The sequence below is a fragment of the Jujubicoccus corallicola genome, assembly GCF_047345645.1.
Lineage (GTDB): Bacteria > Pseudomonadota > Alphaproteobacteria > Rhodobacterales > Rhodobacteraceae > JBLEFH01.
This window is the reverse complement of the sequence record NZ_JBLEFH010000009.1, coordinates 1-55,054: the sequence shown is the minus strand read 5'-3', so window position 1 is coordinate 55,054 and position 55,054 is coordinate 1. Positions and strand designations below refer to the sequence as shown.

General features: G+C 60.8%; 55 protein-coding genes, 2 tRNA genes and 1 pseudogene (1 of these 58 cut by a window edge). 28 read left to right on the top strand and 30 right to left on the bottom strand.

The genetic code is table 11. The features are described from left to right. The 3 genes from ACMA5I_RS13410 to ACMA5I_RS13400 form a co-directional block, all read right to left on the bottom strand. Window positions 1-522, bottom strand: partial view of a CDP-alcohol phosphatidyltransferase family protein gene (locus ACMA5I_RS13410; protein WP_525886784.1) — the 5' portion only. The gene continues 84 nt to the left of window position 1, outside the view; 522 of the gene's 606 nt are visible here — the first part of the coding sequence; its start codon is at window positions 520-522; its stop codon lies off the left edge, out of view. Window positions 523-585: 63 nt separating this feature from the next. Next, window positions 586-1,314, bottom strand: a complete 729-nt coding sequence (locus ACMA5I_RS13405) for a Crp/Fnr family transcriptional regulator (protein ID WP_525886783.1) — start codon at window positions 1,312-1,314, stop codon at window positions 586-588. A 193-nt stretch (window positions 1,315-1,507) separates the two neighbouring features. Further along, a complete protein-coding gene (locus ACMA5I_RS13400) occupies window positions 1,508-1,948 on the bottom strand; it encodes a tellurite resistance TerB family protein (protein ID WP_525886782.1) in 441 nt (146 codons plus the stop codon). 187 nt (window positions 1,949-2,135) lie between these two features. Here ACMA5I_RS13400 and ACMA5I_RS13395 point away from each other — a divergent pair, with 187 nt between their 5' ends. After that, complete coding sequence (locus ACMA5I_RS13395) at window positions 2,136-2,783, top strand: hypothetical protein (protein ID WP_525886781.1); 648 nt, start codon at window positions 2,136-2,138, stop codon at window positions 2,781-2,783. Window positions 2,784-2,800: 17 nt separating this feature from the next. On the opposite strand, the gene pyrG is transcribed toward ACMA5I_RS13395, so the two are convergent. After that, window positions 2,801-4,447: a CTP synthase gene (gene pyrG, locus ACMA5I_RS13390; protein WP_525886780.1), complete on the bottom strand. Its 1,647-nt coding sequence runs from the start codon at window positions 4,445-4,447 to the stop codon at window positions 2,801-2,803. 110 nt (window positions 4,448-4,557) lie between these two features. Then, entirely contained in the window at window positions 4,558-5,079 is a 522-nt protein-coding gene (gene secG, locus ACMA5I_RS13385; protein ID WP_525886779.1) for a preprotein translocase subunit SecG, read from the bottom strand. 275 nt (window positions 5,080-5,354) lie between these two features. Here secG and ACMA5I_RS13380 point away from each other — a divergent pair, with 275 nt between their 5' ends. Next, entirely contained in the window at window positions 5,355-6,053 is a 699-nt protein-coding gene (locus tag ACMA5I_RS13380; protein WP_525886778.1) for a hypothetical protein, read from the top strand. A gap of 116 nt (window positions 6,054-6,169) precedes the next feature. On the opposite strand, the gene ilvC is transcribed toward ACMA5I_RS13380, so the two are convergent. Continuing rightward, window positions 6,170-7,192, bottom strand: coding sequence for a ketol-acid reductoisomerase (gene ilvC / locus ACMA5I_RS13375; protein ID WP_525886777.1), 1,023 nt, complete (start codon window positions 7,190-7,192; stop codon window positions 6,170-6,172). A 126-nt stretch (window positions 7,193-7,318) separates the two neighbouring features. On the opposite strand from ilvC, the gene ACMA5I_RS13370 reads away from it, so the two are divergent. Beyond that, window positions 7,319-7,777, top strand: coding sequence for an Lrp/AsnC family transcriptional regulator (locus tag ACMA5I_RS13370; protein ID WP_525886776.1), 459 nt, complete (start codon window positions 7,319-7,321; stop codon window positions 7,775-7,777). Beyond that, complete coding sequence (locus ACMA5I_RS13365; RefSeq protein WP_525886775.1) at window positions 7,774-8,229, top strand: Lrp/AsnC family transcriptional regulator; 456 nt, start codon at window positions 7,774-7,776, stop codon at window positions 8,227-8,229. Before ACMA5I_RS13370 ends, ACMA5I_RS13365 begins: the two co-directional genes overlap by 4 nt. A gap of 68 nt (window positions 8,230-8,297) precedes the next feature. Here ACMA5I_RS13365 and ACMA5I_RS13360 read toward each other — a convergent pair whose 3' ends face one another. Next, on the bottom strand, window positions 8,298-9,461 hold the full coding sequence (locus ACMA5I_RS13360) for an FAD-dependent monooxygenase (protein WP_525886774.1): 1,164 nt from the start codon (window positions 9,459-9,461) through the stop codon (window positions 8,298-8,300). Continuing rightward, entirely contained in the window at window positions 9,458-10,096 is a 639-nt protein-coding gene (locus ACMA5I_RS13355) for a pyrimidine 5'-nucleotidase (RefSeq protein ID WP_525886773.1), read from the bottom strand. The genes ACMA5I_RS13360 and ACMA5I_RS13355 overlap by 4 nt, the downstream gene beginning before the upstream one ends. Before the next feature lie 196 nt (window positions 10,097-10,292). Here ACMA5I_RS13355 and ACMA5I_RS13350 point away from each other — a divergent pair, with 196 nt between their 5' ends. Next, window positions 10,293-10,916, top strand: a complete 624-nt coding sequence (locus ACMA5I_RS13350; protein WP_525886772.1) for a GntR family transcriptional regulator — start codon at window positions 10,293-10,295, stop codon at window positions 10,914-10,916. Window positions 10,917-10,922: 6 nt separating this feature from the next. On the opposite strand, the gene ACMA5I_RS13345 is transcribed toward ACMA5I_RS13350, so the two are convergent. Together ACMA5I_RS13345 and carA are read right to left on the bottom strand one after the other, a co-directional pair. Further along, the gene (locus ACMA5I_RS13345) at window positions 10,923-12,632 is read right to left on the bottom strand and encodes a glycosyltransferase (protein WP_525886771.1); all 1,710 of its coding nucleotides are present in this window, start codon (window positions 12,630-12,632) and stop codon (window positions 10,923-10,925) included. 69 nt (window positions 12,633-12,701) lie between these two features. Beyond that, window positions 12,702-13,859 (bottom strand): glutamine-hydrolyzing carbamoyl-phosphate synthase small subunit, encoded by a 1,158-nt coding sequence (carA, locus tag ACMA5I_RS13340; protein WP_525886770.1) that lies wholly within the window; start codon window positions 13,857-13,859, stop codon window positions 12,702-12,704. Between the two features lie 146 nt (window positions 13,860-14,005). Between carA and ACMA5I_RS13335 the strand changes: the two genes are divergently transcribed. From ACMA5I_RS13335 to ACMA5I_RS13325, 3 genes are all read left to right on the top strand, one after another. Continuing rightward, the gene (locus tag ACMA5I_RS13335) at window positions 14,006-14,467 is read left to right on the top strand and encodes a GatB/YqeY domain-containing protein (protein ID WP_525886769.1); all 462 of its coding nucleotides are present in this window, start codon (window positions 14,006-14,008) and stop codon (window positions 14,465-14,467) included. Window positions 14,468-14,559: 92 nt separating this feature from the next. Further along, the gene (locus ACMA5I_RS13330; RefSeq protein WP_525886768.1) at window positions 14,560-15,066 is read left to right on the top strand and encodes a hypothetical protein; all 507 of its coding nucleotides are present in this window, start codon (window positions 14,560-14,562) and stop codon (window positions 15,064-15,066) included. A 71-nt stretch (window positions 15,067-15,137) separates the two neighbouring features. Further along, complete coding sequence (locus ACMA5I_RS13325) at window positions 15,138-15,953, top strand: HNH endonuclease signature motif containing protein (protein WP_525886767.1); 816 nt, start codon at window positions 15,138-15,140, stop codon at window positions 15,951-15,953. 42 nt (window positions 15,954-15,995) lie between these two features. Here ACMA5I_RS13325 and ACMA5I_RS13320 read toward each other — a convergent pair whose 3' ends face one another. The 5 genes from ACMA5I_RS13320 to ACMA5I_RS13300 all read right to left on the bottom strand — a co-directional run bounded on the left by ACMA5I_RS13320 (window position 15,996) and on the right by ACMA5I_RS13300 (window position 20,717). Next, window positions 15,996-16,214, bottom strand: a complete 219-nt coding sequence (locus ACMA5I_RS13320; protein ID WP_525886915.1) for a DUF2244 domain-containing protein — start codon at window positions 16,212-16,214, stop codon at window positions 15,996-15,998. Between the two features lie 158 nt (window positions 16,215-16,372). Continuing rightward, window positions 16,373-17,365, bottom strand: a complete 993-nt coding sequence (locus ACMA5I_RS13315) for an acyltransferase family protein (RefSeq protein WP_525886766.1) — start codon at window positions 17,363-17,365, stop codon at window positions 16,373-16,375. 137 nt (window positions 17,366-17,502) lie between these two features. Continuing rightward, window positions 17,503-17,991: a DUF2244 domain-containing protein gene (locus ACMA5I_RS13310; RefSeq protein ID WP_525886765.1), complete on the bottom strand. Its 489-nt coding sequence runs from the start codon at window positions 17,989-17,991 to the stop codon at window positions 17,503-17,505. A gap of 42 nt (window positions 17,992-18,033) precedes the next feature. Next, entirely contained in the window at window positions 18,034-19,671 is a 1,638-nt protein-coding gene (gene ctaD / locus ACMA5I_RS13305; protein WP_525886764.1) for a cytochrome c oxidase subunit I, read from the bottom strand. A gap of 155 nt (window positions 19,672-19,826) precedes the next feature. Then, window positions 19,827-20,717, bottom strand: coding sequence for an EamA family transporter (locus tag ACMA5I_RS13300; RefSeq protein ID WP_525886763.1), 891 nt, complete (start codon window positions 20,715-20,717; stop codon window positions 19,827-19,829). A gap of 87 nt (window positions 20,718-20,804) precedes the next feature. Here ACMA5I_RS13300 and ACMA5I_RS13295 point away from each other — a divergent pair, with 87 nt between their 5' ends. After that, complete coding sequence (locus ACMA5I_RS13295; protein WP_525886762.1) at window positions 20,805-21,149, top strand: winged helix-turn-helix transcriptional regulator; 345 nt, start codon at window positions 20,805-20,807, stop codon at window positions 21,147-21,149. Window positions 21,150-21,164: 15 nt separating this feature from the next. Here the strand turns inward: ACMA5I_RS13295 and lipB are convergent, their stop codons facing one another. Then, entirely contained in the window at window positions 21,165-21,815 is a 651-nt protein-coding gene (lipB, locus tag ACMA5I_RS13290; RefSeq protein ID WP_525886761.1) for a lipoyl(octanoyl) transferase LipB, read from the bottom strand. Between the two features lie 97 nt (window positions 21,816-21,912). Here lipB and ACMA5I_RS13285 point away from each other — a divergent pair. Further along, window positions 21,913-21,999 (top strand) — tRNA-Leu (locus tag ACMA5I_RS13285). A gap of 25 nt (window positions 22,000-22,024) precedes the next feature. Next, entirely contained in the window at window positions 22,025-22,498 is a 474-nt protein-coding gene (locus tag ACMA5I_RS13280; RefSeq protein ID WP_525886760.1) for a GNAT family N-acetyltransferase, read from the top strand. A gap of 4 nt (window positions 22,499-22,502) precedes the next feature. Here the strand turns inward: ACMA5I_RS13280 and ACMA5I_RS13275 are convergent, their stop codons facing one another. The 6 genes from ACMA5I_RS13275 to ACMA5I_RS13250 are packed head-to-tail and all read right to left on the bottom strand — an operon-like array spanning window position 22,503 to window position 27,825. Then, window positions 22,503-23,444, bottom strand: a complete 942-nt coding sequence (locus ACMA5I_RS13275) for an AEC family transporter (RefSeq protein WP_525886759.1) — start codon at window positions 23,442-23,444, stop codon at window positions 22,503-22,505. A gap of 40 nt (window positions 23,445-23,484) precedes the next feature. Further along, the gene (locus ACMA5I_RS13270) at window positions 23,485-24,300 is read right to left on the bottom strand and encodes an MBL fold metallo-hydrolase (protein ID WP_525886758.1); all 816 of its coding nucleotides are present in this window, start codon (window positions 24,298-24,300) and stop codon (window positions 23,485-23,487) included. After that, window positions 24,297-25,079 carry a TatD family hydrolase gene (locus tag ACMA5I_RS13265; RefSeq protein ID WP_525886757.1) on the bottom strand — a complete coding sequence of 261 codons (783 nt, stop codon included), beginning with the start codon at window positions 25,077-25,079 and terminating at the stop codon, window positions 24,297-24,299. Before ACMA5I_RS13265 ends, ACMA5I_RS13270 begins: the two co-directional genes overlap by 4 nt. Beyond that, on the bottom strand, window positions 25,076-26,077 hold the full coding sequence (locus ACMA5I_RS13260) for a DNA polymerase III subunit delta' (protein WP_525886756.1): 1,002 nt from the start codon (window positions 26,075-26,077) through the stop codon (window positions 25,076-25,078). The genes ACMA5I_RS13265 and ACMA5I_RS13260 overlap by 4 nt, the downstream gene beginning before the upstream one ends. After that, a complete protein-coding gene (tmk, locus tag ACMA5I_RS13255; RefSeq protein WP_525886755.1) occupies window positions 26,074-26,661 on the bottom strand; it encodes a dTMP kinase in 588 nt (195 codons plus the stop codon). The genes ACMA5I_RS13260 and tmk overlap by 4 nt, the downstream gene beginning before the upstream one ends. A 3-nt stretch (window positions 26,662-26,664) precedes the next feature. Beyond that, the gene (locus ACMA5I_RS13250; protein ID WP_525886754.1) at window positions 26,665-27,825 is read right to left on the bottom strand and encodes a D-alanyl-D-alanine carboxypeptidase family protein; all 1,161 of its coding nucleotides are present in this window, start codon (window positions 27,823-27,825) and stop codon (window positions 26,665-26,667) included. 152 nt (window positions 27,826-27,977) lie between these two features. On the opposite strand from ACMA5I_RS13250, the gene ACMA5I_RS13245 reads away from it, so the two are divergent. Beyond that, a tRNA-Ser gene (locus ACMA5I_RS13245) sits at window positions 27,978-28,067 on the top strand. Between the two features lie 340 nt (window positions 28,068-28,407). Here the strand turns inward: ACMA5I_RS13245 and ACMA5I_RS13240 are convergent. Both ACMA5I_RS13240 and ACMA5I_RS13235 read right to left on the bottom strand, forming a co-directional pair. After that, window positions 28,408-29,357 (bottom strand): IS630 family transposase gene (locus tag ACMA5I_RS13240; RefSeq protein ID WP_525886753.1). Its coding sequence is split into 2 segments (ribosomal slippage): window positions 28,408-29,013 and window positions 29,016-29,357, totalling 948 coding nucleotides; the frame shifts between segments, so codons are not numbered across the junction. Between the two features lie 140 nt (window positions 29,358-29,497). Continuing rightward, a complete protein-coding gene (locus ACMA5I_RS13235) occupies window positions 29,498-29,860 on the bottom strand; it encodes a M48 family metallopeptidase (RefSeq protein WP_525886752.1) in 363 nt (120 codons plus the stop codon). A gap of 64 nt (window positions 29,861-29,924) precedes the next feature. On the opposite strand from ACMA5I_RS13235, the gene ACMA5I_RS13230 reads away from it, so the two are divergent. Beyond that, a protein-coding gene (locus tag ACMA5I_RS13230; RefSeq protein ID WP_525886751.1) for an IS3 family transposase occupies window positions 29,925-31,060 on the top strand; the annotation gives its coding sequence in 2 pieces (ribosomal slippage) (window positions 29,925-30,189 and window positions 30,189-31,060; 1,137 coding nt in all). Between the two features lie 286 nt (window positions 31,061-31,346). Here the strand turns inward: ACMA5I_RS13230 and ACMA5I_RS13225 are convergent. Further along, window positions 31,347-31,622 (bottom strand): hypothetical protein, encoded by a 276-nt coding sequence (locus ACMA5I_RS13225; protein WP_525886750.1) that lies wholly within the window; start codon window positions 31,620-31,622, stop codon window positions 31,347-31,349. A gap of 497 nt (window positions 31,623-32,119) precedes the next feature. Here ACMA5I_RS13225 and ACMA5I_RS13220 point away from each other — a divergent pair, with 497 nt between their 5' ends. Beyond that, a complete protein-coding gene (locus ACMA5I_RS13220; protein ID WP_525886749.1) occupies window positions 32,120-32,782 on the top strand; it encodes a hypothetical protein in 663 nt (220 codons plus the stop codon). Then, entirely contained in the window at window positions 32,782-33,876 is a 1,095-nt protein-coding gene (locus tag ACMA5I_RS13215; RefSeq protein WP_525886748.1) for a helix-turn-helix domain-containing protein, read from the top strand. Before ACMA5I_RS13220 ends, ACMA5I_RS13215 begins: the two co-directional genes overlap by 1 nt. Before the next feature lie 133 nt (window positions 33,877-34,009). Here ACMA5I_RS13215 and ACMA5I_RS13210 read toward each other — a convergent pair whose 3' ends face one another. The 4 genes from ACMA5I_RS13210 to ACMA5I_RS13195 form a co-directional block, all read right to left on the bottom strand. After that, entirely contained in the window at window positions 34,010-34,903 is an 894-nt protein-coding gene (locus ACMA5I_RS13210; protein ID WP_525886747.1) for an IS481 family transposase, read from the bottom strand. A gap of 30 nt (window positions 34,904-34,933) precedes the next feature. After that, a protein-coding gene (locus ACMA5I_RS13205) for an IS3 family transposase (RefSeq protein ID WP_525886746.1) occupies window positions 34,934-36,279 on the bottom strand; the annotation gives its coding sequence in 2 pieces (ribosomal slippage) (window positions 34,934-35,943 and window positions 35,943-36,279; 1,347 coding nt in all). Between the two features lie 51 nt (window positions 36,280-36,330). After that, window positions 36,331-36,855: a FadR/GntR family transcriptional regulator gene (locus ACMA5I_RS13200; RefSeq protein ID WP_525886745.1), complete on the bottom strand. Its 525-nt coding sequence runs from the start codon at window positions 36,853-36,855 to the stop codon at window positions 36,331-36,333. 23 nt (window positions 36,856-36,878) lie between these two features. Next, window positions 36,879-37,250 carry a FadR/GntR family transcriptional regulator gene (locus ACMA5I_RS13195; RefSeq protein WP_525886744.1) on the bottom strand — a complete coding sequence of 124 codons (372 nt, stop codon included), beginning with the start codon at window positions 37,248-37,250 and terminating at the stop codon, window positions 36,879-36,881. 398 nt (window positions 37,251-37,648) lie between these two features. Here ACMA5I_RS13195 and ACMA5I_RS13190 point away from each other — a divergent pair, with 398 nt between their 5' ends. From ACMA5I_RS13190 to ACMA5I_RS13140, 11 genes are all read left to right on the top strand, one after another. Next, window positions 37,649-38,821, top strand: a complete 1,173-nt coding sequence (locus ACMA5I_RS13190; protein WP_525886743.1) for a thiolase family protein — start codon at window positions 37,649-37,651, stop codon at window positions 38,819-38,821. Between the two features lie 41 nt (window positions 38,822-38,862). Next, a complete protein-coding gene (gene phbB / locus ACMA5I_RS13185) occupies window positions 38,863-39,588 on the top strand; it encodes an acetoacetyl-CoA reductase (protein ID WP_101754861.1) in 726 nt (241 codons plus the stop codon). A gap of 11 nt (window positions 39,589-39,599) precedes the next feature. Next, window positions 39,600-42,254 carry a pyruvate dehydrogenase (acetyl-transferring), homodimeric type gene (aceE, locus tag ACMA5I_RS13180; protein ID WP_525886742.1) on the top strand — a complete coding sequence of 885 codons (2,655 nt, stop codon included), beginning with the start codon at window positions 39,600-39,602 and terminating at the stop codon, window positions 42,252-42,254. Window positions 42,255-42,278: 24 nt separating this feature from the next. After that, window positions 42,279-43,547, top strand: a complete 1,269-nt coding sequence (aceF, locus tag ACMA5I_RS13175) for a dihydrolipoyllysine-residue acetyltransferase (RefSeq protein ID WP_525886741.1) — start codon at window positions 42,279-42,281, stop codon at window positions 43,545-43,547. A 13-nt stretch (window positions 43,548-43,560) separates the two neighbouring features. Next, entirely contained in the window at window positions 43,561-45,300 is a 1,740-nt protein-coding gene (lpdA, locus tag ACMA5I_RS13170; RefSeq protein ID WP_525886740.1) for a dihydrolipoyl dehydrogenase, read from the top strand. Window positions 45,301-45,365: 65 nt separating this feature from the next. Then, window positions 45,366-46,007, top strand: a complete 642-nt coding sequence (locus ACMA5I_RS13165; protein WP_525886739.1) for a hypothetical protein — start codon at window positions 45,366-45,368, stop codon at window positions 46,005-46,007. Between the two features lie 9 nt (window positions 46,008-46,016). Then, a complete protein-coding gene (locus tag ACMA5I_RS13160) occupies window positions 46,017-47,786 on the top strand; it encodes an L-lactate permease (RefSeq protein ID WP_525886738.1) in 1,770 nt (589 codons plus the stop codon). A gap of 7 nt (window positions 47,787-47,793) precedes the next feature. Continuing rightward, a complete protein-coding gene (locus ACMA5I_RS13155) occupies window positions 47,794-48,561 on the top strand; it encodes a (Fe-S)-binding protein (protein ID WP_299793752.1) in 768 nt (255 codons plus the stop codon). Between the two features lie 5 nt (window positions 48,562-48,566). Next, entirely contained in the window at window positions 48,567-50,000 is a 1,434-nt protein-coding gene (locus ACMA5I_RS13150; protein ID WP_525886737.1) for a lactate utilization protein B, read from the top strand. Further along, window positions 49,997-50,644 (top strand): LutC/YkgG family protein, encoded by a 648-nt coding sequence (locus tag ACMA5I_RS13145; protein ID WP_525886736.1) that lies wholly within the window; start codon window positions 49,997-49,999, stop codon window positions 50,642-50,644. The genes ACMA5I_RS13150 and ACMA5I_RS13145 overlap by 4 nt, the downstream gene beginning before the upstream one ends. An 83-nt stretch (window positions 50,645-50,727) precedes the next feature. Beyond that, window positions 50,728-52,482: a PHA/PHB synthase family protein gene (locus ACMA5I_RS13140; RefSeq protein ID WP_525886735.1), complete on the top strand. Its 1,755-nt coding sequence runs from the start codon at window positions 50,728-50,730 to the stop codon at window positions 52,480-52,482. A 175-nt stretch (window positions 52,483-52,657) separates the two neighbouring features. On the opposite strand, the pseudogene ACMA5I_RS13135 reads toward ACMA5I_RS13140, so the two are convergent. Then, window positions 52,658-53,191 (bottom strand): annotated as a pseudogene (locus tag ACMA5I_RS13135) (type IV secretory system conjugative DNA transfer family protein); the annotation flags it as partial. Between the two features lie 79 nt (window positions 53,192-53,270). On the opposite strand from ACMA5I_RS13135, the gene ACMA5I_RS13130 reads away from it, so the two are divergent. Then, on the top strand, window positions 53,271-54,632 hold the full coding sequence (locus ACMA5I_RS13130) for an ISKra4 family transposase (protein WP_525886734.1): 1,362 nt from the start codon (window positions 53,271-53,273) through the stop codon (window positions 54,630-54,632). A 124-nt stretch (window positions 54,633-54,756) separates the two neighbouring features. Next, on the top strand, window positions 54,757-55,054 hold a 298-nt coding region (locus ACMA5I_RS13125), incomplete at its 3' end, for a hypothetical protein (protein WP_525886733.1).

Below are 55,054 nucleotides of genomic sequence, written 5' to 3'. Positions count from 1 at the left end.
GAAGGCGGTTGGGAAGATCAGGATGACCGCGAAAAAGAGAATGGTTTCGGTGCCTTCGAGGAGGCCGTTCGAGTAGAAGAGGGTTTTTTCGCCTTGGGCGGTGGTCTCCATTTTGCGCTTTTCGGCGAGGATGGCGAAGCCGAGGAAGCTGGCGCCGTTGACGTAGAAGGCCGTCAGCAGGAGCGCACCGGCTAGGCCGTTTCCGGCGGGGTCATAGGCGACGAAACCGGCGGGGATCGCGCCGTAGATCAGGAAATCCATGGTGATGTCGAGATAGCCGCCGAAATCGGTTTTGCCCTGATGGCGGGCGATGGCCCCGTCGAGACCGTCGGCGAGGCGGCCGAGGAGCAGGAGGATCAGGGCGGGCAGGAAGGCCCCGAAGGCGACCAGCAGCGCGGCGAGAAGGCCCACGGCGGCCCCTGCGAGCGTGACCTGATTGGCGGTGAAGCCAGCGGCACTCAAACGGCGCCCGAGACGGTTCAGCGGCGGGTCGATCAGCGGGCGCATGAAGCGGTCGAGCATGGCGGTCTCCTCTCTCGCGCGGCACTCTAGGCCGGGCGGGGAGGGAAGGCTAGTCCGCGCGGATCAGACGATGGGGCGGCCCGAGAAGATGTAATCCGGCACGTCCTGCACGAGATCTTCGAGACCCTTGCGGTCCAGAACTTCCAGCGCGCTGTTGCGCCAGTGGATCAGGTCCTGTTCGCGGAGTTTGCGCAGGCTTTTATTGGTGTGGACGAGGGAGATCCCGAGGGCGGCAGCGAGGTCCGACTGCTTGATCGGCAGGCGCATCGTGTTGCCATCGGTGAGGTTCGCGGCCTCGGCCCGGCGGAAGATGTAATAGAGCGTCGCCGCGAGGCGGTCCGGCCCGCGCCCATGGCCCGCATTGGTGCCAAGCCGCGCCATGATGTTCAGCTCCAGCGCCGACAGCCAGGACAGCTTCTGCACATAATCGGGCACCAGCGCGGCGAGCTGCGGCAGGGCGGAGCGGGGCAGGGACAGCACTTCAAGCCGGGTCAGCGCGGTCACCGAGTAACACATCGGATCGTCCGACACATATTGCAGCCCGGCGAGATCGCCCGGAAACAGCAGACCCAGAAGCGTGCTGCCTGCCGGGCTTTCCATGCTGGTTTGCGCCACACCGGAGATGATGGTGTAATAATTGGGATCGGCCTGACCCTGTGTCAGAAGATCGCTGCCGGGGTCGATGGACAGGGTTTCGCGCCGGCATTTTTCAAGGAAATGTCGCGCCGAGGGCGGCATTGTGGCGAAGGGTGGTGAAGTAACCATCCGGTCATATTCACTTTTTAAGTCCATCATTATCTCTTTAAACGCTCCAATGGTTTCAGAGTGAAACCGTTAGCAAACTCCCTTAACAACTGACAACAATGTTAACTAAAGGATGGTTAAAATTTTAAGTGACGTGGCGTCACTCTATGGAGAAAAGCTCACATTTGCAACAAATTTGCCGATGCAGATCAAAATGTTCAGGTTTTGAACAGTTTTGGAATTAAATTTTTTTCATTGCGCGCTGGCGGGCCATTCCGCTGTCCGGATCTGACACACCCAAGAGGCTGACAACGAGTCGCAGGAAGCCATCTTCCTCAGAATCGCGATTCCCGTCGGAGAGCGCCACCGTCCAGAGCGATTCGACGAGATGGATTCGCTCCTCATAAGGCACGGCCTGTTTCAGCCGGTGGGTGAAGCGCTGTGTGTCGGGCGCTTCGGTCTCGAACCGCTCGCCTTCGGTCAGCAGATCCTGCGCGCCAGCGGCGTCCAGATCGTAATTTTCCCGCAAGACCCCGAGGATCGAGCGTTTTTCAGCCTCAGCATAATGTTCATCCGCGCGCGCCAGCCGGACCAGAAGCGCCGCAAAGGCGACTTTTTCATCCGCCACATCCAGGCGGTCTTCGGTGTCATTGGCCAGCATCCGGCGCAGCGCTTCAAACATAAGGTTTGCCCACAGTAATAATTCTACATCATAGTTACGCTATAACTTGTTCGTTTCAATATCGATTGTGAAGACACCGCGCTAAACGAAACGATGATTTATGAGAGGAGAAAAATTGCCTATATTGAAAATGCAAAATCAGAAAATATGATAATCGAATTTGGTGAGACGTCCCCTAGGAGGAATGATGAAAAATAGATTACATGCAGCTTTCGCGGCAATTTCCCTAGGATTGCTTCCATCGAATGTCCATTCGCAAGATGTTCAATTGGATTGGTTAAGAACCGCTGGCGTCGCCTGTGGTGGGGGTCTTGAGATTCAAGCCCAGGGAGAAATCGAGGCCTTCCTACTCAAGGGTTTACGTGCTGCGAATGTATCTGGTGAAGGTAGATACAGACAAGCTGATGTAGAAGCGCTCCTTAAGCAATTTGAGGATGAAGAACGGCAACCGATTTATGGACAATACGTGAATTGTTTGCTCACTTTAATGCAAACAGCAAACGATGTGACCGGCCTTCCACCACGTGAAATTACGCTAAGTAGTCCTATTGCAGTTGCAGAGCTTGAAATTGTGTCACGCGGAGATCGGTTTGTGATGGGGGTGGGAAACACGATAGCACTAAAAGATTATTCGCTAATCATGTCACTTGATGAGGTGCGAAATTGGAACGACAAAAGACGTATTGACGGCGTCATTTCAGATTCGCAGTCAGGAAAAAATAGTCATTTTAGTGTCAATCAAGGCGAAACAATTAAGCTGTCAGATACCTGTGTTTTGGTTCCGTTCTCTGTGGATATAGAAGAACAAAACGCGTCATTTATCTCAAATTGCTAGAGGTTTAGAGGGCAATATTAAACCAGTCTCGATTGTTCCATGGCAGCCCGGACAAAGTCGCGGAAGAGCGGGTGCGGGTCAAAGGGTTTCGACTTCAATTCCGGGTGAAACTGCACGCCAATATACCACGGGTGATCGGGCAGCTCGACAATCTCGGGCAATTTGCCGTCGGGTGACATGCCGGAGAAGGCGAGGCCGCTGTCTTCCAGCTTTTCCGCATAGCGCTTGTCCACCTCATAGCGGTGGCGGTGGCGCTCGGAAATGGCGGTGTCGCCGTAGATTTCCGCCACTTTGCTGCCATCCTCCAGCTTGGCGTCATAGGCGCCGAGCCGCATGGTGCCGCCCTTGTCATCCTTGACCGTGCGCTGGACGGTGCGGTTGCCCTCAAGCCATTCTTTCAGATGATACACCACCGGGGTAAAGCGCTTCGCGCCCGCCTCATGGTCGAACTCTTCGGAGCCCGCATCTGTGATCCCGGCGAGGTTGCGCGCGGCTTCGATCACCGCCATCTGCATCCCGAGACAGATGCCGAAATACGGCACCTCACGCTCGCGGGCGAAGCGGGCGGCGCGGATCTTGCCTTCGGTGCCGCGCTCGCCAAAACCGCCGGGGACCAGAATGCCGTGATAGCCTTCGAGCAGCGGCGCAATGTCCTCATGGGTGTCGAAATTCTCGCTGTCGATCCACTCGGCGCGGACCTTCACGCGGTTCGCCATCCCGGCATGGGTCAGCGCTTCGGCGATGGATTTGTAAGCGTCCTCAAGCTGGGTGTATTTGCCGACAATCGCGATGCGAACCTCGCCATCGGGGTTCTCGATCCGGTCGGCCACATCTTCCCACATCTCCAGATTGGGTTTCGGGGCAGGGGCGATCCCGAAGGCGTCCAGCACCGCCTGATCCAGCCCCTCGGCGTGATAGGCGAGCGGCGCTTTGTAGATGCTGTCGAGATCCATCGCGGCGATCACACTGTCCGGGCGGACATTACAGAAAAGCGCCAGTTTCTCGCGCTCTTTCTGGGGGATCGGTTGCTCGGAGCGGCAGACCAGCACGTCCGGCGCGAGGCCGATGGACCGCAGCTCTTTTACAGAGTGCTGCGTCGGCTTGGTCTTCAGCTCGCCCGACGCTTTGATATAGGGCAGCAGGGTCAGGTGCATGAAGATACACTGCCCGCGCGGCTTGTCCTGTGCGAACTGGCGGATGGCTTCGAAGAAGGGCAGGCCCTCAATGTCGCCGACGGTGCCGCCGATCTCGCAGAGCATGAAATCCACCTCATCCTCGCCGATGGACAGGAACTCTTTGATCTCATTCGTGACATGCGGGATGACCTGAATGGTCTTGCCCAGATAATCGCCGCGGCGCTCTTTCTCCAGCACGGTGGAGTAGATGCGGCCCGAGGAGACGGAATCGGTCGCGCGGGCCGGAACACCGGTGAAGCGCTCGTAATGGCCGAGATCGAGATCGGTCTCCGCGCCGTCATCGGTCACGAACACTTCGCCATGCTCAAAAGGGCTCATCGTGCCGGGATCGACATTGAGATAAGGGTCCAGCTTGCGCAGGCGGACCGAATAGCCGCGCGCCTGAAGGAGCGCACCGAGCGCCGCCGAGGCCAGACCTTTGCCCAAGGAGGAGACCACGCCGCCGGTGATGAAAATATATCGTGCCATCCGGAAAACCCCGCGTAAAAAAACTCTATTACCACGGGACTCAAGACATAAACCGCCCCCGGGCTGGACGCAAGGTCCAGCCCGCCCGTGACGGGACGTTTGCTGTCGATTTAGTTGGTGGTGGTCTCACCGGGTGCCGGAGCGGCGGCGTCATCGGTCGCCGGAGCGGCCGCATCATCCGCTGCCGGAGCGGCCTCCGTTGCCGGGGCTTCAGGCGCGGCGGGCGCGTCCTCAACCGCCGGGGGCGGGGCCACCGTATCGGCGCCGGTTGCGGGCGTCTCTTCTGCCGGTGCGGTGGTGTCGCCAAGCGGCGGCGGTGTCAGAAGATCGCTTTCCGAGCCGCCCCCGATGGGCGTTTCCGCCGGGGTGCTCGCGCCCTGATCGATGATCGAGCCGCCATTCGAGCCGGTCGCCGCCAGAATGGTCAGCGTCACCGAAGTGCAGAAAAAGCCTATCCCGAAGATCCATGTGAGCCGCGTCAGCGCCGAAGCCGCCTGACGGCCCGACATCACGCCGCCGCCCGCGCTGCTCGACCCCATGCCAAGCCCGCCGCCTTCGGAGCGCTGCAAAAGCACCACGCCGATGAGGCAGAGTGTCAGGATCAGATGGATGATGAGGATGATATTCTGCATCGTCGGCCCTTATTTCGCTTTGCGCCCCAGATAACGATGCGGGCCGCAAATGAAAAGGGCCATTCACAATTGCGGCGCGCTTGAATGACGCTGCCCAAAAATTCGCCAATGATCCCAGCGGTTTCGTGCCGATACCGTGACGCGTGCGTCAAAACTCACAGCTTCGTTGCTTGTGTTCATCACACGTTAACCTTTATTAAGTGTTTAAGGGTGAGAGAAATCAGACACTCCGTCCAGCGGGGCGGGGCATTTGAAGAAAGTTATAGGTGGAAGATATGATGCACACTCTGAAAGCTTCCGTCGCCGCGATTCTCGTCGCGGGGTCAGCTTCGGCTGCGACGGTTGATTTCGAATCTCTGGGCGCTGAACTGGGCGAAACCGGCACCATTACCGATGCCGCGCTCGCGGATTACGGATTCACGCTGCGCATCAACGACAGCGAGCTGGCCACGATTGGTCAGACCGGCGGTGAGCGCACCTCGTTCTATGGCGTGAACAGCATCGATAATGGTCATGACAGCCTTTACGGCATCTATGCCCGCAATATCGGTGACTATTTCGTCTCCAGCACCGAAGCGCTGACACCCGATGATGGCGTGACCCTGTCCATTCTCTACGATGACGCGCAGTCGTTCTTCGGCATCGACGTGATCGACGTGGATATGGGCGAGTCCTACGAGATCAGCTTCTACGACGCGGCGGGCGCTCTGCTCGGCTCGCAAACCGTGGATGGCGGCTCGGCAGGCGCGGGCAATGGCGCGGCGGTGAGCTTCAGCGAAGTTCGCGACACGGCAGACATCGCACGGGTCGATATTCTCGGCCAGCGCGGGCGCAACCGTCTCTTCGGCTTCGGCTTTGACAATATCAGCTATGATTTTGGCTCGGTCGCACCGGTTCCGATCCCGTTCTCGGCAGCGCTGCTGCTCGGCGGTCTCGGGGCGCTCGGTGTGGCGGGACGTCGCCGCAAAGCCTGAGATTTGCACAGATAATAAGAGAAGGGCGCCCGTTGCGGCGCCCTTTTTCATAGGCGCATCCCCACGAAAAAGGGGCGCATCGCTGCGCCCCTTTCGGTTAGCTGGATCCCTCGCGCTCAGTTGCGCGACTTGTCCACCATCCGCTTATCCGAAATCCACGGCATCATGTCGCGCAGCTTCTCGCCGACCTGCTCGATCTGATGCTCGTCGTTCAGACGGCGGGTTGCCTTGAAGAAGGGCTGACCCACGGCGTTTTCCTGCATGAAGTCACGCACGAATTTGCCGTTCTGAATATCGGTCAGAACCTCTTTCATCCGCGCCTTGGTCTCCTCGTAAGGCAGAACGCGCGGGCCGGAGACATATTCGCCATATTCCGCCGTGTTCGAGATCGAGTAGTTCATATTCGCGATACCACCCTCATAGATGAGGTCCACGATCAGCTTCACCTCATGGAGACACTCGAAATAGGCCATTTCCGGCTCGTAACCGGCTTCCACCAGCGTCTCGAAACCCATGCGGATCAGCTCGACAAGGCCGCCGCAGAGAACCGCCTGCTCGCCAAAGAGATCGGTTTCGCATTCCTGGCGGAAATTGGTCTCGATGATGCCCGAGCGCCCGCCGCCGATGGCCGAGCAGTAGGAGAGGCCAATGTCTTTCGCCTTACCGGTCGCGTCCTGATGGACCGCCACGAGGCAGGGCACACCGCCGCCTTTGACGAACTCGCCGCGAACGGTGTGGCCGGGGCCTTTCGGGGCCATCATAATGACGTCGACGCCTTCTTTCGGCTCGATCAGGCCGAAATGCACGTTCAGACCATGGGCAAAGGCAATCGCCGCGCCGTCTTTCAGGTTGTCATGGACATATTTCTTATAGGTGTCCGCCTGAAGCTCATCGGGCATGGTGAACATGATGACATCGCACCATTTCGCCGCCTCTTCGATGCCCATCACCTGTAGGCCTTCGCCTTCGGCCTTGGCTTTCGAGGGCGAGCCGTCACGCAGCGCCACAACCACGTTTTTCGCGCCGGAATCGCGCAGGTTGAGGGCATGGGCATGGCCCTGCGAGCCATAGCCGAGAATGGCGACTTTGAGGTCTTTGATGAGGTTCACATCGCAATCGCGATCGTAATAAACGCGCATGGTCGTCTCCTTATTTGATGAGGGGACCATGACAGGCGCGGCAGGTCTTGGCGATTATGGATCTTGCATAAATTTCGGCAATATGCGTAAAAATCATTCGTTATTTATCGGCAAGTGAGAAAATCTATGCAAATCGACTCGTCGGACCGGCATATCCTCCGCCTTTTACAGGCCGATGCGGGGCGCTCCAACCAGGATCTGGCGGCGGAGACGGGGCTCTCGGCGGCGCAAATCTGGCGGCGGATCGAGAAGATGGAGCGGGCGGGCGTGATTGCGGGGCGCGAGATCACGCTCTCGCCCGCCGCGCTTGGCTATCCGCTGGAGGTCAGCTTGCGCATCACCCTCGACAAGACCCGCCCGCGCGCCTTTGACGAATTTCTCGCCGCCGCCCGCGCCGTGCCGCAGGTGGATATGATCCAGACGCTGCTTGGCTCCGTCGATCTGCGCCTCTCGGTCCGCGCCCGCGATCTGGCGGATTACCAGCGCATTTACCGCGAGGAAATCCTGTCACTTCCGCATCTGGCGGAGGTCGAGGCGCTGATGTCGGTGGCGGATGTGAAGCGCAGCGAGGCGCTGCCGCTATGACCGATCTCGACGATCTCGACCGCGCGCTCTTGCGCGCCGCCCGGTCGCTCGGCTCGCTGAATGCGGGGCAACTGGGGGAGAAAGTCGGCCTCTCGCAACCCGCCGCATGGCGGCGCTTGCGGCGGTTGCGGGAGATCGGGGTCATCACCGGCCAGCATGTGCGGGTCGATGCGGAGAAGGCGGGGTTCGGGGTGACGGTCCTCGTCGGCGTCAAACTCGCCGCCCGCGGGACCGCCGTGATGGGCGATTTCGAACGGGCCGTTCAAGCCATTCCCGAAGTGCTGGTGGTCCAGCACGTCCTTGGCCTTTTCGATTACCGCCTGCGCATCGTCGCCCGTGATCTGGAGGATTTCGAGCGGATCCTGCGCCGCCGGGTCATGACGCTGCCGGGCGTCGGCGCGGTGGAATCCAACATTGTTTTGAGCGAGGAGCGCCGCCCGCTGCCGATCTAACGCGCCGGGTCAGCCGCGCGCTTGCCCGACCATTCCGCACCCGGCGCGCTGCGGTGTCTCGCCTGGGATCACCCGCGCCCGAGGCGCATGACGAGCCGTTTGAGCGGGGTCACACTGTCGAGCAATTTCAGCCCGCTATTGCGAAGATCGCGCAGGGTTTGGCTCTCGGCCATGGAGGCGCGGTTGAGCATGTCGATCCCGGCGACGCGGGCGCGCAGTTCCGGCCAGCGCTTCATGTGATAGCGGCGCAGGAGAGCGGGGCTGCCAATGTCCTCGCCCGCCTCCCGCGCGGCGAGGGTGAGATCGAGCAGCACTTCCACATCGCCAATGCTCATATTGAGACCCTGCGCGCCAATGGGCGGCACGGCATGGGCGGCTTCGGCGATGAGGGCGACGCGCGGGCCGTCGAGCCGGTCCGCAAGGCGGCTGATGATCGGGAACTGGCCGCGCGCGCTCGTCACGCGCAGCGGTCCGAGGACGAGGCAGGAACGGGCGTTGACGGCCTCCTCAAAGGCCGCGTCGTCCATCTCCATGAGCCGCGCCGCTTCCGGGCCGCGCTCCATCCAGACCACAGCGCTATGCGGCACCCCGTCCTGATCGCGCATCGGGACCAGCGTGAACGGCCCGCCGGAGCGGTGAATCTCCGTCGAGCGATTGTCATGGGGCAGCTCATGGGCCACCGTGAAGACCAGCGCTTTTTGTCCGTAATGCCAAGTCTTTGCGCCGATGTCTGAAAGCGCGCGCGTCGTGGAGTTCCGGCCATCTGCGCCGATGACGAGGCGGGCGGCGATTTGCGTCTCGCCGAGGCTGGCGATCATGCGATTGCCTCGCGGGGTGAGGGCGCTGAGACCCGCCGTGACGAAACGGATGTCGGGCAGATCGGTCAGCGCCTCCTTCAGCACCTTGTTGGGAATGTTCCAGCCGAAAGGCTCGTCGCCGATCTCACCGGAGTCGAACTGCGCATCGGTGCGGCGGATATTCTCCGCGCCGCCCGCATCAATGATCCGCATCTCATCGAGCGGCGCGGCAATCGGGGCGAGACGGTCCCACAGACCCGCGCGTTTCAGAAGGCCGACCGAGGGCGCGAGAAAGGCCGTCGAGCGCAGATCGCCCGGCGGCGGCGCGGCGTTCGGGTCCGCCAGCGTCACGTCGAAGCCCTCGGCGTGGAAGGCGGCGGCGGCGATCCGGCCCGCCGGACCCGCGCCGCAGATCAGAATATCGGTCTCGATCACAGCAAAGCCTCCAGAAAGCCGGTCAAATCATCGGTATGGGCGGTCAGAAACGGCGGATGCGCCGCCGGGCCGACCAGCACGGTTTTCATCCCCCGCCGGTCCGGCTCGACGAGGTTTTTGGGATCATCCTCAAACATCGCGCCCGCAGAGGTGTCGATCCCGGCGGCGCCGAAAATCGCGTCATAGGCGGCGCTGTCGGGCTTGGGGCGATAGGCCGCATCCTCAAGGGCGTAAACGGCGTCGAATGTCTCGCTCAGCCCGCGCGCGGCGAGAACCCGGCCCGCATGATAACGCCCGCCATTGGTCATGACGATCTTCTGGCCGGGCAGGGCGGCAATCGCGGCAGCAAGGCGCGGCGCGGGCGCGAGACCGGCGAGGTCGATCTCATGCACATCGCGCAGGAAATGATCGGGATCGACGCCGTGATGCATGACGAGACCCGCGAGCGTCGCCCCGTGATCGCGCCAGTAGCGGGTGCGCAGATCCATCGCCTCGGTCGCGGCGATGCCGAGATGGCGGACCATATAATCGGACATGCGCGTCTCGATCTGGTCGAACAGCCGCGCCTCGATGGGGTAGAGGGTCTGGTCGAGATCGAAGACCCAATGACGGATGGGGGCAAACTCCTTACGCATGGATCAGATGTAGGGATGCGCGGGCGGCGGGTCCAGTGGCAAAGCAGCGGGTCCGGCGGTAGCGTGCGGGCGGGCCCCCGCATGCCCGCTGCGGTGTAGGCGGCGGCGCGGAACGCGGGCGCGCGATAAATTGCTGGCGCTTTGCGGCGGTTCCGGTTTAGCGTCGGGATATGATTGTCGACCATCGTATCCCGTTATGAGCCAGACCGACGCCTATAGTCTTGTCCTGAGCCTCATCGAGCGCGGCGAGTTTCAGCCCGGCGACCGGCTTGTGGAGTCCGAGCTGGCCGAGCGTCTCGGGGTCTCGCGCACGCCGATCCGCGAGGTGCTTCAGCGGCTGGAGACGCAAGGGATGCTGCGCCGGGACGGGCGCTCTCTGGTGGTGGCTTCGCTCAGCCATGACGAGCTGGGGGAGCTTTACACGGTGCGCTCGGAGCTGGAAGGGCTGGCGGCGCGGCTCGCGGCCCGTCATGCTGCGCCCGAGGAGATGCGGGTGCTGCAACAGCTTGTCGATGAGGACCGCGCGCGGGTGGATGACCCGATGGCGCTGGCCCAGTCGAACCGTCGCTTTCACCACCAGATCCATCTGGCGAGCCATAACCGCTTTTTGATCCGGCAGCTTGAGATGATCCGCCGCTCCATGGCGCTGATGTCGAGCACGTCGCTCTCGGCGGAAGGGCGCGGCGCGGCGGCGCTGGCGGAGCATCAGCGGATCGTCGATGCGATCACGGCGCGGGATGAGGATGGGGCGGCGAGCGCCATTCGCAAGCATCTCAGCACAGCATTCGAGACACGGCTTCGGCTGGGCACGGAGCCTTAAGCGGGCTCAGGGCTCGTCGAACCCGGTGCCGAGACTGCGGCCATGCTCGGTTTTGTCCCAATAGAAGGGTTTGGTGAAAAGCTCGAACAGGGCCTTGTATCCGGCGAGCGCGCCGAGCGGCCAATAGAACGGCAGCGAGAACACCCATTTGACGAGATGCCGCCGCTCCTTGGCCCAGACGGCGCGGAGCGCGACGCTGACCATGGTGATCTGTCCGGCGAGGAGCGCCCCGTAAAAGAATGCCAGAACCGGGCCGGGCAGATGGTCCCACGGGACGAGGCCAAGGCCGAAAAACCCGGTCCAGAGCACCCAGAAGAGCGGCGTTGCGAGATAGGCGGCGATTGCGCCCATGAAGAGGATCTGGAAGGCGCAGAACCCCTTCGGCCCGAGATCATGCCAGAGCCGCGCCGGGTCGCGCATATGGGTGGCCCATGTCATCGCATAGCCCTTGAGCCAGCGGGAGCGTTGTTTCACCCATGGAAGCGCGCGGCAATTGGCTTCCTCAAAGGTGGTCGTCGGCAGCACGTCGCAGCGATAGCCGCGCCGGACGAGGCGCATCCCGAGATCGGCGTCCTCGGTGACGTTATGGGCGTCCCATGCGCCGATCTCCTCCAGCACGGTGCGGCGGAAAAACACGGTGGTGCCGCCGAGCGGGATTGGCAAGCCGAGGCGTTGGCAGCCATGCAAAAGCACCCGGAACCAGATCGCATATTCGATGGTGAAGCAGCGCGAGAGCCAGTTTTGCTTGGTGTTATAGAAGTCGAGAAACCCCTGCACGCAAGCGACTTCCTCATCCGCATGGGCGAGATAGGCGGCGACGCGGCGCAGTTGCGAGGGCTCGGGCCGGTCCTCGGCGTCATAGATCCCGACGATCTCGCCGCGGCAGAAATGAAGCGCGTAGTTCATCGCCCGCGGCTTGGTGCGCAGCGTGTCTTCGGGCACGGAGATGATTTCCACCCAATCGGGCAGCGGCTCGCCCGCCAGCGCCGCATGGGTGATGTCGTCGTCATTCTCCAGCACCAGTTTGATGTCGAGCCGGTCCTTGGGATAGTCGAGCGCGCTCACCGCCTCCAGAATTTGCGAGGCCATGCGCTCCTCCCGCAGGAGCGGGATCAGCACGGAGATCACCGGGACATCCTTATAGCCTGCGATCATCGGCACATCTTCGGGCAAATTCGCGTCCCCCGCCCAGCCAGCGATGAGGGCGGTGCCGCGCATGAGTGTGGTGGCGAGGCTCAGGAGCGCCAGCACGATCAGCATGGCGGAGATCACCGCATAGGGGAGGGCGTAGAAGAGAACCGCAAAGCCCGCCACGGCCAGCAGCCCCTTGCCCCGAGACAGCCCGCCCTGCAGGCTGCGGCAACTGTCCGCCTCGGGGCAGCGCTCGCGGGCGTTTTGGGCCAGTTCCGGGCCGAAGGCGAAATGCAGCACATGGCGCAGATCATCCGGCGCGCAGCGGGTAAAGACGAGATCGTCGCGCCCGTAATGGGCCTGCGCCGCGCGGATGCCGGCGGGACGGTCCACGCTGACGACCAGCTCGCCGCCGAGTTTGCGCCAGGGTGTGAAGCCGTTTGCGAGCAGATGATAGGGGTCTTCCGCCGCCAAAAGCGCGCCATCGGGCGGTACCATACCAAGCGAGACAGCGGTCAGCCCGTCCAGCGGATCATCGCTTGGCGGCAGGTCAGGGGCGCTGTGCAAAGGCACGACCGTGGACATGGGAGCCTCCCTCGGGTTCCCATGATCCATAACCCACTTAGGGTAAACAGAGTTTTAACCGAATCGCGGTCAGCTCAAGGACTGGACGAACTTCTCGAAGAGGTAAAAGCTGTCCTGCGGGCCGGGGCTGGCCTCCGGGTGGTACTGCACCGAAAAGACCGGACGGTCGGTCATGGCGATCCCGCAATTGGTGCCGTCAAAGAGGGACACATGGGTTTCGCGCACGTTTTCAGGCAGGGTTTGCGCGTCCACGGTGAAGCCGTGGTTCATCGAGGTGATCTCGACCTTGCCGCTTTCCAGATCCTTCACCGGATGGTTCGCGCCGTGATGGCCGTGGCTCATCTTGCGGGTTTCGGCCCCAAGGGCGAGCGCCAGAAGCTGGTGGCCGAGGCAGATCCCGAACACCGGCATCTGCGATTTTTCCAGAACCTCGCGGATCGCCGGAATGGCATATTCGCCGGTCGCCGCCGGATCGCCGGGACCGTTGGAGAGGAACAGGCCATCCGCCTCTTCCGCCAGAATATCCGCCGCCGTGGCGGTGGCGGGCAGCACTTTGACCGCCACACCCGCCGAGGTCAGGCAGCGCAGAATGTTCCGCTTTGCGCCGTAATCAATGGCGACGACTTTCTTCGTGGTCTGAGGCGCGGTGAAGCCCTCCGGCCAATGCCAGCGCCCTTCGGACCAGTCATAGGCGCTGTCCGTCGCCACTTCTTTCGCAAGATCCGCCCCCACAAGCCCGTTAAAGCCGCGGGCGCGTTCCTTCAGCGCCTCAATGTCGAAATTCCCGCCCGGATCATGGGCAATCGTCACATGCGGCGCGCCCGCAAGCCGGATCGCACGGGTCAAGCGGCGCGTATCGACACCGCCAATCCCGATCCGGCCCCATTTCTCCAGCCAAGCGGGCAAATCGCTCTCCGCCCGCCAATTTGACGGTTTGGTCGGCAATTCGCGGGTGATCATCCCGAAGGCAAAAGGCTCATCCGCCTCCTCATCCGCCACATTCGCACCGACATTGCCGATATGGGGGAAGGTGAAGGTGATGATCTGGCCCGCATAGGACGGATCCGTCATCACTTCCTGATATCCGGTCATGGCGGTGTTGAAGCAAAGCTCCCCGGTCGCCGTGCCCGCCGCGCCGAAGCCATAGCCGTAAAAGACCTCTCCGGTGGCCAGAACAATTGCGCCGGTCGCTGTGTCGCGGCCGGATTTCGGGCTTGTCGTCGCCATGGCTGTGCCTCTCTCTCATCGGGATCGGATGGGTCATAGGCGAGGCGGGGCTGCGGGTCAAGCATAACGGTTATGCCGCATGGCCAAGCTGTCACGGGCTTGTCATAATGCGATTTGATCCCTATATCGCCCCCCTTGAAAGGATCATGCCAATGCGTAGCCAGATCAATACACAGATGAAAGAGGCCATGAAGGCCAAGGACAGCCACCGTCTCGGGACGCTGCGCCTGATCAATGCGGCCATCAAGGATCGCGATATCGCCGCGCGCACCCATGCGTGTGACCGCGACGGTGTGTCCGATGCCGAGATTCGCGATGTGCTGGCCAAAATGATCAAACAGCGCCGCGACTCGATCAAGGTCTATGAGGAAGCGGGCCGTCTCGACGCCGCCGATCAGGAAGCGCGCGAGATCGACATTATCGCGGAGTTCCTGCCCAAGCAGCTCTCGGAAGACGAATCCGGTGCGGCCATCGACGCCGCCATCTCGGAAACCGGGGCCAGCTCGATCCGCGATATGGGCAAGGTGATGGGCGCGCTGAAAGAGAAATACGCGGGCCAGATGGATTTCGCCAAGGCCGGCGCGACGGTGAAGCAACGCCTCGGCTGATTTTTGCCGAAATGCAGGTTTAAAGCCCTCGGAGACGGCTCTCCGGGGGCTTTTTCTTGATTTTATTAAAAATATATATTTCGCTCACATCCATGAGAGCATGGATCGCACCCCTCCTGAGCCTCGCGGGCCTCGCCGCCTGTGCGCAACCCATCGGCAACGCGCTTTACGCCGAGGACCGGTTGACCCGTATCCACGACGAATTGTTGGCGTATTACCCCAGCCGCCGCAGCCCGTCACAACTGGGTGCGCTCCGCGATTTCGCCGCTCGCTTCCCTGATTTCTGCCGGAGCGATGAGACCATGGTCGCCTGCACTATCGCCCGCCCGGTCACGCTGACGGTGGCGGGCGAAGAGGAACCCGGCTGGCGCATCGTCGGCGCGATGGAAACCACGAATGGCCTGCGCTGCGGCCTCGAAGGGCAGGGACCGGACGCCAAACCCGACGCCTATATCCCCGAACTCGCCTTCCTCAACCTCGACATCTCCCCGCCGGGCTGGACCACCCAATCCGACACCACCCGCATCATGATCCCCGCCGAAACCAAGCGGATCCGGCATCTGGCCGAAGTGGGGCATTTTGTGGATGGGTGTGGGTGATCTTATTGACATTAGCTTAATTAATATCAAAAGTTCAATTTGTTAGTCATTAGTGATTGGAGTTGTTGAATATGTATTTGCTCGCACGTGTTGAAAATTTTTCTCGTTTCGATGGTGAAAGTCTGAATGCTGAGCCTGTGATGAGATATGGGCAGCAGGGGAACCCTCCACATGAATTATATAATTTTTCAGTCGCATCAGACGGATATATTTATGGTTACTTACCCAAAGATGGTGGTGGTAAGCTTGCTCGGTTAGGTGGAGCCGCTGAAGACAAGAAAATTTCAGGAGTAACCATTATATTTATCAGCGATGGTACCCTGTGCGGATACTATCGAGAGGCGACTGTATTCGCGGACACTATCCGTCATCCTGACAAACTACGTGCCGGAAAATCGAAAATTTTCTGCAGAGTGAGAGTGCGTCCGGAAAATGCATATCTGATCCCTGTTGACGAAAGGATTCATAGCTTGGAGCCTAGGCCTAAAGGTCAGTCTCCCGTTCTATATGGAGATGCAGACAACTATTGGATCGCTTGGTTTGAAAAGCTAATCAGCGATGGAAGTGTTTCGAGTATAAGTGAGAAAAAGCGGAGAAAATGGTCTAGAAAGGTCGAGCGGAGCTCGGATGCGAGAAAAATTGCGATTAAGGAATTTGGTCTCAAATGCCAATGTTGTGATCTTGAATGCGGCGACAAAATTTGTTCCGCTGTATTCGAAGTTCATCACAAAATACCTTATGCGAATGATTTTAAGGACCGTAAAATTACCTCAAATGACTTATCCGTACTTTGTGCTAACTGCCATCGAATGATCCATAAAATGCCGGACCTTGCCGATATCGACGCACTTAAAGCATATGTTAGAGTAGTTGGTTTACATACTTAAATTCTTTGAAATAGGAGTGATTTCTTTGATAAAAATTTGGGTTCAAACCTTTTCGGTCAACGCCCCGCTCACCTTCTCATAAACCTCCACCCGTTCCTCCGGCGATAAAAACGCCCCCAGCTCTATCTCGCGCCCATCCTCGCCGCGCATCGTCAGGTAATTCTCCGGGCGGGCTTCGGGGTGGAGGGTGAGGCGGACCCAGTAGGGGTTGGCTTCCCAGGTCTTTTGACTGCCATCGGGGGCGGTGCGCTGGACCGCGATAAAGTCGTCAAGATCGGACTAACGCGGCGTCTGGAGCCGGATGACCGTGTTCGCGAACTCGGCGGTGCGAGCGTGCCATTCGGTTTCGACATCCATGCGATGATTTATTAGTTCGCCGTGAATGTCCTACGCGAAATTTGCTGGGTAACGGCCCTGGCTTAATTTCGCATCGCCCGTGAGTTTCGCAAATTTATCCTCTCACCGGCTTGGCGGAGCCAGGCCCGGCAAGGGCGCTCGATCAGCCAATTGGCGAGTTGAGCGAGCAAGAGGGTCAGGAGGAGCTTTGGGAGAAAGCTCGCGAGAGCGGAAGGCTCCCCCGGCCAGACTGCGTCGACCGCGTGTTGTACGTGGCGGTGCAGAAGGTAGACCCCGAAGGAAATTTCGCCGAGCCAGACGGGGAAGGGATGGCTGAGAACGCGGTTGGCGAAACAGTTTCCGCCCACGACGGTGGAGATGACCAGGCTGGCGCAAATCGCGATCGTCACCGGGTCGAGGTAAATCCAGCGTGGTTGGTAAAGCTGCGGCACGAGAAGATAGGCCGCCATGTAGGCGACGGCGCAGAGCGGGATCGCGAGCGCGGCAATGTTTTGGTATGTCCCGTCGTCTCGCCCAGCGATGATCGCGAGAAGGACGCCGACCAGAAAGATGTGCAGATAGCCGAAAATGCCGTTCCGGCTCGCCTCGGTGCCAAGCAGGACGGCGACAATGATGAAAAGAGCAAGCAAGGGAAGGACGGCGGCAATTGCCGAGGGGAGCCGCGAACGTAGGGCCCATACGACGACGAACAGCGCGTAGAATTGAAATTCGGTCGAGATCGTCCAAACGGTGCGCGCGTCTCCGGCGAAGAGAAGGTGGGAAGGCACGTCGCGAAGTTGAAGCCCGAAAATATCCAGCGATGTTGACGCGTTGATCAGCGCGGTCGCGATGATGACGATCGCGAAGAGCGGATAGACCCTTGCGAAGCGTGCGACGACGTAGCGCCAGATATTCTCGACGGTAAAGTCTTTCTCCATGTAAAGTTTGCCGATCAGAAAACCGCTCAGGACGAAGAAAAGGACAACGCCGAGACTGGCAGCGCCCTTATATGTGAAATGACCGACCACCACGGTCAGAGCGGCGATCCCACGGAGGCCGTGTAAAGGTTTGATCATGTTGAGGCACCCCACCGTACCTTTTCGTCCCAACATGAAACTACCAGTTTTGACCGTTCCGCGATATTGGCGTTTTGTTTAGAGGTTGGCCAAGCTTGGTGGGGTAGTGCGGTTGATCTACAGCGAGGTCTTTAGGATTACTTTAGTGCCCCGCTCACCCGCTCATAAACCTCCACCCGCTCCTCCGGCGACAGGAACGCCCCGAGCTCTATCTCGCGCCCATCTTCGCCGCGCATCGTCAGGTAGTTCTCCGGGCGGGCTTCGGGGTGGAGGGTGAGGCGGACCCAGTAGGGGTTGGCTTCCCAGGTCTTTTGACTGCCATCGGGGTCGGTGCGCTGGACGGCGATGAGGTCGGGCCAGAGGCGGAGTTCTTCGACGATGCGGCCGTCGTAATAGTTCCGTTCGATGAAGAGCCAGAGGAGGAACAGGGTGAGCAGCAGGAACGGGACCACGACCAGCCAGACCCCGAGGAATCCGGCGACGGGCAGGACCGGGATGAAGATCAGCACGCCGGTGAAGATCATGAAGTGCCGGAAGCCGCCGCGGGTGAGCGAGCGGTGCGGCCAGAGGGTGAGGGCGAGGGTCGGCTCATCCTCTCGTTGAATGAAAAAGGCCGGAGCGTGCACCCCGGCCTTTCCGTGTTTCAGCCATTCGATCATGGGGCCAGCTCAGTGCGAGGGCTTGTCCCACATGTCCTGCGTCGGGAGCTGCTCGAAGGTGTGCTCCGGCGGCGGGTTCGGCAGGGTCCATTCCAGCGTGTCGCCATGCTCCCAGTAATTCGGCTCGGTCACTTTGCGGCCGAAGAAGAGGGCGTGGAACATGATGCCGAAGAAGAGGATCATCGAGGCCCCAGCGATGAACGCGCCATAGGACGACCACTCGTTCCAGAGGGCGAATTCCGGGTTGTAGTCGATATAGCGGCGCGGCATGCCCTGACGCCCGAGGAAGTGCTGCGGGAAGAAGGTCAGGTTGGCGCCGATGAACATCATCCAGAAATGGATCTTGCCCCAGAACTCGGAATACTGGCGGCCGGTCATCTTGCCGAACCAGTAATAGATCCCGGCGAAGATGGCGAAGACCGCCCCGAGGCTCATCACATAGTGGAAGTGGGCCACGACGAAATAGGTGTCGTGATAGACGCGGTCGATGCCAGCCTGCGACAGAACGATCCCGGTCACGCCGCCCACGGTGAAGAGGAAGATGAAGCCCATGGCCCAGAGCATCGGGGTTTTGAACTCGATGGAGCCGCCCCACATGGTCGCGATCCAGGAGAAGATCTTCACCCCGGTCGGCACCGCAATGACCATGGTGGCCATCATGAAGTAGCTCTGCTGTGAGAGGCTCATCCCGACCGTATACATGTGGTGCGCCCAGACGACGAAGCCCAGAACACCAATCGCGACGATCGCCAGAACCATCGGCAGATAGCCGAAGATCGGTTTCTTGGAGAAGGTCGAGACGACATGGGAGATGATCCCGAAGCCCGGCAGGATGATGATATACACCTCGGGGTGGCCGAAGAACCAGAACAGGTGCTGGTAGAGAACCGGGTCACCGCCGCCTGCGGGGTTGAAGAACTGCGTGCCGAAATTGCGGTCGGTCAGCAGCATGGTGATCGCGCCTGCGACAACCGGGAGCGAGAGGACCAGCAGGAACGCCGTCACCAGCACCGACCAGGCAAAGAGCGGCGTCTTGAAGAGCGTCATGCCCGGCGCGCGCATATTGAGGAAGGTGGTGATGATGTTGATCGAGCCGAGGATCGAGGACGCCCCCGAGACGTGGATCGCGAAGATCGCCAGATCCGTTGAGGAGCCGGGCTCATTGGCCGACAGGGTTGGATAGAGGAACCACCCGATCCCCGAGCCGTTCTGCCCGTCGCCCCCCGGTGCGAGCAGCGAGGCAAAGGCCAGCGCCGTGCCGGCCACATACATCCAGTAGGAGAGGTTGTTGAGGCGCGGGAAGGCCATATCCGGCGCGCCGATCATCAAGGGCATGAAATAATTGCCGAATCCGCCGAACAGGGCGGGGATGACGACAAAGAACATCATGAGGATCGCGTGATAGGTGATCAGCACATTCCACAGATGCCCGTTCGGCGTGCCATCCGCCTTGAGCATATACTGAACGCCCGGCTCCATGAGCTCGAGGCGCATATACATGGTAAAGGCGACCGAAATCAGGCCCACAATCGCCGAGGTTACGAGATAGAGAATCCCGATATCCTTGTGATTGGTGGACATGAACCAGCGAACAAAGAAACCCGGCCGGTGGTGGTCGTCATGCGAATGATCGACGGCGTCTGCCATGCCTTCCCTCCAAAGAAATAGATCAAAAGGCACGTCCAGCGCGCCTATGCTGGACCATTCTTAAAGCGTCTCGGCGCGCGCGTCCATGGCGGAATTGTGATGGGGAGGGATAAGCTTGCACCACGATTTTTCTAAAATGCACCTAAGAGCTGATCTTACCGTGTGGGCTTACTTTTCGAAGTGCCAAAATAAACGGAAACGAGGATCACAATCAGCGCCAGTGATCTTTGGAGTGTCATGACTTCTCCTAAAAGGATCCATCCGAAAACCGCTCCACCGACCGGTATAACGAAATTGACTTGCGACATACGTGTCGCACCAAGCCTTGGAACCAGATAAAAATAAATAAGGTTGGCAAACGCAGTCGAGAAAATACCCAAATAAAGTATCGCCCCCAAGGACGGTAGGGTCGGATTAACCGAAGAAAGACGTCCGCCTGCAAAGAATGATATGACCAACAAAAAGATCGTCCCGACAATAGCTGCGCCTGTCGCCATTTCTAGAGGGGGTTTAGTCACGAACAGTCGGATGTAGATCGTCGATGCAGCATAGCAGCAAGCGGCCGCAATGATGGACGATTGGCCAAGCAATCCATCTCCGAGGCCGGACATCGCTGATGGCCCCACGAGCATGGCCACGCCAACAAAACCACCGACTACTGCCAGAAATATACGCCATGTCAGCGGTTCGGTTGGGATAAAACACGCAGCTAAGAAAACTGTCGCGACAGGAGCGAAGGCAATGAGGATGGCCGCAAGGGCGCTATCTACCGACTGTTCACCATAAGTAATAAACAAAAATGGGAGCGCGCTGCCGAGCAGTCCCGTGATCGCATAGCTACGCCAATCGCTTGGAACACGCGAGAGCGACATGCCCCGGATTTTGAGTGCGATTAGAAGAATACAAGCGCCTATCATCATGCGCCCTGCGACAAGAATAACTGGATCAACCGTCTCGATGCCGCTTTTTATGACCGCATAGGAGGAACTCCAAAACAGCGCGAGCAAAATCCAGAGGGTGATCTCGCTCCATGTTGCCTTTTGCATTGCACATCTCCGATAAGGCGCTACGATATTCAAAGCAATAGATTGCTACTAAAAATGTAGCAAGAAAAATCTAATGATGGATTTGTGGTGACCGAAGAAAGCAAACCATTGGCCAGATACGGTAAGGCGGTCCGCGGCTCGGCGAGCGGCCAACCTATCATGGTGTTATTCGACCTTCTCAGCCGTCGTTGGGCAATGGGAATTCTCTGGAATTTAAGCGATGGAAGCCGGACATTTCGCGAGTTGCAGGCGCAATGCGGTTCCGCTTCTCCCAGCGTCCTCAATACACGTCTGAAGGAGTTACGGAGTGTCGGATTGGTTGAAAAAGCTACGGACGGCTATGTGTTGACACAGACAGGTCGTGACCTTTTTAACCGTCTGGAGCCGCTTGGGGATTGGGCAATGGAGTGGGTTCCAAAGGTTCTCAAGTAAGACATTGAGACGCGACTATCTCCCAAACACCTGACCAAACTCCTCCGCCAGCACCACGTCCAGATCCGCCATCGTGACCGGCAGGCCCAGATCCACCAGACTCGTCACCCCGTAGCCGCGAATCCCGCAAGGGACGATGCCGCCGAAATGCGACAGGTCCGGCTCGACATTGATCGAAATGCCGTGGAAGGACACCCAGCGGCGCAGGCGCACACCGATGGCGGCGATCTTGTCCTCGGCCGGGCTGCCATCGAGCAGGGGCGGCTTTTCGGGGCGACGGACCCACACACCCACGCGGCCCTCCCGGCGCTCGCCGGTGACGCCAAAGGCCATGAGGCTGCGGATCACCCATTCTTCGAGATTCCACACAAAGGCCCGCACATCGCGCCCGCGCTGGTTCAGATCAAGCATACAATAGGCGACCCGCTGGCCCGGTCCGTGATAGGTATATTCGCCGCCGCGCCGCGCCTCATAGACGGGGAAACGGTCCGGCTCGATCAGATCCTCGCGCCGCGCACTGGTCCCGGCCGTGTAGAGCGGCGGATGCTCCAGAAGCCACACCTGCTCCTTGGCCCGGCCCTCGACAAGGCCCGCGACACGGCGCTCCATGCCCTCAAGCGCGGTTTCATAAGGGGTCAGCCCCGGCGAGATCGTCCATTCAACCATGAAATCAGCAAGTGGCGATATTTCTCGCGACATTCAAGCGATTTTGCTCTTGTGGCCTGCGACGGGCGTTGCTATACGCCGCCCACACGACAAGAGTGCGGCTGTGGCGGAATTGGTAGACGCGCAGCGTTGAGGTCGCTGTGGGATAACACCCGTGGAAGTTCGAGTCTTCTCAGCCGCACCATTTTCCTTTTTTTCTGGACGATCCGATGAGCGACGTGACCCTCGATTTTCGTGAAATTACGCGTGATCATCTCGACGATCTCTTCGCGATCCGTCTGACCGACGCGCAGGACAAGCTGATTGACCCGCCGGTCTATACGCTCGCGCAGGCGGCTTATGAGGACGGGATTTATCTGCGCGGGCTCTGGCTCGGGACCCGCGCGATTGGCCTTCTGGCGATGATCGACCCGCAGCGCTATCTCGACCCCGAGGATATTGATGATCCCGACGCCGCCTATCTCTGGCGCATCTCCATCGACAAGGAGGCGCAAGGGCAGGGCCATGGCCGCGCGGCGATCGCCCATTGCATCGAAGTGGCGAAAGGTTGGGGCCTGCCGCGCCTCGCCCTCGGCGTCCATGACAAGCCCGAAAGCGCGCTCGGCTTTTACGAAAAACTGGGCTTTCAGCGCACCGGCGCCGTGGATGAAGACGGCGAAGTTGCCATGGTGCTGACGCTTTAGCGCCTCACGCCGCCCCGCCCAAAATCATGAGCCACACCGGCACCGTCAGCACCGAAAGCGCCGTGCCGAGGCAGACGATGCTGGCTGCCTCCGTCTCCGCACGATTATAAAGCGTTGCAAACACATAAGTATTCACCCCCGGTGCCATGGCGGCGGTGACGATGATGCCGCGGAGCATGGCGTCGTCCACATGGAAGACTTGCGTTGCGAGGAGATAGGCGATGCCGGGATGGACGATGAGCGAGAGGACCGAGATCACGCTCGCCGTCGGCACGCTCGCGGCGATCCCGTAGGTCGCCAGCACGCCGCCGAGGCCGAACAGCGCAGCCGGCAGGCCCGCGCGGGCGATGAGGTCGATGGCGTCCTGAAGCGGGGTGGGGAGGGTCAGGCCGGAGAGGTTGACCGCGACGCCGATGGCGATCCCGATGGTTAATGAGTTGCGGGTCATCGCCTTGATGACCTCGCTCATGGTCGCCCCAAGGCCGCGGCCATCGGCGCGGGAAAACTCCATCGCCGTGATGCCGACGAGATAGCAAAAGGGCGCATGGATCGCGATGATCCCGAAATTCGGCGCGAGGCTGTCCGGCCCGTAAGCGCGTTCCATCACGGGCAGGCCGATCAGCAGCGAGTTGGAAAAGAGCGCGCCGAACCCAATCGCCACGCTTTCCCCCGGACGGCGCTTAAAAATATGCCGCGCGGCGAGGATTCCGAGGAAAAAACAACTGGTTGAACCGACATAGAACGGCACAAGCAGCGCCGGGCCAAACACGTCGCCAAATTCGAGCTGCGAGATGCCGTTAAAAAGCACGCAAGGGATGGCGAACCGCTGGGTGAAGCGCATCAGCCCGTTCACCCCATCTTCGGAGAATTTCTTTGTGAAGACCGCGATGTAACCGGCGAAGATCACAAGGAAAACCGGGATAATCGTGGCCAGAACGCTGCTCATCGGCGTGATCCTTTTGCGTTTGTGATCACAACCGTGCCGCTCATGGCAGTGTGATCACAAGCCCGTCATAGGCGGGCTCGACATGGGCCGGGGTCTCCGCCGCCAAGGTCTCGTAATCAAGGTCAATATGCATGTTTGTCAACACAGCGCGGGCGGGCTTGAGGCGTTCGATCCAGCCGAGCGTGCGCTCGACATGGGCATGGGTCGGATGCGGCTTGTAGCGCAGCGCGTCGATGATGAGGCAATCGAGCCCCTCCATCAGCGCCAGCGTGCCCTCGGAAATCTCCACCACATCAGGCACATAGGCGAGATTTTTGATGCGGAAGCCGAGCGCCTCGATGCTCCCATGATCGACCGGGAGCGGCGTGAACGGGATCGGCCCGCCATCGCCATACACCTCGAATGGGCCGGTAATTTCCTGATGGTCGAGAATGGGCGGATAGGCCGAGCCGGGCGGCGTCTCGAAGACATATCCAAAGCGGTCGAACAATGCCGTGCTCGTCCGCGCATCGGCCCAAACCGGGAGCCGCGCCGCGAGCCAGTTTTGCCCCTCGATATAGCGGTTCATCACGATCATGCGGAGGTCGTCAAGGCCGTGAACATGGTCCGCATGTTCATGGGTCCAGACCACGCCATCAAGATAACCTGTATTCGTATCAAGGAGTTGCGCGCGCAGATCCGGCCCCGTGTCGATCAGAACGCGTGTGGTGCCTTGGGCGCTTTCCTGTTCGACCAAAAGCGAACAGCGGCGGCGCGTGTTCTTCGGATTGTCCGGATCACACGCCCCCCAGACCCCGCCGAGACGCGGCACGCCCCCCGAGGACCCGCAGCCGAGGATGGTTGCTCGCAAACTCATGCGGCCTTCCAGAACAAGCGTTCGAAATTCGCTTCGGTCTGCGCGCAAAAATCCTCATAAGAGAGGCCAAACACCTCCGCGCCGACCTTCGCCGTATGCGCGGTATAGGCGGGCTCATTGCGTTTGCCGCGATAAGGCGGCGGCGCGAGATAGGGGCTGTCGGTCTCGACCAGCACGCGATCAATCGGCGTTTTGGCAAAGATATCGCGCAGTTCCGTTGATTTTTTGAAGGCCGCGATGCCGGACATGGAGAGGTAAAACCCCAGCTCCAGCGCCGCTTCCGCCAGCGCCGGACCGGACGAGAAACAGTGCATCACGCAGCTATATTCGCCCTTGGTAAATTCGTCGCTGAGGATCGCCGCCATGTCCTCATCCGCATCGCGCGCATGGATAATGAGGGGCAGGCGGGTCTGCCGCGCGGCCTCGATATGGATGCGCAGCGACTCCTTTTGCGCCTCCGCGCTCTCGGCGGTGTAGTGGTAATCGAGCCCCGTCTCGCCAATCCCGACGAATTTCGGATGCTGCGCCAGCGTGACGAGATCGCTCACGGACACCATCGGCTCCTCCGCCACGCTCATCGGATGGGTGCCGCCCGCGAAGAACACATTGTCAAATTCTTCCGCAATCGCCTGCACTTGCGGGACGTTCTTCATCTTGGTGCAAATGGTGACCATCCGGTGAACGCCCGCCGCCTGCGCCCTTGTGATCACATCCGGGCGCTCGGCGTTGAAGGTCTCGAAATCCAAGTGACAATGGCTGTCGGTCAAAAGCGCGGTCATGCGGCCCTCACGGAAATGCGGCTTGCGGCCTCGTCTAACCTGCGCCCGGCGTCGAGGACAAGCTGCGCCGGATCAAGATTTACGGCGCGGCCCGCCTCAAGGCGCTGGCGTAGCGTGCTTTGCAGATCTGCCCAGATTTGCGCGGCTTGAAGATCGGGCGAGAGGTGATTGAAAAGACGTGCTTCTCCCTCCGATAGCGGCGCGGGCGGCGCGCCAGCACCGGCGCGGGCGAGGCGGGTCAGCAGGATCGAGAGGAGGCGGATAAAGCCGGAAAACCGCTCCGGATTTTGCCGGTCGGCGCAATACTCGGCGATCTCGCTCAGCATCGCGCGGTCCATCGGGCGACGGTCGAGCAGCCCGACCAGCTTGTCATAGAGCACCGCACCGCCACCCGCGCCAAGTGCGATGGCGAGACCCGGCGCACCGCCCGAAAGCGCCGCGAGTTTACCATCCTGCGCATGGCCCGCCGCCTCCAGCGCGGCATTGAAATCCGCCTCCTGAAGCGCCGACAGCCGCAGCTCCCGGCAGCGCGACCGGATGGTCGGCAGGAGTTTCGCAGGCTGGTGAGAAATAAGGAAAAACAAGCTCTTTGCGGGCGGTTCTTCAAGCAGCTTCAAGAGTGCATTGGCCGCCTGCACATTCATATCATCCGCCGCGTCGATGATCGCGATCCGCCAGCCTTCATCGGGGGAGGACAGGGCGAAACGCGACTTCAGCCCGCGAATGTCGTCAACCAAGATATTGGCCCGCTGACGCCCGGTTTTGGGGTCCGCCGAGGGGGAAATCGCAGCGATCTCCGGCCGCTCCGGGCTGACATCGCGGCCCAGAAGCTCCCGCGCCGCGGCCCAGGCCAGCGTCGCCTTGCCGGTGCCGCGCGGGCCGGTGATCAGCCAGGCATGATGCAGACGCCCGGATCCAATCGCGGAAAACAGCGTCTCGCGCGGGCCATCCTGCCCGAAAAGCGTTTTGGTTTCAGAGGGATGCGGCGCGTCGCTCATGCGCCCTCCAGATGCGGCAAGAGGCGTGCGAACACCTCATCCGCGCTGCCTTGCCCGTCGATCAGGCGGAAGCGCGGCGCGGTTTGCGCCAGCGCCCGAAAGCCCTCGCGGAGCGCTTGCTGGAAGCCCAGACCGAACTCCTCGAACCGATCCTCGCCGCTTTTGCGGGCCAATCCGCGTTCCAGCGCGATCTCCGGGTCGAGGTCGATCACGAAGGTCAGATCCGGCTCGCGGCCAATCATCAGGCTGTGCAGACGGTCCACCATGGGCTGCAGGTCGGAGCGCGCGACGCCCTGATAAACCCTTGTAGAATCAGCAAAACGGTCTGTGATCACAGTCCGCCCGGCGTCGAGCGCAGGCTGAATCGTTTTCTCCAGATGGTCGCGCCGCGCCGCCGTGAAAAGCAGAATTTCCGTCTCCGGCGACCAGCGCGAGGTGTCGCCCGTGACCAGAAGCCGCCGGATTTCCTCCGCGCCTTCGGACCCGCCGGGCTCGCGGGTCAGCACCGCCCCGAGGTGATCGGCGAGACGGCGCGCGAGCGTGGATTTGCCCGACCCGTCGATCCCCTCAAAGCTGATAAACATGGTTTATTCAGCCTCGGCCGAGGCCAGTTCCGCGTCGCCGCGCCCGATCACCTTGTCGAACAGCACCGCGCTCGCGGTTTTCAGGCGCTTCACATAGCCGCCGCGCGGCACCGCGTCACCGGCGACGAGCGGCAGGGTCTGAACCGTGTCCTCGCCGGTGCGAATGTCGAGATTGGCGATGTGCTGACCGGCCTCGATCGGCGCCTCGATGGGGCCATTATAGCGTACGGTCATGCGCAGATTGTCCTGATCGGCGATCTGAATGAGCGGCTCGACCGGGCTTTCGGTGACCAGCGGCACGCGGTCAGACGACCCCATCCAGACCTCGGCGGTGGCGATGGTCTCGCCCGCCTCGAAAAGCTGTTTCGTGGTAAATTCGCGAAAGGCCCAGCCCATCAGACGCTCGGCTTCCTCGGCGCGGGCGGCATCGCTCGGCAGGCCGGAAATCATCAGCGTCACCCGGCGCTCGCCCTGTTTCGCGGAGCCGACAACGCCGTAGCCCGCTTCCTCCGTATGGCCGGTTTTCAGACCATCCGCGCCCATGCCGATGCCAAGCAGCGGGTTGCGGTTATTCTGCGTAATCCCTTCCCACGTAAAGCTTTCTTCGGCGAAGATCGGGTAGAAGTCGGGGAATTCCTGCATCAGCCGGTTCGCCAGAAACACCAGATCCCGCGCGCTCATGAGCTGGTTCGGATCGGGCCAGCCGGTGGCGTTGCCGAAGGTTGAATTGGTCATGCCAAGCTCTTGCGCGCGCTCGGTCATTTGCGCGGCGAAGGCATCCTCGGAGCCCGCCAGCCCTTCAGCCAAAACGATACAGGCGTCGTTGCCGGACTGGATGATCACGCCGCGAATGAGGTCCTCGACCCGGATGCGCGAACCCGCCCGCGTGAACATTTTCGACCCGCCCTTGGCCGCCGCATTTTGCGAGACCGGCAGCTCCGTATCCATCGACAGACGCCCCGCCTCGATGGCCTCAAACACCATGTTGAGCGTCATCAGCTTCGACATGGAGGCGGGCGGCAGCGGCTCATCCGCGTTCTTTTGCAAAAGGATCGTGCCGGTCGCCTCGTCCACCACAAGCGCCGAGCGCGCGGCGGTGTCGAGGGCGAAGGCCGGAAGCGCCAGCATGGTGCTGGCCAGGAGGGCGAGAAGGGGCTTACGCATGATTTCTCTCACTTATGGCGTGATTTGACTGCTTTGGCCTTAGCTTTAGCTAATGCGCGCTTTGGGGAAAAGGAAAAACCCGGCCCGCGCATGTGATTTGACGCCATTTCCCTTGACCCGGATCGGTCTTCGCGGCAAGGGAGGAGCCCAGCGGAGGAGTGGCAGAGTGGTTTAATGCACCGGTCTTGAAAACCGACGTGGGGGTAACTCCACCGTGGGTTCGAATCCCACCTCCTCCGCCAGACATCATTGAAATAATAGAATAAAATCCAATCACGTCGGAACTACCCACCATTAGACCCACCTAACACCATGCGCTTGAAATCAACGTCATACATCGAATTTTGTTTCGTTGAGCGACGAGCATGCCGAGTGGATTTCCGCGAAAGGGACCGTCAGTAGAAAGCCTGATGTGACGCTCGAGACTTGGAGCGCAAACATCAGGTCGCACCTCTGGCTTCCGCCAATGTCGGCAGGCAAAAGGTTGGTCCGGATTGCCTCGCCCCCCTATTGCCCTCATTGGGCAAACGAACTTTTCCGGGCGATGCTTGATCGACCTTCGCCGCCTAAAGCATTTCGATTTTAACTTGATACATATCCGGCGGCGGTGAAGTAGTTTGAGCATTCGTCAGGCCCGTAGAGGTCACATACCTGACCGATGGCGTTGAAGACGCTCGTGAAGCTGCGGGCACCGATCTTTCGCAAGTGAGCTTTCAGCTTGGCAAATGCCATCTCTATCGGGTTGAGATCTGGGGAATAGGGCGGCAGGTAGAGAAACCAGCAGCCATGAGCGTGCAAGGCCTCTGCCGCCTGCCTGTTTCGATGTGTGGCGAGGTTATCGAGGATGACGACCGTTCCGGGCTCGATCTCAGGGATCAGGATTTCGCGGATGTAAGTCGCGAAAGCCGGACCGTTCATCGCCCCTCTGATGACCCATGGCGCGATCAGCGCGTCGTGGGTCAGACCCGCAATCAGCGTCTGCGTTCCCCAGCTGCCGAACGGTGCGTCCATCTCCAGTCGCGCGCCGCGTGGGGCACGGCCCCGCAGGCGGGTCTTCACTGCGGTTTCATCAAGAAACACAACACGTTCCGGTTTGTCAGCGATGGCAGGCAACCGGTGTCCGAACCAATCCGCGCGCTGCCGCCTTATCCTTGCACTGCGGCGTTCGGTGGCCACCAGAGATTTTTTTTGTAGCTGAAGCCGAGGCGGGACAGCAGGTTGGCAATGGACGAATGATGGACATGAACACCTTCCGCCTCGGCCAAAGCATCCCGCAATTCGAACAAGGTGATATCGGGTTCCTGCGCAACCAGTTCCTCGAAAAAGGCCCGATACGGTGCAAGCTTGCCCCGCCCTTTCGGCCGTCCCTGGGGCAGTGGTTCAGCGTGTCCCCGTGTCCGGATTGCACGTGACCAGCGCGATCCGGTCGCCGCAGATAACTGCAACCGCGCCGCCGCCGCACGGCCACTGAAACCGTTCTCAATCAATCGCTGGAACCGAACCCGAAGGGCCGCCGGCAAAGGTGCTGACATGACCAATCCTCCCTGATCGCAGGGAATCACGCTCAAAGCTTGAGAGAAAGGCCAAACGATTCAGAGTTTGAACGAAATGCTTTAGGCACATTCGAAGTTGCCGAGCGTTCCCCCCCCACCGGTCAAGCCTGCTGTCCCCTTCAATTGAGCAAAACCTCGACCAACCCATCCAGATGGTGCTTGGCCTTCCGCCAATCGACAGCATGCATGTCGATCAGTTTCCAGAACTCAGGACTATGATCTTGGTACTTCAGGTGAGCCAGTTCATGAATGAGTACATAATCGACGCACTGCCGCGGTGCTTTGATCAGATGTCGATTGATGATGATCTCGCCGGATGGTGAACAGCTTCCCCACTGGCGCGACATCTCTAGCAGGCGAAAGGGTGGTGGTGCATCCACCCAAGGGAGAGTCTTAACCAAGGCATCAATGCGACGACTGAGGTAATCGCGACCTCTAACACGGTACCATGCACCGAGACGGCCTCTGATGTCGTCTGCCATAGAGGTGGTCGCAAGATTTCGGACCAGTTGCTAAGCTGTAGCGACTGACGAAGGAATACCCCAGATGACGAAGCGGAAACGCTATTCGGCGGAGTTCAAGGCCAAGGTTGCTCTTGAGGCCATCCGTGAAGAGTTGACGACGGCCGAGCTGGCCAAGAAATACGGCGTCCATCCCACAATGATCAGCGGCTGGAAGAGAACGGCGATTGAGAACATGGCATCGGCGTTTGGCGGTGCCACGTCGGCCGAGACGGTGATTTCCGAGAGGGATGTCGAGAAGCTGCACGCCAAGATCGGCCAGCTGGTCGTGGAACGGGATTTTTTATCGGAAGCCTCCAGTCTCATCCTCGGCACTGGAGGCAGAAAGCGGTGAAGCGGGACCATTTCGATCTCAGTGTCCGTCGCCAGTGCAGCCTGCTGTCGCTGGCGCGTTCCAGCCTCTACTATCACCCGCGCGGGGAAAGCGCCGAGAATCTGGCCTTCATGGAAATCATCGACCGGCAGTTCCTGGAAACGCCCTGGTACGGCTCGCGGCAAATGGCCCGCCACATGCAGCGAGAGGGGTACAGATGCGGGCGTCATCGCGTGCGGCGGCTGGTGAGGCTCATGCGGCTGGTGCCGATCTACCAGGAGCCGAAAACCAGCAAGAAGCATCCCGAGCACAGGATTTACCCGTACCTTCTCAAGGGGCTGTCCATAACCCGCCCGAACCAGGTCTGGTGTACCGACATCAGCTATATCCCGATGCGCCGGGGCTTCTTGTATCTCGTGGCGATCATGGACTGGCACAGCCGGAAAGTGCTGAGCTGGCGGCTGTCGAATTCGATGGATGCCGGGTTCTGCGTCGAGGCGCTGAAAGAGGCGCTGGCCCGATACGGCCCGCCGGAGATATTCAACTCCGCCCAAGGCTCGCAGTTCACCAGCACCGACTTCACCGATGTACTGCATGACGCCAAGGTGAAGATCTCGATGGACGGCCGCGGGCGCTGGATCGACAACCGGATGATCGAGCGCTTCTGGCGATCCCTGAAATATGAATGTGTCTACCTGAACGCCTTCGAGACCGGCTCTGAAGCCCGAGAGGGGATCGGCGCCTGGATCACCTATTACAATGAAAAGCGCCCGCACTCATCCCATGGGCTGCTGACGCCGGGCGAGGCATATGATAGTCGGGCCCCGAACCTGAAAGCCGCCGCCTGAAATGAAACAAATGCTATAGCTTAGCCCGGCGGCAAACTGGTCGAAAATTCAGGACCACCTCTGCGACCTCGGCGTCGAACTTGAGGATGCGCTCGCGATTGCAGAGTCGGTAGAGATTTGAGCGCCAGGGGCAGGTCCGTCGCGGCCGGCCCAGACCGGACCTCCGTGAAGACAGACCTCGCTGCGGAGCAGCTTCCCCGAAGCAGCCGTCTGCACTTGCGTGCAGCAATGTTCAATAGGTCAAGGCGTTCGAGGTTGCGCTAAGTCCGCTGGGCCCGGCTGATATCTACGTCTGCGCAGGAGGAGCACTTGCGGCGAGAAGCGGCGAGAAATCGTTTGCCGCGACAGCCTTGCGAACGTGCGACGGATAGCAGTTCCCGAGCCCCTTCGAGAGGCGGTGCGTGGCGCGTGCCTGTTCGTTCGTCAAGAGATAGAACGTCGGTGAGAGTGTTCGCAGATCGAGCTCAACAAAGAGGAAAAAGTCAGCGTCACCTTTCGTAGCCATGTCGACCGGCCAGCGCGAAATCTCGGTTGGCCTTTCGAGGAACTGACGGGTCTTCACCTCGATCCACCACCGCCATCAGGTCGTGCCCCGGCGCCCCCTCGGGGCTGGCATAGGCCGCGATCCCTAAAGAATTTAGCTTCGCGAGGGCGAGGACCTCGCCGAGATTGCCGGATTGCTGGTGGGAAAGCTTCTGAGTGCGCCGAGCCATTGCATTTCAGATATTTCGGCGCGCGCCCTCATTTTCCACTATTGTGCAACGAGCGTGACGATCCCTGCAAGATGCCCGTTGAGGGAGAGGCGGGAGTTGCCGACGTGGGGCGTCGGTCCGTTCGGCCCCAAGCAGTCATTCAAGCCATGCGCAACGAACGGCTGGTCCCAAGTCAACTCATCCATAACCGAAAGGAGTTTCTAAACGGCATCACCGGCCTTCGACTGTTCACATTCAGCCCAAAGATTGCAACATCCCGAGCGGCAACCGAGGTGACTGCAGGTCTTGCTTGATGTTAATTTTTACCCCATCATATGAGGTGTGGAAAATTAACATGAGAGACAGAATGGCCTCTATCGCTACGTTGATCCTGAAAGAGCAGGACCATATCGAAACACGCCTTTGCCAACTGGCCCTGGAGCGGCAACGCCTCATATCGGCGGGGGCATCCGCCATGTCTGGTCGTGGTATGGCCGGTGCCATGCATGGCAAGACTTCTGCTGGACAGTACACCTTCCATGAATGCCTCGCTGGACTGCGTGCCGAGTACATCGGCGTCAACGGCTGGGAACTCTATTACGACGGAGGACTGGAAGGCATCGTCAATAATGACCTGAACGTCATTGTTCTCGTCAAGACAGCAGATAGATGCTGTTCGGACTTCCGTCGGCCCAAGACAGGCGACTTCGGCGCGAAATCTGAAAAAGTATGCGAGGGTGCAAGCCTGTTCGATCATGCCGGGGTGGCTCTTCCTGCGGTCGTCACGCTGCCGTCACCGAAAAGTTCCAACCTGAGGACCAAGCGATTCTCGGTGTTCTACCTTCTGCTCGATCCCGACGGCCGCATGGAATTGAGCATGCCCGTGATCGAGGACAGTAAAATCAGGGGGTTCATCGAAAGGATCTACCTTGTTCAGGACAGCGATCTTGACCCTGTCTCGGTATTGCCAGAAGACGCGCCGAAAGATGATGATCTTATCATCGAAGTAAAGCGTAAGAATGGGAAGTGATGCACAACGGAAAGAGGCTGGCCGCGGCGCGTAAGCGGCGCAAGATGACCGCCAAGGGTCTTGCCGGACTGTGTGGGCTCAGCCCGGTCACCATCACGCGACTGGAAGCGGATCAAAATGACGCGGATCCTGCCACGATCAAAAAGATCGCCGGGGTCCTCGACTACCCGATCGACTACTTCACCTTGCCCGATCCGCCCGCCTTGTCTGCGGAACAGGTCAGTTTCCGAAGCCTAACCAACATGTCGGCGAAAGAGCGTGACGCCGCCTTTGCCGCTGGCGGCGCGGGTGTTGAGATGTTCCGATGGGCAGAGGAGGTGTTTAACCTGCCGGGGCTCGACCTGCCGGACTTGCGTGCCGACGCGGAGTATTCGCCGGAAAGCGCCGCCGAGGCGCTGCGTGCTCATTGGCAGCTTGGAGATCGCCCGATCCCTTCGGTCCTGAAGCTGTTCGAAGCCAAGGGTATCCGTATCCTCGGACTGTCTGAGGATACGAAGAACGTCGATGCGTTCTCCTTCTGGATGGATGACGTCCCGTATATGTTCCTGAACTCCTTCAAGTCGGCAGAGCGCAATCTCTTCGACGCCTGCCACGAGCTCGGGCACCTTGCCATGCATCGTCATGGGACAATGGGCGGTGGTAGGGAAGCCGAGAATGAGGCAAACGCCTTTGCCTCGGCCTTTCTCATGCCAAGGTCTGACGTAATGGCGCATGTCCCGCGGTTTATCGACGTGAAGGTCATCCTGCGACTCAAGCGGCGCTGGAAAGTCTCCGCGATGGCGCTGGCCTATCGTCTGCGCCAGCTTGGTTTGCTGACAGAATGGCAGCACCGCACGATCTGCATCCAGCTGGGCAAGCTGGGCTATCGAAGTGGCGAGCCCGAAGGCATCGAGAGGGAAACCTCGGTTGTCTGGTCTCAGATCCTGGCGGACCTCTGGTCCAAGCGCGAGACCAAAGAAACCATTGCCAAAGTGATCCAAATACCGCTTGATGAGGTTGAAGGTCTTCTCAAAGGTCTGCTTGCGCCAAGTAAACATACTGACGCCCAACTTGCCGTTGCGGATACCAAATCTGCGTTGAGGCTGGTTAAATAGAGTCGCTAAACGACCGGAGGCTCAAGAAACACTGGCTGCGGCGCATGCCGCGGCTTTTTGCCCTCGTGATCCGTAGGTTGCAACATATTAGGATTGTAAGGTGCGGTTGCTCGCGGGACATCCCGTTTGTTGATTATAGCTTTTCTCTGAGTGCTTCGTAAGGCGTCTTTCCGTTGTGTGCGCCGTGCGGTCTGTGGAAGTTGTAGAAGCGCTCCCATTCGCCGAGCTTTACTTCAAGATCGACATCGCCTTTGTAGCTGAGCAACTGGTAGAACTCCTGCCCATCCGACCTGTGTGACCGTTCCACCTTACCGTTCAGCTGCGGCGTCCCGCGTTTGATGTAGGCGTGGCGGATACCAAGGTCCTCGACATGCCAATGGAATTTCGCCTGGAACTCATGGCCATTATCCGTCCTGATTTCACGGATGCGGAATGGGAACTTTTCAACGACGTGATCAACAAAATCGATCGCATTGGCTTGGGTGTGCTTTTCGTAAACCTTCAGCGCCCGAACCCTCGTCGCGTCATCGATGGCGGTGTATTGGAAACGGCGTATCTTCTCACCTTTTTTATCAATGAAGGTCAGGAACTTAACATCCATCTGAATGTGATGTCCGGGTACCTGCTTCTGATAGCGTTTGGTGTGGACCTTGCGCATGCGTGTGCCGCGAGGGAGGCGGTTCAGCCCATGGCGGCGCAGGATGCGCGAAACCGTGGCGTCTGACAATTTGATGTCGTGATAGCGCTCCAAGTACCAGACGATCCGCATCGGGCCGAGATGATACTTGCGTCGAAGATAAAGCACCTTTTCCTCGCGCTCAGGCGGCGTCCGATTGGCATGCCACTTGGGAATGGGCGGTGCGTTGATCAGGCCAGCTTCGCCTCGCTCCGCATAGGCTTGACGCCAACGGTAGAAGCTGGATCGACCTATCCCGAAATAGCGGCAAGTCCTCGCGACGTGACCGGTCTCCTCCGCATGTCGCAGTATCCGCAACTTGCGCTGAATCTCGCGTTGATCCTTGTTCATGAACATCTCCTTCTTCCCACAGCTGGGAGGTTAAAGAAAATGTCCCGCGAGTAACGGCATATCTACAGTTTTTCGTTTGATCTCCTCTCGCTGTTTCAGGATCTGCTCTGCGCGCCCGTAATAGACGTCAGCGGGCGTCATGTTCCCAAGGCTCTCATGGTAGCGTTGGTTGTTGTAGTATTCGACGAAGGCCCCGATCTGGCGCTCGAGATCACCGGGCAGAAAGTAATGCTCCAGCAGGACACGGTTCTTCATGGTCTGGTGCCACCGTTCGATCTTGCCTTGGGTCTGTGGGTGGTAGGGTGCGCCGCGGATATGATCCATGCCCTTTTCGTCGAGGTAATCCGCCAAGTCCCCCGCGATGTAAGAGGCACCGTTGTCGCTGAGAAGTCTTGGCTTGGCGACCACGGTTGCGCAGTCACATCCCGAGGCCTCCAGCGCAAGGTCGAGCGTGTCGGTCACGTCTTCGGCTTTCATCGTGGTGCAGAGCTTCCAGGCGATGATGTGACGGCTGTAATCGTCCAGGATGGTGCTGAGATAGAACCAGCCCCAGCCCAAAACCTTCAGATAGGTGAAGTCAGTTTGCCACAGCTCGTTGGGGCGCGTGGTTTTATCCCGGAACTCATTGGCCGCCTTCATCACGATATGCGCCGGTGCCGTCACCAGATCTTCCGCCTTCAGGATGCGGTAAACTGACGATTCCGAGACAAAATACTGCTTCTCATCGGTGTACTTCACCGCCAGCTCACGGGGCGTCAGATCCTCATGTTCGAGTGCAAACTCGATAATGTCCGCCCGGGTCTCATCCGGGAGGCGGTTCCACACAGACCCCGGATGGGACGGCGTGTCCTCAAGCGCGTCAAGCCCACCCTCGGACCAGCGGTCATACCAGCGGTAATAGGTCGTGCGTGGAATGCCGAGCATGGCCAGCGTCTGACGGGCGGGCAGATGCGAGGCTTCGACGGTGCGGATGATCTCCAGCTTTTCCGATGCAGGATACCTCATGCCTCGTACTCCCCATCCCCGATCATGCTTTTTTTGAGCAGACGGTTTTCCAGAGTCAGATCAGCAACGGCTTCCTTGAGCGCGGCCGATTCCGAGCGCAGCTCCTTGACCTCAGGCGATGTCGCCTGGCGGGCAGTATCCCCGGCCAGGCGCTGCTTGCCCGCCTCGAGAAATTCCTTCGACCAAGTGTAATACAGGCTCTCGCTGATGCCTTCCCGGCGACACAGCGCGGCGATACTCTCCTCGCCGCGCAGACCCGCCAGCACGATCCTGATCTTCTCTTCAGCAGAATAATGCTTGCGCGTCTTGCGCTTGATCCCTTTGACCAGCTTGTCGGCCGCGTCCTTCGATGTTCCGGATTTCTTGTTCATCTTCGCCTCTTGATAGCTGCGATGAACCAGAAATCCTCCGTTACGAAAACCTCAAATCTGTCCCATAGGCGCTGACGTCAGACAGAATCGCATTCGAGCGCGCTGCTCTCGTCGCTGCAGCTCCCGACCACGACGTATCGATTCCTCGACATAGTCCATGTGGTCGCGCGCAGCCTCCTCGGCACGTACAGGATCAGCGGACAGAACCGACTCAATGATCTCTATGTGTTGATCGAGAAGCTTGCGTCCGCTGTCATCGATACTGCGGAGAAGGTCATGATTGTAGAAGATTCCGCGACGTGTCAGGTCATAGACCGACGCCATCATGTGGATCAGCGTTGTGTTGTGGCTGGCATCGACCACAGCACGGTGAAGCCGGAAATCAGCTTCGCTTTCCGCCTCTGCGTCCTGACCAAGCCAGGCCGCTTCGAGTTCTTCCCTGATCGCGGACAGACGCTCCTTGTCCGCAGCTGTCGCGCGCTGCGCGGCAAGGCGGGTCGCGAAGGCTTCCTGCTCGCGCCGGTATTCGAGATAGTCGTAAAAGGCTTCGCCATGGCGCGAATAAAGCGCTAACATGGCCGGCGACATGGCCCTGCCGGTCAGTTCGGCAATGTAAGTTCCGTCACCGTGGCGGACATGCACGAGGCCGCGAGCCTCTGCAGCGCTTCACGCAGCTTTGGCCGCGACACCCCGAAGGCGTCGGCCATTTCGCGCTCCGACGGCAAACGAGCACCGTCCTTCAGAACCCCATCGAAGATCATCGTTTCAACCTTGCCGACAACCGTATCGACGACTGATTCGTGATCAATCGGCTCAAAAATTTCCGCGGCAATCATGGGCGGCGATCTCCTTAGGGGTGCCGATAGACAGACATCAATATTATTTACCTCATCGGAGTCTGATTTCAAGGACAGAATCTTCTCCAGTCGTGTATTTTTCTGTCTGAAAATCAGTATTTTCTTGATATCCATGGGGTATCCGGTGAACCTCACAACGCTGAGCGCGCTGCGTCAACCGACGATCACTTTTCACGGCGCCTGAATTAAAGGTAAATAAACTTGTTGACTAAGATAAGTGGTAAAGTTTATATATCTGCTATGACGTAGGCGGGACGCTGAGCGCTCCGAACCAACTCTGGGAGGGGCGTCCATGCTGCAGCACGAGGCGGTCGGGCCGGACCGCAGGCCTGCTTGGCCGGTCAGTTGCTCGGGTTGTCTCCGCCATGCCTGTCCACTGTGCCGCGCCGCTGACTTTTTGGGCGAGGGGCCAGCAAATCGGCTATGTCGAGCCGCGTTGCTTTGTTCTGCCGATGGCACTTCCACAGCAAACTGAGCGCCTTTCAAACGACCTTAGGAAAAGGTTCGATGCTATGACGAAAGCCGTTATCGTTTCTGCCGCGCGCACGCCGGTAGGCAGTTTTTTGGGATCTTTCGCCAATGTGCCGGCGCATGACCTTGGTGCGACCGTCCTGAAGGCCGTGGTCGAGCGCGCCGGCGTCGACCCGGCCGAGGTCAGCGAAACCATCCTCGGCCAGGTGCTGACCGCGGCGCAGGGCCAGAACCCCGCCCGTCAGGCCCATATCAATGCGGGACTGCCGAAGGAATCGGCGGCCTGGGGGCTCAATCAGGTCTGCGGTTCGGGTCTGCGCGCGGTGGCGCTGGCGGCCCAGCAGGTCAGCCTTGGCGATGCCGATATCGTCATCGCCGGTGGTCAGGAAAGCATGTCGCTGTCGCCGCATGCCTCCTATCTGCGCGCCGGTGAGAAGATGGGCGACATGCAGGCCATCGACACGATGATCCGCGACGGGCTGTGGGACGCGTTCAACAATTACCACATGGGCCAGACCGCCGAGAACGTTGCCGAGAAGTTCCAGATCACCCGCGAGGCGCAGGACGAATTCGCCGTCGCCAGCCAGAACAAAGCCGAGGCGGCGCAGAAGGCTGGCAAGTTCGATGATGAGATCGTCGGCTATACCGTGAAGACCCGCAAGGGCGACACGATCGTCGACAAGGACGAGTATATCCGCCATGGCGCCACGCTGGAGGCGATGCAGAAGCTTCGCCCCGCCTTCACGCCCGACGGCTCGGTGACGGCCGGCAACGCCTCGGGTCTGAATGACGGCGCTGCCGCCGTGATGGTCATGTCCGAGGAAGAGGCCGCCCGCCGCGGCCTGACCCCGCTGGCCCGCATCGCATCCTACGCGACCGCTGGCCTCGACCCGGCGATCATGGGCGTGGGCCCGGTCTATGCGAGCCGCAAGGCGCTGGAGAAAGCCGGCTGGAAGGTCGGCGATCTGGACCTGATCGAGGCGAACGAGGCCTTTGCCGCGCAGGCACTGGCTGTGAACAAGGAGATGGGCTGGGACCCCGAGATCGTGAACGTGAACGGCGGCGCCATTGCCATCGGCCACCCGATCGGTGCCTCGGGCGCGCGCATCCTGAACAGCCTGATCTTCGAGATGGGCCGTCGCGACGCCAAGAAGGGCATCGCCACGCTCTGCATCGGCGGCGGCATGGGCGTCGCCCTCTGCCTCGAGCGCTGAGGCGCCAGGCCAGAATCGACACAGCATCAGAGGAGGGATCAATGTCGAGGGTTGCACTAGTTACTGGGGGATCGCGCGGAATTGGCGCCGCCATCTCGAAGGCGTTGAAGGAAGCGGGTTATACCGTCGCCGCGAACTATGCCGGCAATGACGAGGCCGCCAAGGCCTTCACCGACGAGACCGGCATCAAGACCTATAAATGGTCGGTGGCCGATTACGATGCCTGCACCGCCGGCATCAAGCAGGTCGAGGACGAGCTGGGCCCGATCGCCGTTCTTGTGAACAATGCGGGCATTACCCGCGATGCGATGTTCCACAAGATGACGCCGCAGCAGTGGAAAGAGGTCATGGACACCAACCTGACCGGCCTTTTCAACATGACCCATCCGGTCTGGACCGGGATGCGCGACCGCAAGTTCGGCCGCATCGTCAATATCAGCTCGATCAACGGCCAGAAGGGTCAGGCGGGTCAGGCGAACTATTCGGCGGCGAAGGCCGGGGATCTGGGCTTCACCAAGGCCCTGGCGCAAGAGGGTGCCCGCGCCGGCATCACCGTGAACGCCATCTGCCCGGGCTATATCGGCACCGAGATGGTGCGTGCCATCGACGAGAAGGTGCTGAACGAGCGGATCATCCCGCAGATCCCGGTCGGTCGCTTGGGTGAGCCCGAGGAAATCGCCCGCGCCGTGGTCTTCCTGGCCTCGGGCGATGCCGGCTTCATCACCGGCTCCACCATCTCCGCCAATGGCGGCCAGTTCTTCGTTTGAGGGAAACACCCATGAGAGACCTCGGTCCCGATATCGACCCGATCGAATCCCGCGAATGGCAGGACGCCATTGCCGACGTGATTGAACGCGATGGCCCCAACAGGGCTCATTTCCTGCTCGATAGAGCCGTCGCACAGGCCCGCGCCGCCGGGGCAACGCTGCCGTTCTCTGCAACGACCCCTTACCAGAACACGATCCCCGTGGACGATCAGTATGAGTTTCCGGGCGATCTGGACATGGAATGGCGCATCCGCACCATCAACCGCTGGAACGCCATGGCGACGGTCGTGCGCCGCAACAAGGAATCCAGCGAATACGGCGGGCATATCGCATCCTTCGCCTCCTCGGCGGTGATGTATGACGTCGGGCTGAACCACTTCTGGCGCGCGCGGTCGGCGATTCACGGCGGCGATCTGGTATTCTTCCAGGGCCATGTGGTGCCCGGCATCTATGCCCGCTCCTTCATGGAAGGCCGCATCACCGAAGAGCAGATGCTGAACTTCCGGTCCGAGGTCGGGGGCGAGGGGCTGTCGTCCTATCCCCATCCCTGGCTGATGCCGGACTATTGGCAGTTCCCGACCGTCAGCATGGGACTTGGCCCGCTGATGGCGATCTATCAGGCGCGGTTCATGAAATACATGCACAACCGCGGGCTGATCGATATGGCCGACCGCAAGGTCTGGTGTTTCCTGGGCGACGGAGAGATGGACGAGCCGGAAAGCCGCGGTGCCATCGACCTGGCTGCGCGCGAGGGTCTCGACAACCTGATCTTCGTCATCAACTGCAACCTGCAACGCCTGGACGGCCCGGTGCGCGGCAACGGCAAGATCGTGCAGGAGCTGGAAGGCAATTTCCGAGGCGCGGGCTGGAATGTCGTCAAGCTGCTCTGGGGCAAGGGCTGGGACGATCTGCTGGAAAACGACACCAGCGGCCGGCTGCGCCAGTTGATGGATGAAACGGTGGACGGCGACTATCAGACCTTCAAGTCCAAGGACGGCGCGTTTATCCGCAAGCATTTCTTCGGCAAGTATCCCGAAACTGCAGCCCTGGTCGACGACTGGTCCGACGATCAGATCTGGTCGCTGAGCCGGGGCGGCCACGATCCCGAGAAGGTCTATACCGCGTTCCGCAAGGCGACCGACACCAGGGACCAGCCGACCTGCCTGCTCATCAAGACGGTCAAGGGCTATGGCATGGGATCCGCGGGCGAAGGGCAGAACACCACCCACCAGCAGAAAAAACTGGCAGAGGAGCAACTGCGCGCGTTCCGAGACCGCTTCAAGATCCCCGTGTCCGACGAGGATTTGCCGAAGGCCCCCTTCGTCGCGTTGAACAACGCCCAGAAGGCCTATCTGGCGGACCGGCGCAAGGCCCTGGGTGGCGCGTTCCCGCAGCGTGTCAGCACCTCGCCCAAGCTGGCAATCCCGCCGCTCGAGGCGTTCAAGGCGCAGCTTCAGAACACGGGCGAGCGCGAGATTTCGACCACGATGGCCTTTGTGCGCATCCTGACCACACTTCTGCGCGGCAAGGAGCTGGGCAAGCATATCGTGCCGATCGTGCCGGACGAAAGCCGCACCTTCGGCATGGAGGGGCTGTTCCGATCCATAGGGATCTACAATCCCGCCGGCCAGCACTATACGCCCGAAGATCGCGAGCAGATGTCCTATTACCGCGAAGCAACGGATGGGCAGGTCTTGCAGGAAGGCATCAACGAGGCCGGTGCCATGGCCGACTGGATCGCGGCGGCGACGTCCTATTCCAATCACGGCGTGCCGATGATTCCGTTCTTCATCTACTATTCGATGTTCGGTTTTCAGCGGGTGGGCGATCTGGCCTGGGCTGCGGGCGACAGCCGGGCGCGTGGCTTCATGTTGGGCGGCACCGCCGGGCGCACAACGCTGAACGGCGAGGGTTTGCAGCACGAGGACGGCCACAGCCATATCATCGCGGGCACCGTCCCGAATTGCATCAGCTACGACCCGACCTTTCAGCACGAAGTGGCGGTGATCGTGCAGCACGGCATGACGCGGATGTATCAGGATCAGGAGGACGTGTATTTTTACATCACCCTGATGAACGAAAACTATGCCCATCCCGACATGCCGGCAGGCTGCGAGGCGGGCATCATCCGCGGCCTCTATCGCCTGAAAGAGGTCAAGAAGCCGGGCAGGAAGCACGTCAATCTGCTGGGATCGGGCACGATCCTGATCCAGGCGATCAAGGCCGCCGAGATGCTTGAGGCCGATTACGGCATTACCGCCGACATCTGGTCGGCGACAAGCCTGAACGAACTGGCCCGCGACGGCCAGGACGTAGAACGTTGGAACCGCCTGAACCCGATGGAACCCCCGCGCGCCGCTTTCGTCACGCAGGCGCTGTCCAAGGCCAAGGGACCGGTGATCGCCGCCACCGACTACATGAAGAACTATGCCGAGCAGATCCGGGCCTTTGTGCCGGGCCGCTACACGGTGCTGGGGACCGACGGGTTCGGTCGCTCCGACAGCCGGGTGAACCTGCGGAGGTTCTTCGAGGTCGATGCCAACCACATCGCCGCCGCAGCCATGGTGGATCTGTTCCGTGACGGTGCGGTCGACGAGGCGACGCTGAAGGCTGCCCTTGCCAAGTATGACATCGACGGCGCCAAGCCGAACCCCCGGCTGGTCTGAGCGGGAAGAAGGAGGAGACACATCATGCCTGTTGAAGTGAACGTTCCCGACATCGGCGATTTCAAGGATGTCCCGGTCATCACCGTTCTGGTGAAGGTGGGCGACACCGTCGCCGCCGAGGACCCGTTGATCGAGCTTGAATCCGACAAGGCCACAATGGAGGTGCCAAGCCCCGTCGCAGGCCGCATCGCCTCTATCGTGGTGAAGGAAGGCGACCGGGTCTCCGAGGGATCGGTGATCCTGACGGTCGAGGCCGAGGGCAGCGACGCCGCTGCCGCCGCATCGGCGCCTACATCGGCGCCCGCCGCCGCGCCTGCCGCATCGGTTCCGGCGGCGGCAGCCCCCGCAGCTCCCGCCGTCACAGATTCGGGGTTCAACAAGGCCCATGCTTCGCCGTCGATCCGCGCCTTTGCGCGGCAGTTGGGGATTGATCTGGCCAAGATCAACGGCTCGGGCCGCAAGGGGCGCATTCTGCGCGACGACGTGACGGCGGCGCTGAAGGCCAGCGCAGTCCCGGTCGCTGCCGCATCGGGCGGCGCGGCGCTGAGCGGCGGCATGGGCATCCCGCCGATTCCGGTTGTGGACTTCTCGAAGTTCGGTCCGATCGAAAACGTGGAAATGTCGCGGATCAAGAAGATCTCCGGCCCCGCGCTGCACCGGTCCTGGCTCAACGTCCCGCACGTCACGCACAACGACGAAGCGGACATCACCGAGCTCGACACCTACCGCAAGGAAATGGACAACATGGCCAAGGAAAACGGCTATCGCGTCACGCCTCTGAGCTTCGTGATCAAGGCCTCCGTCAGTGCGCTCAAGGAACATTGGGAGTTCAACTCCTCGATCCACCCCGATGGCGACAAGCTGATCAAGAAGTCCTACTACAACATCGGCTTCGCGGCCGACACGCCGAACGGCCTCGTCGTTCCGGTGATCAAGGATGCCGATCGCAAGGGTCTGGTCGAGATCTCCAAGGAACTGGGCGACCTGTCCGCCAAGGCCCGCGCAGGCGAGCTGAAAGGCCCCGACATGCAGGGCGCGACGTTCACCATCTCGTCTCTGGGCGGGATCGGGGGCACGAGCTTTACCCCTATCGTGAACGCGCCCGAGGTGGCGATCCTCGGCCTCACCCGGTCAAAGATGGCGCCGGTCTGGAACGGCTCGGAATTCGTGCCGCGCCTGATGCAGCCGCTGTCGCTGTCCTACGATCACCGTGCCGTCGACGGCGCCTTGGCCGCGCGCTTCTGCGTGACGCTCAAGACGCTGCTTGGCGATATGCGCAAGTTGATGTGGTAAGGGGGATCATCTGATGGAAGTCAAAGTCCCCGATATCGGCGATTTCAAGGACGTTCCGGTCATCAGCGTTCTGGTGAGCGTCGGCGACACAGTCGCTGCCGAAGACCCGCTGATCGAGCTGGAATCCGACAAGGCGACGATGGAAGTCCCGTCGCCCTCCGCCGGAAAGATCAAGGAAATCAAGGTCTCCGAAGGCGACAAGGTGTCCGAAGGCACGGTCATCATGGTGCTTGAGGGTGCGGATGCAGGTGATGCGCCCGCTCCCGCCAAGCAAGAGGCCCCCGCCGCCGAAGCGCCGAAATCCGTCGCCGCCACCGGCACCGCCTCGGGCAAGGGCGACATCCACGCCGAAGTGGTCGTTCTGGGCTCCGGCCCCGGCGGATACACCGCGGCCTTCCGCGCCGCGGACCTGGGCAAGAAGACCGTCCTGATCGAGAAATACCCGAGCCTCGGCGGTGTCTGCCTCAACGTCGGCTGCATCCCGTCCAAGGCGCTCTTGCACGTCGCCAAGGTCATCACCGAGGCCGTGGAGATGGGCGCGCATGGCATCAGCTTTGGCAAGCCCAAGATCGACCTCGACGAGTTGCGCAGCTTCAAGGACAGCGTGATCGGTCAGCTGACCGGCGGTCTCGGCGGGTTGGCCAAGGGCCGCAAGGTGCAGGTGGTGCAGGGCTACGGCACCTTTACAGGACCGAACATGATCGAGGTGATCGGCGACAACGGCCGCACCACGGTCAGCTTCGACCAGTGCATCATCGCCGCCGGGTCCGAGCCGGTGAAGCTGCCCTTCATCCCGCATGATGATCCCCGCGTGATCGACTCGACCGGCGCGCTGGAACTCAAGGACATCCCGAAACGGATGCTGATCCTGGGCGGTGGCATCATCGGTCTGGAAATGGCCTGTGTCTACGACGCGCTCGGCTCGAAGATCACGGTTGTGGAACTGATGGACCAGATCATTCCGGGTGCGGACAAGGACATCGTCAAGCCGCTGCACAACCGGATCAAGGGCCGCTACGAGAACATCTTCCTCAAGACGAAAGTCACCGGGATGGAAGCGCTCAAGAGTGGTCTGAAGGTGACCTTCGAGGACGAGAAAGGCGAAACCTTCACCGACACGTTCGACAAGGTGCTGGTCGCCGTGGGTCGCAAACCCAATGGCAAGCTGATCGACGCCGACAAGGCCGGTGTCGCCGTGGACGACCCCGGATTCATCGCCGTGGACAGCCAGCAGCGTACCCATGTTCCCCATATCTTCGCCATCGGCGACGTGGTGGGCCAGCCGATGCTGGCGCACAAGGCAGTCCATGAAGGCAAGGTCGCAGCCGAGGTCGCGGCCGGGCACAACCGCCACTTCGACGCCCGCGTGATTCCCTCGGTCGCCTACACCGACCCCGAAGTTGCCTGGGTCGGCGTGACGGAAGCCCAGGCCAAGGCCAGTGGCCTGAAGGTCGGCAAGGGCGTTTTCCCCTGGGCTGCCTCTGGACGGTCGCTTTCACTTGGCCGGTCCGAGGGCATCACCAAGCTGATCTTCGACGAAACCGATCAACGCGTCATCGGCGCTGCCATCGTCGGCCCGAACGCCGGCGATCTGATCGCCGAGGTGGCCTTGGCCATCGAGATGGGGGCCGATGCGGTCGACCTTGGCCACACCATCCACCCGCATCCTACTCTGAGTGAGACGGTCAACTTCGCTGCCGAAATGTTCGAGGGCACGATCACCGACCTGATTCCGCCGAAGAAGCGTCACTGACCGTGATCGGGCGGCCACAGCTGATCGCCCGATGCCTTCCGTCAGCACAGCAACAGGAGCCTGCAATGACCGACAAGAAGCCCACCATGGATTTCAATGAAGCGCTCAAGGCGTTTGATCCGACATCCCTGTTTCCGTTCATGAACTCTCAGGGCATGGCGGACTGGTTCCGCCGTCAGAATGTTGACGGCCTCGATCCCGCCTCAATGCTGAAGATGTGGCAGAAACGGCTAGATGCACTGGCCAGTGCCAACGAGCACGCAAGATCCCTCTACCGGTTGCAGATCGAGCGTCAGTTCCAGATTTTCGACGAGATGACGGCTGCCGCAACAGACAGCATTAAGCGGCTCGACACATCCGTCCGCTCCGAGGCGTCTGGGAACAATATCAAGGTTCTTTCGGACGCGGCCGACAAGGCTCTCGCGCTGATGCAGCGGCTTTCGGAGGAATCGCTGGTGGCGATGACCGAAACTCAGAAACGGTTTGCAGTTGAGGTGGATGCGGCCATAAAGGACTTGCGCGGCGCTTGGGCGACGAGGTCGGGTGACCCCATCCTGTACCGCGACGCGCACAAGAGCATCGGCGCGGGTCCGCAGGTCATCGACCATTCGACCCCGACCATGGTGCGCCACGAAGCCGGCACGCCCGAGAATATCGGCTGCGTTGTCACAGACCCCCACACGGCCGGATCGGCCCGACGCTTCTGAGGAGGAAAGATGTCCCAAGTCTTCACATTCGTCTTGGCCCTGCTGCCAATCGCCACAGTGTTTCTGCTCTTGGTGGTGCTCGCACGCTCGGCCAAGCTTTCGATGGGCGTTGCCTATCTGGTCACGGCCGCGACCGCGCTTTTGGTCTGGGGCACGGACCTCAACAAGATTCTTGGCGCCACCGTGAACGGTGCCGTGACCGCAGTCAGCCTGCTCTACATCATCTTCGGTGCGATCCTGATGCTCTACACGCTGGAGGAAAGCGGCGGCATCCGGTCGATCCGGGCAGGGTTCACCAGCATTTCGCCTGACCGGCGGGTACAGGCGATCATCATCGCCTGGTTGTTCGGATCGCTGATCGAGGGGGCGTCCGGGTTTGGCACGCCCGCGGCCATCGCTGCGCCACTGCTGGTTGCCATCGGCTTTCCGGCCATGGCAGCGGTGCTGGTATCGCTGATCATCCAGTGCACGCCTGTGTCATTCGGGGCAGTCGGCACGCCGATTCTTGTCGGTGTCAATACCGGGCTTTCGGGTCAGGCGATTGTCGAACAGACCATCACACCGATGGCCTTCGCTGACTATCTGGTCGAGATTGCTGTCAAGGTTGCCACACTGCACGGCCTGATCGGCTTTCTGATCCCGTTGATCATGATCGGCATGATGACGCGGTTCTTCGGTTCCGCGCGGTCCTTCACCGAAGGGTTCCGAATCTGGAAATTCGCGCTGTTCGCCGGGCTTGCCTTCACCGTTCCGTACTGGATCATTGCCAGCCTGCTTGGCCCGGAATTTCCGTCCCTGGTGGGAGGCATCATCGGGCTGCTGATCGTCGTTCCCGCCGCACGGGCCGGCTTCCTGATCCCGAAGGAGTCCTTCGACTTTCCGCCCCGCGAACAGTGGGACGGAAAATGGGTCGGCAAGCTGGACGATCTGGAGGATCACCGTGCCGGGCTTGAGGTGATGTCGTTGCTCAAGGCCTGGGCGCCCTACATATTCGTGGTTCTTCTGCTGGTCGCGACGCGCACGATTCCCGATTTCAAGGCCTGGCTGACCGCCCCGGAACGGACCATGGCCTTCGATGATCTGTTCGGGTCGGGCATCAATGCCCGCGTGCAATGGCTGTATCTGCCTGGAACGGTGCTGATCCTCGCTTCGCTGTTCACCTTCCTGTTCCATCGAATGCGTCCGGCCGATTACGGCAAGGCATTGCGTACGTCGGGATCGACAATGATCGCGGCGGCCCCGGCACTGCTGTTGGCGGTGCCGATGGTGCAGGTGTTCATCAACTCTGCCTCGGACACGATGGCGTCGATGCCGATCGTGCTCGCCGAAAGCGTCTCGGCCGTGGTCGGCAGTGCCTGGCCGATGTTCGCGCCACTGATCGGGTCGATGGGCGCCTTCGTCGCCGGATCGAACACGATTTCGAACATGATGTTCTCGTTGTTCCAGTTCTCGACCGCTGAACAGATCGGTCTGGGCGCAGCCGGGGCCGGTTTGGTTGTTGCGCTGCAGGCCATCGGCGGTGCGGCAGGCAATATGATCTGCGTGCACAACGTGGTGGCAGCCTCGGCCACGGTGGGACTTGTGGACCGCGAGGGCGAAATCATCCGCATGACCCTGATCCCGATGTTCTATTATATCGTCCAGGGCGGCTTTCTTGGTCTTGCTATTCTGGCGGGCGGGCCGAACCTGTGGTGGATCGCCGTGCTGATCTGGCCGGCCGCCGTGCTGTTCCTGATGTCGCGCAATCGCGGGGCTGTTTCCGCCACCCAAACACGCTGAGGTCGTCATGTCCGGACAACCAAATCCCCGCGTCGGCCTTTTCGTGACCTGTCTCGTGGATGCAATCCGCCCCAGCATCGGGTTTTCCGCCATCCAGCTTCTGGAGGAGGCCGGATGCCGGGTCGAGGTGCCGCAGGCACAGACCTGTTGCGGGCAACCGGCCTTGAACAGCGGAGACGAAAAGGATGCAGCAGCACTGGCGCGACAGACCATCGCTGCTTTCGAGGGCTTCGACTATATTGTGCTGCCCTCGGGATCCTGTGCGGGAACCATCGTGCACGGCTATCCGGACCTGTTGGCCAAAGATCCGGTCTGGGCGCCCCGCGCCCGGATCCTCGCCGCGAGAACCCACGAGATCACCAGTTTCCTGGTTGATGTGATGGGTTTTCGGCCAAAGGGCCGTCGCCTGTCAGCGACGGCCACCTACCACGACAGTTGCGCAGGGCTGCGCGAACTGGGCATCGCCGCGCAACCCCGTGCGCTTCTGGCGGAGGTCGCGGGCCTGGAGATGCGGGGATTGGAAGGCAATGATGTCTGCTGCGGCTTTGGCGGCACGTTCTGCGTCAAGTATTCCGACATCTCGAACGCGATCGTCACCGAAAAGGCCGAGGCGATCGAGCGCACCGAGGCCGACCTGCTTCTGGCGGGAGATCTGGGATGCCTGATGAACATGGCAGGCAAGCTGAACCGCCGGGGCGCAAGGACGCGCTGTTTCCACACCATCGAGGTTCTGGCGGGCAGGGCCGACGGTCCCGCCATCGGCGAGGAGGGCTGAGCATCATGAGCGCACCAGAGGCATCTGTGCAGGTTTCGTTCAAGAACCGTGCCAAGACGGCACTGGCGGACAGAACGCTGAAGACCGCCATCGACCGCACCACCGGCACGGCCGAGGCCAAGCGCGCGGTGGCAGTGGCGGCGTTTCCCGAATTCCAGGCCGCCCGCGCACGCGGACGCGCGATCAAGGATCACGTGATCGCCCATCTGGACCATTATCTCGAACAGTTCGAGCGCAACGCCACCGCATCTGGTGCTACGGTCCACTGGGCAGCCGACGATGCCGAGGCGCGAGCGATCATCACCCGCATCTGCCTGGATGCCAAGGCCAAGTTGGTGACGCGGTCGAAATCCATGCTGGGCGAAGAAATCGGCCTGCCGCATGCTTTGGCCGATGCCGGGATCGAGCGGGTCGAGACCGACCTGGCCGAACACATCATCCAGCTTGCCGGAGAGGCCCCCTCACACATCGTCTGGCCCGCGATGCACCGCACCCGCGAACAGGTGGCCGAACTGTTCAAGATAGCTCATCACCCGCCGCCCTCGGCCGACGATCCGGCCACCATGGTGCAAAGCGCGCGGCGCGAATTGCGCGCCAAGTTTCTGGGGGCCGACATAGGCATTTCGGGGTCGAACTTCCTGGTGGCCGATACGGGTGCCACCTGCACGGTGACGAATGAAGGCAATGCCGAACTGACCACCACGCCGCCGCGCATTCATATCGTCACGGCGGGGATCGAGAAAATCGTGCCCACCACCGCCCATGCCCTGTCCCTGCTGCGCCTGCTGGTGCGGTCGGCCACGGGCGGCGAACTGACGCAATACACGACATTCCACTGCGGACCCAAACGTCCTGGCGATGCCGATGGTCCCGAGGAGATGCACATCGTGCTGGTGGACAACGGCCGCACCAGAATGCTGGACAACGAGTTCCGCGAGATGCTGCGCTGCATCCGCTGCGGGGCCTGCATGAACCATTGCGTGGTCTATCGCCAGATCGGCGGGCACGCCTATGGCGGCACCTATCCCGGACCGATGGGTTCGGTTCTGACACCCGTGCTGAACGGGCTTGCCGGTTCACGCGACCTGCCCAATGCCTGCACCATGAACGGCCGCTGCGCCGAAGTCTGCCCGGTCGAGATTCCCATCCCCACGCTGCTGCGCGCCTGGCGGATCCGCAGTTGGCGAGAAAAGCTGGAACCGGGAAGCCTTCGCGCCGGCATCGGTATCTGGGCCGTTCTGGCCCGGCGTCCCGGTCTTTACGGGCTGGCCAGCCGGATCGGCGTGCGGGCCCTCCGGTTGTTCGGCAAGGGAGGCTGGATCGCGCGCCTGCCGCTGGCGGGCGGATGGACGGCCCATCGCGACCTGCCGCGCCCGGCGGGCCGCACCTTCATGGAACAGTATCGCGCCCAGCAGGCACACAAGGGGAGCCGCCCATGACCGCCCGCGACCGCATCCTGTCCGCAATCCGCGCCGCCCTGCCACAGGAACGCCCGGCGCCCGACGCCATCTCCGCCGAGGCCAAGGCCCTGCTGGCCGATCCCGACACCAGCCGCCCCCGACTGGTCGCTGAGGGGCTGTTAGATGCCTTCATCCTGAAGGCTGAGGCGATCGGCACGACGATTGACCGCGTTGGCGGCATGGAAGCCGTTCCCGACGCTGTGCGGCGCTATCTGTCGGGACACGGCCTGTCACTGTCCCTGGCCGTGGAACCGACGCCGGCGCTGACCGCACTCGACTGGACGGGCCTTGACACCGGCACCACTCTTGCCCCGGACCAGCCGGCAGCGCTCGGAAAGGCGCTTTGGGGTATCGCCGAAAGCGGGTCCATGATCGTGCATTCGGGCGCCGATACGCCGATCTTGCTGTCTTTCCTGCCCCTGCATCATATCGTGGTGCTGCAGGAATCCGATATCCTGTCCCATCTCGAGGACTATGCTGCGCAGCTGGCCGAGCGGCCCCATCCGCGCAACGCGATCCTGATCACCGGACCCAGCGGCACGACCGATATCGAGGGGAGCTATGTGCGCGGGGCGCATGGGCCGGGCTTCCTGCATGTGATCCTTGTTGCAAGCACAGACTGACAACCTGCCGGTTGCCAGTCCCCACCACCGCCGGCCGTTGCCAGCAGAGCCGGTCGTCCTAGCTACCCCCAAGGAGACCCGGAATGGACCAAAGCGAAATTGCCGAACAGACCGCCGAATTCGCCAACCTGATGCAGCGCGCGCAGGGGCTGGTACAAGACAGCACCGCGAATGCGATGGCCAAGGCGACAGGGAAAGAGTTCTCGGTGCTGGATTCCGGGACGGTGGCACAGGCCTATGCGCGCGCGGGGATGAAGCTGGCGCAGAACCCGTTTGCGCTGGCGCAGTTCCAGATCGATCTGTGGTCCAACAGCGCCAAGGCCTGGGCCGGGGCCTGGGCGGGCGAGGGCGAGGACAGCAAGGACCGCCGCTTCCGCGACGGGCGCTGGACCAGCGATCCGCTGAGCCGCAGCCTGCGCGACGTGCATCTGGCCATCGAAGGCGCCGCCGACCGCCTGATCGAGACCCTGCCCGAGGGTGACAAGGACAGTCTGCGCGTGCGGTTCTATACGCGGCAATTGCTCAGCGCGCTGTCGCCCAGCAATTACCTGGCGCTGAACCCTGCCGCGCGTGAGCGTTTCCTTGAAACCGATGGCCGCAGCCTGCTGGACGGTTTCCGCAACCTTCTGGACGATCTGGAACGCGGCGGTGGGCGGCTGGACATCAACATGACCGACCGCGCGGCCTTCGAGGTCGGGCGCGATCTGGCCACGACGCCGGGGCAGGTGATCTATCAGAACGAATTGATCCAGTTGATTCATTACGAAACGCTGACCAAGACCCAGTTCAAGCGCCCGCTGCTGTTCGTGCCGCCCTGGATCAACAAATACTATATCTTCGACATGAAGCCCGAAAACAGCCTCGTCCGCTATATGCTGGAGCAGGGCCACAGCGTTTTCCTGATTTCATGGGTCAACCCGACCAAGCAGCACGCGGCGCTGAGCTTCGAGGATTACATGCGCCTTGGCCCGCTGACCGCGCTGGACGCGATCACCGATGCGACCGGCGAGGAAGAGTTCGACATTCTCGGCTTCTGCATCGGCGGAATTCTGGTGACGGCGACGCTGGCCTATATGGCGGCCAAGGGCGACAAGCGGGTCAAGACCGCGACGACGCTGGCCACGATGGTCGATTTCACCGATGTGGGCGAGATCGGCGTTTTCATCGACCGTGACCGGCTGAAGGTGCTGCGCGACCACATGGCCGAAAAAGGCTATCTGGAAAATCACCACCTGCAGGACATGTTCTCGATGATCCGGGAAAATGACCTGATCTGGTCCTTCCACGTGATGAATTACCTGATGGGCCGCAAGCCGCCCGCCTTCGATCTGCTGTTCTGGAACGGCGACAGCACTCGCCTGCCCGCCGCGATGCTGCTGTGGTATCTGGAAAAGATCTATATCGAGAACGGATTGCGCAAACCGGGCCATCTGACGATGGACGGCGTGCCCATCGATATCGGCAAGATCGATATCCCCTTCTATGTCTTTGCGACGAAAGAGGATCACATCGCGCCCTGGAACTCGATCTATCCGACGACCGGGCTTCTGGGCGGTGAAACGACCTTCGTGCTGGGCGGATCGGGCCATATCGCGGGGGTGATCAACCCGCCGGCGAAACGGCCGAAATACGGGTTCTGGACCAGCGCGGCTGCCTATCCGGCCGATCCGCAGGACTGGCTGACCAAGGCCGAGGCGCATCAGGGGTCGTGGTGGCCGAACTGGGCGAAGTGGATCGAAAGCCACAGCCAGGGCAAGAAGGTTCCGGCCTATGTGCCTGGTAGCGGAGCGCTGAAACCGATCGAGCCGGCACCCGGCAGCTATGTGCGGGCGGGATAATCACCTTCAGCTTCGGTCGAGATCGTTTGGGGGTAAGCGCGACGGCGTGACCCTATGCAGAGATGCTTGACGGCTGCTGGTTTCTCCATCTTTCCGCCCTACACCCTGATCGAAACGGTCAAGCTCAGCGGAGCCGATCTCAACGCTTGGCTCGCCGACACCCTCGCAAGCAACAACAGCGGGAGGTGACCTGGGCAACGACAGGATCCCGGTAAAGGCCGAGGAAGGACATGGCCGTGGAGAGCACGCCGGAGCGTTCATTGTCCGACTTGTTGAGCAGTTCGCGCGCTGTCGAGGCAACAACCGGATGCGGCCCGGCCTCGCCCAGATGGTTGGTGGCCATCATGCTGTCCAGCGTCGCTTCGATTGTGCGGCGGGGGTCGGACAGGAAGGCTGCGACCCCGGCCAGTGTCTTGTCCTTCTCGGCATAAAGGACATGAAGGATGGCGCCGACCAGCAGGGAATGGGAGGTCTTCTCCCAGTGATTGCGGCGTTCGAGCGACCCTTCGGGATCGACCAGAACATCGGCGATGTTCTGGACGTCGCGAACCTCCCATTCTCCGCGCCGGACTTCGAGCAGGGGATTGTAGGCTGCCGACGCCGCATTGGTCGGGTCGAAGAGCAGGACGCGGCCATGGTCTGCACGGAAGCCGCTGGTGAGCTGCCAGTTCTCGCCCTTGATGTCGTGGACGATGGCCGAGCCTGGCCAGGGGGAGTGGACAGAACATGGGGGTCGTCGTCGGTGATCTGGCCTGTGCTAAGGTAAGCTCTTTGTATGGGGGGCTGCCATGGACGTACGGATTACAATCGAAACGACCTTCGACAACGGGGAGAAGCGCACTCATCAGCTTGACGGCATTTCTCGACCATACCGGGTGACCTGCCCAGACGGGATCGGGCTGCGCCTCGAGGATGGGAAAAGGATCCTCGAACAGATCCAGAGGGTAATCCTTTACGATCAGGTCGATGAGATCATTCGAGAAAGCCGCGTATGCCCGGATTGCGCCTCGGTTCGTGCCATTCATGACTATCGCACGCGCGATCTCGACACGCTCTTTGGGCGGGTTCGGGTCAAAGCCGCGCGCATGCGCCGCTGTTCGTGTGATGCCAGGTCAGCGGCGATGCCCGGTGGACCTATTTCTCCGCTGGCCTATTTCTTTCCAGACCGGGCTACCCCGGAGCTGCAACGGCTACATGCGGACCTTGGTTCCCGGCATACCTTTCGCGAAGCGGCGCGGCTGATGAAAAGCTTCCTCCCCTGCCATCCGCCCCATCACACCACGGTGCGTGACCGGTTGGGAAGAGTAGCCACTGGGCTCGAGAAAAGTCGAAGGGCATCAGGCGATCCCGTTGAAGCCCCGCCCAAAGGTGGTTTGACGGTTTTTCTGGACGGTGCGCATATCCGCTGTCGACCGGAGTATCAGCAGCGACACCTGGATCTTGTGGTCGGCAAGATTGAAAGTCGCAATATGTGCCGACGATTTGGCTTGGTCGCCAATGCGACGGCATCGCCAAGCAGCCGCATGCGAGAAGAGCTGTCCGACTATGGATGGAAGCCAGGCCGTCTGTTGACGGTAATCTCTGATGGCGAGCTTGCTCTCCCGAACCTCATACGGAATGCCGTGGGTGGCGACGGTCAGGTGAAACATATCCTCGACTGGTGGCACATCTCGATGCGCATTCAACATATCGAGGCCGCCGTTCAGGGTCTGGTCCAGACACCGGGGTTCACTGGAATTCCGGTACTGTTCCAGCGCCCCGCGAAAAGCCTCCGTTGGCGGCTTTGGCATGGCAGAGCACGGGTGGCGGAAACATATCTGAAGGCGCTGATGCATGATTGCGTCGGCCTCGGGGAAGAACCTCTGGCTGTCCGCACCGCTGCCGCTCGTGTGCAGGCCCGCTGCGAGACACTGTACACCTATCTCGCGAACAACATGGAAGCCCTTGTCGACTATGGCCGACGGTACCGTAACGGGCTGCCCATCTCGTCTTCTCGTGCCGAAGGATCAGTTGATGACATTGCCAATGCCCGCATGGGAAAGCGCAGGAGGATGCGTTGGTCGCCCAAAGGGGCTCACCGAGTAGCCGTCACAAGGGCCGCAGTTCTCGATGGTCGGCTGACCGTCGCAAACAGAAAACGCCCCGCATGACCCCCATGTTCTGTCCACTCCCAACGTCAACAGGCCCTAGACCCATCCGAGAGCATCCCTAGTTCTTCGGCCGCGCTCGCCGACCTCGCTGGTGTACTCCGCTACGGGCGGAAAGGCGGTGGTGATGGGCGTTTCCAAAACCGCTGCCGCGCAACTAGCGCGCCGCGGTGGAACATGCTCCACCAATGTATTGGCAACGTTGCAATGCGCGCTTTGCTGCCATTGGCGCACTTGCAGCGAAAGCTCACTTTGTCGGCACACCGGACATAAACCTCCTGCCGGAAGGTATTCGCCAAAAACGGTCGATTTAGGTGAAAAACTCGACCTACTACATCTTGTGTTTCGCCGAGACGCTTCCGCTCAGACCGCTGTTATCGCGGCCAAAGGCAGTGTTTTTGGATGGTGGCCGTTCAGCTCATTTC

What these genes read in the sequence shown, in the direction of transcription:
- ACMA5I_RS13405 (WP_525886783.1), bottom strand. Translation starts at nt 1,314, where the DNA reads ATGGACTTAAAAAGTGAATATGACCGGATGGTTACTTCACCACCCTTC.
- ACMA5I_RS13400 (WP_525886782.1), bottom strand. Translation starts at nt 1,948, where the DNA reads ATGTTTGAAGCGCTGCGCCGGATGCTGGCCAATGACACCGAAGACCGC.
- ACMA5I_RS13395 (WP_525886781.1), top strand. Translation starts at nt 2,136, where the DNA reads ATGAAAAATAGATTACATGCAGCTTTCGCGGCAATTTCCCTAGGATTG.
- pyrG (WP_525886780.1), bottom strand. Translation starts at nt 4,447, where the DNA reads ATGGCACGATATATTTTCATCACCGGCGGCGTGGTCTCCTCCTTGGGC.
- secG (WP_525886779.1), bottom strand. Translation starts at nt 5,079, where the DNA reads ATGCAGAATATCATCCTCATCATCCATCTGATCCTGACACTCTGCCTC.
- ACMA5I_RS13380 (WP_525886778.1), top strand. Translation starts at nt 5,355, where the DNA reads ATGATGCACACTCTGAAAGCTTCCGTCGCCGCGATTCTCGTCGCGGGG.
- ilvC (WP_525886777.1), bottom strand. Translation starts at nt 7,192, where the DNA reads ATGCGCGTTTATTACGATCGCGATTGCGATGTGAACCTCATCAAAGAC.
- ACMA5I_RS13370 (WP_525886776.1), top strand. Translation starts at nt 7,319, where the DNA reads ATGCAAATCGACTCGTCGGACCGGCATATCCTCCGCCTTTTACAGGCC.
- ACMA5I_RS13365 (WP_525886775.1), top strand. Translation starts at nt 7,774, where the DNA reads ATGACCGATCTCGACGATCTCGACCGCGCGCTCTTGCGCGCCGCCCGG.
- ACMA5I_RS13355 (WP_525886773.1), bottom strand. Translation starts at nt 10,096, where the DNA reads ATGCGTAAGGAGTTTGCCCCCATCCGTCATTGGGTCTTCGATCTCGAC.
- ACMA5I_RS13350 (WP_525886772.1), top strand. Translation starts at nt 10,293, where the DNA reads ATGAGCCAGACCGACGCCTATAGTCTTGTCCTGAGCCTCATCGAGCGC.
- ACMA5I_RS13345 (WP_525886771.1), bottom strand. Translation starts at nt 12,632, where the DNA reads ATGTCCACGGTCGTGCCTTTGCACAGCGCCCCTGACCTGCCGCCAAGC.
- carA (WP_525886770.1), bottom strand. Translation starts at nt 13,859, where the DNA reads ATGGCGACGACAAGCCCGAAATCCGGCCGCGACACAGCGACCGGCGCA.
- ACMA5I_RS13335 (WP_525886769.1), top strand. Translation starts at nt 14,006, where the DNA reads ATGCCAATGCGTAGCCAGATCAATACACAGATGAAAGAGGCCATGAAG.
- ACMA5I_RS13330 (WP_525886768.1), top strand. Translation starts at nt 14,560, where the DNA reads ATGAGAGCATGGATCGCACCCCTCCTGAGCCTCGCGGGCCTCGCCGCC.
- ACMA5I_RS13325 (WP_525886767.1), top strand. Translation starts at nt 15,138, where the DNA reads ATGTATTTGCTCGCACGTGTTGAAAATTTTTCTCGTTTCGATGGTGAA.
- ACMA5I_RS13315 (WP_525886766.1), bottom strand. Translation starts at nt 17,365, where the DNA reads ATGATCAAACCTTTACACGGCCTCCGTGGGATCGCCGCTCTGACCGTG.
- ctaD (WP_525886764.1), bottom strand. Translation starts at nt 19,671, where the DNA reads ATGGCAGACGCCGTCGATCATTCGCATGACGACCACCACCGGCCGGGT.
- ACMA5I_RS13300 (WP_525886763.1), bottom strand. Translation starts at nt 20,717, where the DNA reads ATGCAAAAGGCAACATGGAGCGAGATCACCCTCTGGATTTTGCTCGCG.
- lipB (WP_525886761.1), bottom strand. Translation starts at nt 21,815, where the DNA reads ATGGTTGAATGGACGATCTCGCCGGGGCTGACCCCTTATGAAACCGCG.
- ACMA5I_RS13280 (WP_525886760.1), top strand. Translation starts at nt 22,025, where the DNA reads ATGAGCGACGTGACCCTCGATTTTCGTGAAATTACGCGTGATCATCTC.
- ACMA5I_RS13275 (WP_525886759.1), bottom strand. Translation starts at nt 23,444, where the DNA reads ATGAGCAGCGTTCTGGCCACGATTATCCCGGTTTTCCTTGTGATCTTC.
- ACMA5I_RS13270 (WP_525886758.1), bottom strand. Translation starts at nt 24,300, where the DNA reads ATGAGTTTGCGAGCAACCATCCTCGGCTGCGGGTCCTCGGGGGGCGTG.
- ACMA5I_RS13265 (WP_525886757.1), bottom strand. Translation starts at nt 25,079, where the DNA reads ATGACCGCGCTTTTGACCGACAGCCATTGTCACTTGGATTTCGAGACC.
- ACMA5I_RS13260 (WP_525886756.1), bottom strand. Translation starts at nt 26,077, where the DNA reads ATGAGCGACGCGCCGCATCCCTCTGAAACCAAAACGCTTTTCGGGCAG.
- tmk (WP_525886755.1), bottom strand. Translation starts at nt 26,661, where the DNA reads ATGTTTATCAGCTTTGAGGGGATCGACGGGTCGGGCAAATCCACGCTC.
- ACMA5I_RS13250 (WP_525886754.1), bottom strand. Translation starts at nt 27,825, where the DNA reads ATGCGTAAGCCCCTTCTCGCCCTCCTGGCCAGCACCATGCTGGCGCTT.
- ACMA5I_RS13235 (WP_525886752.1), bottom strand. Translation starts at nt 29,860, where the DNA reads ATGGCAGACGACATCAGAGGCCGTCTCGGTGCATGGTACCGTGTTAGA.
- ACMA5I_RS13220 (WP_525886749.1), top strand. Translation starts at nt 32,120, where the DNA reads ATGGCCTCTATCGCTACGTTGATCCTGAAAGAGCAGGACCATATCGAA.
- ACMA5I_RS13215 (WP_525886748.1), top strand. Translation starts at nt 32,782, where the DNA reads ATGCACAACGGAAAGAGGCTGGCCGCGGCGCGTAAGCGGCGCAAGATG.
- ACMA5I_RS13210 (WP_525886747.1), bottom strand. Translation starts at nt 34,903, where the DNA reads ATGAACAAGGATCAACGCGAGATTCAGCGCAAGTTGCGGATACTGCGA.
- ACMA5I_RS13200 (WP_525886745.1), bottom strand. Translation starts at nt 36,855, where the DNA reads ATGTTAGCGCTTTATTCGCGCCATGGCGAAGCCTTTTACGACTATCTC.
- ACMA5I_RS13195 (WP_525886744.1), bottom strand. Translation starts at nt 37,250, where the DNA reads ATGGATATCAAGAAAATACTGATTTTCAGACAGAAAAATACACGACTG.
- ACMA5I_RS13190 (WP_525886743.1), top strand. Translation starts at nt 37,649, where the DNA reads ATGACGAAAGCCGTTATCGTTTCTGCCGCGCGCACGCCGGTAGGCAGT.
- phbB (WP_101754861.1), top strand. Translation starts at nt 38,863, where the DNA reads ATGTCGAGGGTTGCACTAGTTACTGGGGGATCGCGCGGAATTGGCGCC.
- aceE (WP_525886742.1), top strand. Translation starts at nt 39,600, where the DNA reads ATGAGAGACCTCGGTCCCGATATCGACCCGATCGAATCCCGCGAATGG.
- aceF (WP_525886741.1), top strand. Translation starts at nt 42,279, where the DNA reads ATGCCTGTTGAAGTGAACGTTCCCGACATCGGCGATTTCAAGGATGTC.
- lpdA (WP_525886740.1), top strand. Translation starts at nt 43,561, where the DNA reads ATGGAAGTCAAAGTCCCCGATATCGGCGATTTCAAGGACGTTCCGGTC.
- ACMA5I_RS13165 (WP_525886739.1), top strand. Translation starts at nt 45,366, where the DNA reads ATGACCGACAAGAAGCCCACCATGGATTTCAATGAAGCGCTCAAGGCG.
- ACMA5I_RS13160 (WP_525886738.1), top strand. Translation starts at nt 46,017, where the DNA reads ATGTCCCAAGTCTTCACATTCGTCTTGGCCCTGCTGCCAATCGCCACA.
- ACMA5I_RS13155 (WP_299793752.1), top strand. Translation starts at nt 47,794, where the DNA reads ATGTCCGGACAACCAAATCCCCGCGTCGGCCTTTTCGTGACCTGTCTC.
- ACMA5I_RS13150 (WP_525886737.1), top strand. Translation starts at nt 48,567, where the DNA reads ATGAGCGCACCAGAGGCATCTGTGCAGGTTTCGTTCAAGAACCGTGCC.
- ACMA5I_RS13145 (WP_525886736.1), top strand. Translation starts at nt 49,997, where the DNA reads ATGACCGCCCGCGACCGCATCCTGTCCGCAATCCGCGCCGCCCTGCCA.
- ACMA5I_RS13140 (WP_525886735.1), top strand. Translation starts at nt 50,728, where the DNA reads ATGGACCAAAGCGAAATTGCCGAACAGACCGCCGAATTCGCCAACCTG.
- ACMA5I_RS13130 (WP_525886734.1), top strand. Translation starts at nt 53,271, where the DNA reads ATGGACGTACGGATTACAATCGAAACGACCTTCGACAACGGGGAGAAG.